Genomic DNA, 57,671 nt, shown 5'->3' with positions numbered 1-57,671 from the left:
GAGAATAAAAAAATGAAATCAATATTACTTATCGGTCTGGGAAGATTCGGACGGCATATTGCTATAAAATTAGATGAATTGCATCATCAGGTGATGGCGGTAGATAAAAAAGATACTCGAGTTGATGCTGTACTCCCCTTTGTAACCAACGCTCAGATTGGGGATGCGACTAATGAGGATTTTTTAAGTTCGCTTGGTGTTGGAAATTTTGATGTTTGTATTGTGGCTATCGGAGATGACTTTCAGAATTCATTGGAAGTAACGTCCCTTTTGAAGGAACTCGGTGCAAGAATGGTGGTGTCTCGTGCCGCTCGTGATGTTCATGCAAAATTTCTTTTACGAAACGGCGCAGATGAAATTGTTTATCCCGAAAGGCAGGTTGCCGATATGGTTGCGATCCGTTATAGTGCTGATCATATTTTCGATTACATAGAACTAGATGAAGAACATGCAATCTTTGAAATATCTATACCGGGAGAATGGATAGGAAAAACAATCGGTCAGTTGGATATACGAAAAAAATATAACATCAATATTATGGCGCTGAAAACAAATGATATTATGAATTTGAAAATAAGTTCCGATACGCAGTTGTTAAAGGACAGTACCATGCTTGTTCTTGGGGAGACGAAACATATTCAAAAATGTTTTCATATTTAATTTTTGAAAGAAGTTGGTGATATGAAAGACTTTGTTTTACTTATAGTGGTATTGGCAGCATTTATTTATGGCTATTTTCTTATGGAAAAGCTGGAAAAATTTCTCAAGGAAAATCAATCCCAAAAACTTATTTCAGATTCTAAGCTCAGGATTGGATTTGAAACACCTGCAATCATAGATTCTATTGCAGATCTATTAGAACAATTTTCAAGCGAATACCCAAACTATGAGCTGAACCTGTTCTACGGTTCTGTAAGTGAAATAATAAATGGGCTGGAAAATAATAAACTTGATTTTGGCTTTATCATAGAAAATTCCAACGATATTTTGAAAGATGAGTATTGTTCCTTATCCTTTCAAATAAAGCAAAGTGGCATTACTCCAGGCTCTATAGACATTGCGGTACATCCCATCAACACGATTGAGAAACCAGCGAGAGTGATATGGCAAAATGACATTAATTGTATGAAGGGTCTATTTGTCGAAAAATTGCGTGATTTTTTGGAGCGTTTTCTGCTTTCGGTTACACGCCCGAATGGAAAAAAAGAAGAAAAGGTGGTATAATCTTTATGCGATTTTAATGTCAGTGCTAAAATGCTTTTCTGAAATTTACGTATTATTCTATATAATGTTTTTGTACAAGGAGATGACCGTATGAGTGAAAGCAGACACAATCCGGATCAGTTATTAAAGGAAATCCAAGCTGATGAAGAAAAACGTAATAAAGGACATTTGAAAATCTTTTTCGGATATGCAGCTGGTGTGGGTAAAACCTACGCCATGTTAGAAGCAGCTCATATGGAAAAACAGCAGGGAATTGACGTGGTAGCCGGTTATGTAGAACCCCACGCACGTCCCAAAACAGCAGCTCTTTTGAATGGCTTAGAAGTTCTTCCTACAAGAGAAGTTTTTTATAATGGTATGATACTGGACGAATTCGACATTGGCATGGCGTTGAAAAGAAAACCACAGCTTATCCTTGTAGATGAACTTGCGCATACGAATGCCGAAGGATGCCGTCATGCAAAACGGTATCAGGACATTAAGGAACTTTTGAATGCAGGGATTGATGTCTATACGACTGTCAATGTTCAGCATATTGAAAGCCTTTGTGATACAGTTGCATCCATTACGAAAATTGTTGTGCGGGAACGCATCCCGGATTCTATTTTTGATAATGCAGATCAGGTTGAATTAATAGATATTGAACCACAGGATTTGATCAATCGTTTGAATACAGAAAATGTATATAGACAGACACAGGCAAAACAGGCAGTAGAAAATTTTTTTACAATAGAAAATTTGACAGCTCTCCGGGAGATTTCACTGCGGCGATGTGCGGACCGGGTGAATATCCTCACAGAAAATACCCGCATAAAAAATCATGGAGATTATCACACAGGCGAACATATTCTTGTATGTCTATCTTCTTCTCCATCCAATGCGAAAATTATCCGTACCGCCGCAAAAATGGCTTCTGTTTTTAAAGGGGAGTTTACGGCTCTGTTTGTAGAAACCCCAGATTTTTCGGTGATGAGCGAGGAAAATGTAAAACGCCTGCGTTCAAATATTCGTCTTGCTGAGCAGCTTGGGGCAAAAATAGAAATAGTTTACGGAGAAGATGTTCCGTTTCAGATTGCGGAATTTGCTCGTTTGTCCGGTGTGTCAAAGATTGTGATCGGACGTAGTTCTGCTACAAAACGGCATTTGCTCAGCAAACCGACCCTGACAGAAAAATTGATTGATTATGCCCCTAACCTGGATGTGCATATTATTCCGGATACGGTTTCTAATGCGGCAGTGTATCAGTTAAGAGGGGGCAGGGAAAAGAACCATATCGTATTCTCTGTCACTGATACATTAAAATCTACTGCGATTCTGATTTTATCCAGTTTAGTTGGAATGATTTTCCAGAAATTTGGATTTGACAAAGCAAATATCATTACTGTTTTTGTTTTAGGTGTTCTTGTCACCGCTGTCATCACGAAACATCAGATATACAGCCTAATTTTCTCGATTGTAAGTGTTTTGGTCTTTAATTTCTTGTTTACGGAACCTCAATTTACCTTGAAGGCGTATGATCAGGGTTATCCTGTTACCTTTATTATCATGTTTTTGGCAGCATTTTTAACCGGTTCTCTTGCTATACGGATTAAAAACCAAGCAAAACAGGCGGCACAATCTGCTTACCGTACCAAAGTGTTATTTGATACAAACCAGCTATTGCAACAGGCAAAAGATAAAAATGAAATTGTATCTGCAACCTCAAATCAGCTCATTAAACTCTTGGGAAAAGATATCGTTTTTTATTTAGCTGATGGAGAAGTGTTGGATACGCCGCATATTTTTTCTGTAACTGAAGAAAATTTGGAATCGTGTATTTCCGAAAATGAAAAGGCCGTTGCCGGCTGGGTATTGAAAAACAATAAACGTGCCGGAGCTACAACAGGAACGCTTTCCAATGCAAAATGCCTGTACCATGCTGTTCGCAGCAGCAGTATGGTATATGGAGTTATTGGAATCGTGATGGGGGAAATACCTCTTGATCCATTTGAAAACAGTATTCTACTATCCATTCTCGGAGAATGTGCCCTGGCTTTGGAAAATGAGAAAAATGCCCGTGAGAAACAGGAGGCGGCCATTCTTGCAAAAAATGAACAGTTGCGAGCGAACCTGCTGCGTGCTATTTCACATGATTTGAGGACACCGCTGACATCCATTTCCGGGAATGCTAGCAATCTTTTGTCCAACGGCGATTCCATTGATAATGATACAAAAAAGCAGCTGTACATGGATATATATGATGATTCCATGTGGCTGATTAACCTTGTAGAAAACTTGCTGGCTGTAACCCGGATTGAAGAAGGACGGTTGAATCTCCGTATGACGGAAGATTTGATGGATGACGTGATTACAGAAGCGTTACATCATATTAACCGAAAGAGTGAAGAACATCATATTTCCGTTGAAAGCAAAGAAGAATTTCTTCTTGCAAAAATGGATGCAAAGCTTATTGTTCAGGTAATCATCAATATTGTTGATAATGCTATCAAATACACACCTAAAAACTCTCATATTGTTATTCGGACAGAAAAGAGGGGAAAACAAGCAATCGTATCTATATCGGATGATGGAAACGGAATTGCTGACGAAATAAAGCCACGGATATTCGACATGTTCTATAGCGGTGCAAATCAAATTGCAGACAGCCGCCGAAGTTTAGGACTCGGATTATCTTTGTGCAAGTCCATTATTAACGCCCACGGCGGAGAACTTACTGTTTCAGATAATCTGCCGCACGGAACAGTATTTACATTTACATTACCGGCAGGGGAGGTCAAAGTATATGAATAAGTCACTAATATTAGTTGTAGAAGATGACACATCTGTCAGAAATTTAATTACAACAACCTTAAAAGCGCACGAATACCGATATCTGACGGCACCCGATGGTCAATCGGCAATTTTAGAAACATCTTCACACAATCCTGACATTGTTTTACTTGATTTAGGACTTCCTGATATAGATGGTGTTGAGATTATTAAAAAAATCCGTACTTGGTCAAACATGCCAATTATCGTAATCAGTGCTCGCAGTGAAGATACCGATAAAATTGATGCGTTGGATGCTGGCGCAGATGATTATTTAACAAAGCCATTTTCTGTTGAGGAACTGCTTGCCAGACTACGAGTCACGCAAAGAAGGTTATCGATGATGCAAAAAGTATCTCCTGCCGAAGCGGTTGTTTTTGTAAACGGAAAACTTCGTGTAGATTATGCTGCAGGTTGTGCTTATTTGAATGAAGAAGAGTTGCATTTAACACCTATTGAATATAAGTTGCTTTGCCTGTTGACAAGAAATATAGGAAAAGTTCTGACCCATACTTTCCTTACGCAAAGCATTTGGGGAAGTAGCTGGGATAATGATATTGCTTCCCTTCGTGTGTTTATGGCAACACTTCGTAAAAAAATCGAGAAAGAACCGAACTCTCCACAATATATCCAAACACACATTGGCGTGGGGTATCGGATGCTGAAAGTTGATTGAATTTCACAACACCATAGTTAAAGTTGAAATATAAGCTAATAGGTAAAATTTAATAGAATAACACGTAAAAAAGCACTGAAATCGTTTGCTGATCACGATTTATAGTGCTTTTTCTTTGACTGCAAAGGAAAATACAACGAATTTAAGTTTCGCGCAGTTTTGCCTTTGCAGATCGCCCTTTCCTTTTATATGATGTGTATTTGCAGGAAATTGGCAGTGGTACGATTGCCAAAAGGCTGGTAGAACTTGGAATTAAGAATAGGCGTGGCACGGTGGAATGGCATGATCATGGAGTTATGCATTATGCATAGTATATGTGTGGGAAATAAAATCTCCTTTGTACACCAAAACCAAATTATTCTTGCTATTTATAGTGACTTTTATTATAATTAAAAGTGCGTGGTTATGCGTCTGTATATTATTGTGCACAAAATTCGGAGAATGGACATGCAGCAGATTATTTTAGGCAGTGCAGGATTTCTTCTGTACTTTATTTACGATATAAATAGTGTTAGAAAACAGAACAGATATTTACAAAAATTTTTCGCAGTGGGCACTATTCTGGTTGTTTTGTCACTGTTCATGGAACTTTGGCTTGCATGGGGACAGTGCAGTCACAGGATTGGAAGAATGATTGGATTCGGAATCGGAGCGATGTGCTTTTTGGCACTTCTCATATACACCTTGTTTTTCGCCCTTCCTTTTGAGGAAACCTATTGTGAAGAAAATAGGTTACGGGCTGCATACACAGAAGGTGTGTATGGATTGTGTCGGCATCCCGGTGTTTTGTGGTTTGCAGGTGCATATCTTTGTATGTGGGGAATGGTTGGCGGATGGAAACAGGGAATCTATTTTTTACTTATGATTTTTTGGAATTATCTGTATATCATTTTTCAGGATCTGTGGACTTTTCCGCAGACATTTTTTAATTATAGGGAATATCAGAAACATACACCTTTTTTAATACCAAATAAAGAAAGCATACAGGCATGTTTCTATAGTGTCAGAAAACAATGATCGATCTGGAGCGGACAGACTATGAATTTAGAAGAAAAATTAAAGAAACAACAGTATAAAGAAATCTGGCAGCAGTACTGTGGATTCCTTGATTTGTCCATGGATGGATATATGAAAATTCAACGGCGATTGATGGAGGAGCAGATCCGGTTATGGAGTAACTGTGGTCTGGGACAGTCTATTTTGAAGGGAAAGCATCCGAGCAATCTGGATGAATTTCGAAAAATGGTACCATTGACAACCTATGAAGACTATGCAGATGTGCTGCTTACCAAACAGCCGGATATGCTTCCGGGCAATCCGGTTATCTGGATCCAGACGACCTGGGAGGGTGGAAAGCATCCCATTAAGGTGGCGCCCTATACCAGAAGCATGCTGGATACCTATCGCAACAACGTGACAGCATGTCTGATTCTTTCTACCAGTAAAGAAAAGGGCTCTTTTGATGTGGCAGCTACAGACAAATTTTTGTATGCCCTGGCACCGTTGCCTTTTGCAACCGGACTTTTTCCGCTGGCATTGGGTGAGGAGATCGGTATTGAATTTTTACCGGCAGTTGATGAAGCAGTAAATATGAGCTTCAGCGAAAGAAATAAACTGGGATTTAAGATGGCCATGCAGAAGGATCTTGGTTTTTTCTTTGGCCTTGGAAGTGTGGCTTATGCAGTGAGTCTGAGTCTTTCTTCTTTGACCAGTGGCGGAGGTGGCGGCATTAAACTGTCAAGCCTTATGAAATGCAAGCCTCATATGATCTTACGTATGATCCAGGCAAAGCGCCGGTGTAAGAGAGAAAACAGAACATTTCTCCCAAAGGATCTGTTTCATCTAAAAGGATTTATGGTGGCAGGTACGGATAACCTGTGTTATAAAGATGATCTGGAAGAACTTTGGGGCATTCGTCCCATGGAATTGTTCGCCGGTACGGAGCCTTCCATTATGGGTACAGAGACATGGACAAGAAAGGGAATGTATTTCTTCCCGGATACTGCGTTTTATGAGTTTATCACAGAGAAGGATATGATGAGGAATTATGACGATCCTTCTTATATTCCGCCTACCTATCTGATGGATGAGGTGAGACCTGGTGAAAAGTATGAGCTGGTATTTACGATTCTGAAGGGCGGTGCGTTTGCCCGCTATCGTTGTGGAGATATGTATCGCTGTGTGGGATTGGAAAACCGGGAAGATGAGACCAGGATTCCCCGTTTTGAATATGTGGACCGGGTACCCTGGATCATTGATATCGCAGGATTTACCAGAATTTCGGAAAATGGAATTCGAAGTGTAATCAGCCTTTCCAAACTTCCAATCACCAACTGGGTGGCAACGAAAGAATACAATGAACAGAATCGACCGTATCTTCACATGTATGTGGAACTGGAACAGGAGGCACTTCTTAGCAATGCCATGAGTGCCAATATTTTAAAGGATTTACTGAGTACATATTTCAAATATATTGATCAGGATTATCGGGATCTGAAAAAGATTCTGGGTATGGATCCATTACAGGTGACAATTTTCACCTGCGGAACCTTTGAAGCCTATGAGAAAAAGACAGGCAAAAAGATACATCAGATGAATCCTTCTCATTACGATATGAAGGAATTACTGGATGTGCAGGAATATCTAAATAAAGTAAGATAACTGTGCAGGCATGGAACAGTTATGAGTGAAGCAAAGAATGGGATAAGGGAAATTTATGGAAACCTACGGATATATATCAATTATAGCCATGCTGTGCTATGGCTTTCTGCTGTTGATGTTTTTGACAGCAAAGAAAAATAAAATAATAAACAGTTTTCTGGTGGTATTGACGGGATTACTTTTCTGGACCGGAGGTTCTGCCTTTATGCGTGCACAGTTCTGGCCGGGATACGAATTCTGGTATCAGGTTTCCCTGTTGGGAATTTTATTACTGCCATATGCGTATTACCGTTTTATTCTTGCCTTTGGCGGAGTCAGGAACGGATCCACCGGTAGAATATACCTGGTAATCATGCTGATCTGCTTTTGGGTGAATGCTCAATTTGGAGCTTTTCTGGAAGCCCCTGAGATGGTAGAAAAAAGAGGGGTACAAAGCTTTGTATATGAGATTAAGCCATCTATTATTGCATTTTTCATCCCGGCAGGATTTTTTCTGATTCATCTTTTCGTAATTCTTGTACGGATCTGTAAAGAAAATCCTACCATGAAAGTTCAGTATGAACCGGTGATGATGGGAGTGCTTGCACTGTTTCTTGGCAATGCATTTCTTGGAATTCCTTTTTTCAGCGGCTTTCCGATCGATATTTTAAGTGGTGTAGTAAATGTATTTTTACTGTTTTATGCACTGATTCGAAGACGATTATTCCGCCTCCAGATGCTGGCATCTCCCAGTTTATGTTATGGTGTAGGATTGCTGTTTTCTATTTTTGTATTTTTAAATATCATGCCGTTTCTGCAAAAAATTCTCCATATGCAGCCGGATAAGAATATCACCATGTACACCCTTGTATTTGCCATTGTTTTTCTGATTACCTATGCAATCTTTACTTATCTGTGGAAGCTTTTGATCCGCAGTGTATTTGTAAAGGAAGAGAATCATCAAGCGGAGAAGTTAAGGGAATTTAATTCAGCAATTTCAAAAACCCTGGATCTTCAGGAAATTCTGGATCGAACCATCCGGGTGATGAAAGAATTGATGGATGTGGGCAATATCTATATATGTATGCAGAAAGCACCCGGAGAGACTTACTGTGGAGTTGCAAGTGACCAGCCTCTTAATGATCTGGCATTTTCTCTGGAAGAAGAAAATCCGATGATACAATGGCTGAAAGATCATGAAGAGCCGCTGGTTTACAGGGATTTTCGCTATTCTGTAGAATATAAGTCCATGTGGGAGGAAGAAAAACATCATCTGGATAAGAAGCACACGCGCTACTGTGCCGGATTAAAAGACGGTGATACTTTGGCAGGGGTGATATTGATCACGGCAGATTCCGGGAAAAAGAGATTGGTCTATGATGAAGTGGAACTGATCTCAAACATCACATCGGTGGCTTCTATTGCTATTAAAAATGCAAGAATGTACGAAAAAGCTTGTATCGAGGCAAGAACGGATGAGATGACCGGTTTGTTGAATCGAAAATATTTCCATGAAGTACTTTATGAAGAATTTGAAAAGAATAAAGATGCCTCGTTGGCACTTGCAATTATCAATGTAGATGATTTTAAGTTATATAATCAGCTGTATGGTTTAAAAGAAGGTGATCTGTGTCTCCAGCGCATTGCAAAAATCATCCAGAGCAGTGTGGGAGAAAACGGATATGCTGCCCGTTACGGTGGAAAAGAATATGCTGTTTTGTTGCCGGGATATGATCTTTTCTCAGCCAGAAATCTGGTGGAATCCATTGAAAAGCAGATTTCTGTTATGAATAATCGCAGGACAGACATGAAGCTAAAAGCAATTACGGTCAGTGCGGGAATCAGTGCGGCACCTTATGCGGCAAAAAATGTGAAGGAACTGCTGGAGAATGTGGATCTTGCAGTTTACCATGTGAAACACAGTGGAAAGAACGGGATCCAGGTCTTTGATACCATGTTCCGCAATGCCAACAAGAATATAGTGTCAACAAACCGGGCACATATTTATCAGGAATATGAATCAACCATCTATGCACTGACAGCAGCAATCGATGCAAAAGATCATTATACATTCAGCCATTCCACAAATGTGGCCTATTATGCAACAGCGCTTGCAACAGCACTTGGCATGAATGAAGATATGGTGGAGATCATTCGCCAGGCAGCCCTTTTACATGATGTTGGTAAGATTGGTATCCCGGAGTATGTATTAAATAAGGCCGGCAAACTGACAGACGACGAGTATGAAATAATCAAGGGACATGTGGAATCGTCTATCGATATTATCCGTCATCTGCCTTCTCTGGATTATGTTATTCCGGCTGTTATCGGTCATCATGAACGTTATGATGGCAAAGGATATCCACGACGGATCGCAGGAGAGGATATACCTCTGACAGCACGTATCCTGTGTGTGGCAGATTCCTTTGATGCCATGACGTCCAAACGTTGTTATAAGAAGGCCTTCTCGTTGAGTGTAGCAAGAGAGAAACTTCTTCAGGACGCAGGAAAACAATTTGACCCGGATCTGGTCTACAAATTTGTGGAATGCCTGGATAACGGGACCATTACGTTAGTGAAAGCTGAAGAGATATAAAAAAGGTAACATTCAATGTCTGTTGTGACGGCAGAATACGATGAATGCTCCTGTTATGAAGTAGATGCATGAGAAAAGAGCAATCTTATGCATCTATTTTTTTGACAATGGATTTTGCATGTAGATGTGAAAGTGTATATCTTTTTCATGCATAGTTTGTTAGAATATAGTTTAGGGTTTATGAATTCGAAAACAGAATCTTTTGCTGCAGTTAAACAAAGCAAATATTTGTGAAAAAGCAGTGATAGATGAAAAAATGGGAAGTTTTGTAATGGATGGATATTTTTATGTATTAACTACAATTGATCTTTTTGTTTTATGCTTTATGTGCATACTCACATATCTGAGTGAATCGCTTAGCGAAAAACAAAAACGTGGCTTTTTTCTGGCCTATCTTATGATCGCAGGAATTTCAGTGCTGGAGGTCATAACAGTGGTTGTGGATGGCTTGCCGTCCGGATACCGATGGCTGAATATTGTGTCTAATTATCTGGGGTTTGGCCTGTCGCCGGCGGTGTCTATCTGTCTTGTGTATGTATTGGACAGAAAAACAGCTCTCCGACGAAAGATCAGAATTGCAGTGTGTTGTGAGATCGCATATCTTATGTTTCTGTTGATTTCTATTCCATATGGAATGGTATTCTCCGTGAGTGTGGATAATATTTATTCACGTGGTCCGCATTTTTACATATATGTCATCATGTATTTTGGGGCAATTTTGTATCTTTCGATATCTACGATCGTCACAGCCAGAGAATTTCAGAATCGCAGCAGGATGCTGATCTATCCATTGATTCTTTTTGTGATGGCGGAAACAGTCATTCAGATTGCACTGCCTGAACTTCATGTAACATGGTTATGTATTACGTTGCTTTCTGTATTATATTTTATCTATTGCAATGAAATGTGGAATCAGTTGGATGCACTCACAGGACTTTTGAATCAGAACAGCTATTTGAAACAGACCAGGGAGGTAAAATACAACAAAGGAGTGCTGGTGGTGTTTGACGCGGATGATTTCAAACAGGTCAATGACTGTCATGGTCACGTGAAAGGTGATCTTTGCCTTGCGGATATTGCGGAATGTATCAAAAAAGCATATGCAGACTTTGGATATTGTTATCGGATAGGTGGGGATGAGTTTTGTGTATTACTGAAAAACGGAGCGAAAGAAGAGGAATGCAAACAGGAATTTCTGCGGCGGTGGACAGAGAAACGAAGAAAGTTCACATTTTTCCCAACCGTTTCTTACGGGTCAGCTCCATTTTCAGATGAAGATATTGCAGTTGTCAAAGACAGAGCGGATCAGGATATGTATCAATATAAAAAAGAACGTAAGAAACATCACGCGCCAAGTCTTACAGACGTTTGATTTGAAGTGATTATTCAAAGGGCATATGCTATCATTTTTGTATAGTAAACAAACCTTAAAGGACGCATGTTAAGGTTTACAAATTGTTTCCGAAAGAAGAAATGAATATGAGTAAGAAATTTATAAGTATCTTATTAAGTATGGCGATGGTGCTATCAATGTTATTGGTGCCAGGGACGGAGGCAATGGCGGTAGGAGATTAAGGGAGCCTGTATCGTGAGCGGTACGGGCTCCTTTTTGAGTACGCGTACCGTTATTGAGAAAATAATTAGTTGACACTAACTCTACATGATGTTAATCTGTGATTAGCATTGACTAACTAAATATATGGAGGAAGGACTATTGAAGAGAATGAGGAGAAAATGCAAAACACTCCTGCTGGCATTATTTTTGCTGATTGCAGGTGTGATAATAGGTGAAGTAAACGTATCGGCAGCAGAGAAAGAGATTACCATTGACAGTATTTCTGTAAAGCAGGATTCATTCAACGGATTATGGCAATTGAAATTTGCGGATGCAAATTATACGGATGCGATCACGAAAATCTCTGTCAATGACACGGACTGGGAAGCGTATAGTTTCACACCTTCTATGGGTGGAAAATATCGTATCCGGGACGGCGCCGTTGAATTTGCACAGAAAAGCTACAGTCAGACCGCAGCGTTGAAAAATGGTGATGTGATTTCAATTACGGCAACCGGATACAAAACATTAGCTTTCAAAGTTGCTATCGCGGATGGAAAGCTTACAATTTCGCAGGATACAAAGCCAGGCGATAACATGAAGCTTTACGTGCGACTAGTCGGAAGCTTTGAGTCGGCACTTGTAAATCAAAAAGGATACGATGCGATTAGTGGTGCATCTACGAATGTGACGCAAAATAAAAACAGTGATGCAAGTGTAGAGGTTGCACTTGTAAATGCAGATCAGGAACCGACAAAAGATGATTGGAAGCTTTTAAGCGAAAGCGATATTCGTATAAAATCCAAAGAGTCTTCGGTGATAATTGTAAATCACGACGATGCATCCAAAGAAAATGATTCTGGGATGGCGGGTGTGTATTCCGTTCATGATGGTTCCCTTACGTTAGCCGGAACCCCTGCAAATGCAGGTACATATGATATCAGCGTATCGATCACAGACGAAGACGGACATACTGCGACAAGTAACAGCCTGCCGTTTCGTGTTTTCAGTGGAGAAGAAACATTAAAAGATCAGCTTGTGTTATCAAACTGTACGAAAACGGCAGACGGAAAATATATGTATGATATGGAGCCGTGGGCGATTAAAAACTTTACAGATGCTTCCGGCGATCAGAGGGTCACTGTTCCGGCAGATGTAAAAGCGTGGTATGGCTCTCACACAAGTGGCACGTATGGAGAACTTGGATACGCTGTATCAGAGGGCACTGCACAGAAGCAGACATTGATCTTGCCAAAGGGATGCAATCTGACATTGGTAAATATGGATATTTTATCCAGTGTGAAAATTATTGTTGGGGACGGTGCGAAGCTCACACTTCGAGATTCTGTCATTCAGGGAGTTGTAGAAGTACAAAATGGCGGAACATTTTCCATGAATTATAACGACTATGGAGAAGGCGAGTTTCTGAACGGAGCGTCCATTAATGGTCAACTGATCTTGCAGGATGGTGCCACATTGGAAAATGCAAAAATTTACTCGAATACGAACAATATTGCCAATGGATCAAGTGCACGTCACAATACAGAACCGGTCGTTGTCGTAAATGGAAATGTTTCATTGAAAGGAAAGGTATTCGTGCGCGGCGATGAGGCACCTACCGGAACAGATGCTGCCACAGGAAAAAGCTATACCGGCCAGAGGGGACTGAAAGTTAATGGCACACTTACTCTGGAAAAAGATGCTGTACTTGCTGTCTTTGGCGGTGGGAAAGATGCAACTACATCAAATGGCGGAACAGCAGTTGAGCTAAATGGTGGAACCATTACCGGAGAAGGAAAACTCATCTGCGTCGGTGGCGATGGACATTTTGGAGAAGGTGGAAATGCAGTGAGCGGTACGGGAATGATTTCCGTAGCAAATGCATACTTAGAAGGCGGCGCTTCTGTTTCCAAATCAAGTACACCGGGAAAAGCTTTGGGAGATAATGTGAAGCTTGCAGGAACAACGAATCGAAATCTGATCGATGGAGAAAATGTAAATGATATCGATTATGATAATGATACATATTGGAGAGATATTCTGACTGTGCCGAACCTTTCTTTATATCCGGTAGATGCAAATGCACCGGGCGAGACGACAGAGCCGGAAAAGCCGGGCGAGACGACAGAGCCTGAGAAGCCGGGCGAGACGACAGAGCCGGAAAAACCGGGCGAGACGACAGAGCCTGAGAAGCCGGGCGAAACGACAGAGCCGGAGAAGCCATCAAGTGGTGGAACAGATACGAATACAGGTAAGGATAAACAAAACAAGACGAAAACAACTGTAAAAACACAAGTGAAAAGCAAAAAGAATGCTTCGGTTAAAACAGGCGACAGTTCCAAGCCGATTTTATGGGCGGTTCTTATGGTCGTAGCAATTGCCGGAATAACAAGAAGCTTAATGCTGAGAAAAAAGAACTAATGGTCTTTACAAGTTAATCACTTTTTTGTTTACGGATAACAATAACATCATTTAAATTTAATATCATATTTGGTTGAGGAAGCACAGAAAGATCATCCCGAAGTATAAGGAAAACGATGATCTGATGTGCTTCTTCGATAGTTTAATACAGCGGCTGATATTGTTAAGGTCCGCAAGTCGACGAAGTCACACGTTTCGATCTCACTGAAGGATTTAGAGACGAAGAGACTGGTCGATAGGATTCAAAGTCCGAATAATAAGAAGCGTATTGAAATCGTTTTATTAGATGATGCAATTCCGATCATAGAAGCAGGGAAAAACGCACAGAAGCAATTTGCGAAAAATGTTTTGAGTGGATTAACAGAAGAAGAGATGCAGATGTGCATCCAGGTATTTCAAAAGATTTGTAACAATGCGGATGAATGTTTGAAGAAAAATGCGGAGTGAGATGATGAAAAAAATATTTATGTTATTTGACAAGAATGGTAGCTGCCATCAGCCTTTCTTTCGGATGCTACATCCCGGTTACATTGTTCAGCAAGAAAAAACCAATGGTGGATCTTCTGATGATCCCAAAGACATGTGCTTATATGTGGATGATCGCAATGGGACTTCAGTTATTATTTTAGATAATAGGAAAAATTGAAAAGCTGTCGCTTTTACGATGGATCAATCGCAAAGTGGCAGTTTTTTTTGCTATCTTGATTTCAAACAGGTGTAGTATTATACTACAGCTATACGTAGACATTGTTTGAATTGTTAATAAAAGAAATCAGGGATTTGACATGATGAAAAACATAGGAAGACATTTTACACCGTTTCAATTGATCACGATGGGTTTTGCCGCAGTTATCTTATTTGGCGCGTTTTTGCTGACGTTGCCAATCTCCTCGGTGGAGGGAGTATTTACGCCATTTCACAAGGCTTTATTTACTTCTACTTCGGCGGTGTGCGTGACCGGGCTGGCAGTGCTGGACACGGGGAGCTACTGGTCTTTCTTTGGACAGCTTGTTATTTTAATACTGATCCAGATCGGTGGGCTTGGCGTGGTGACAGTTACGGTTTCGGTCACATTGTTGTCCGGGAAAAAGATTTCTCTTATGCAGCGTACGACAATGCAGGATGCCATTGCAGCGCCAAGGATCGGAGGAATTGTCCGACTGACGAAGTTTATATTAAAAGGAACATTTCTGGTAGAGCTTATCGGAGCGGTATTACTGCTGCCGGTTTTCGGAAAAGATTTTGGCGTGAAGGGAATCTGGATGTCAATCTTTCATTCTATTTCTGCATTTTGCAATGCGGGATTTGACATTCTCGGAACGACGAAAAATACGTTTCCGTCCCTCCTGCAGTATGCGGGAAATGCTCTTGTAAATGTAGTGATTATGCTGCTTATCATTATTGGCGGCATTGGTTTTCTTACATGGGAAGATGTGTGCACGAATACATATCATTTCCGGCGCTATCGACTGCAAAGCAAGATCGTTCTCGTGACGACGGCAGTGCTTATTTTATTGCCGAGCCTTTTCTTTTTCTTTTGGAATTTTAAAAATCTTGCAATGGAGGAACGGCTGCTTGCATCGTTTTTCCAGGCGGTGACACCGAGAACTGCCGGGTTTAACACCGTAGATATCGGAAAGATGGCGGAACCGGCACAGACACTTATTATCATTCTTATGCTGATCGGTGGATCGCCGAGTTCTACAGCCGGAGGTATGAAGACAACGACAATTGCAGTGCTGCTCTTAAATGCATTTGCAACATTTCGAAGTAAAGATACGGTAAGTGCATTTCACAGGCGAATTGATAATCATGTAATACGCGATGCAGCTACACTTTTGATGCTGTATGTGATGCTTTTCTTTGGCGGCGGAATCGCGATCAGCATGTATGAAGGCCTGCCATTGGCGGAATGCCTTTATGAGACGGCTTCGGCGGTTGGAACAGTGGGACTTACACTTGGAATCACGCCACACCTTCATATGGCGTCCCAGTTGATCCTTATCGTGTTAATGTATCTTGGAAGAGTCGGAGGACTTACATTGATCTATGCTGTATTTTCATCCAGAAATAAGAGCAAAGCAAAGTTCCCGGTAGAACAGATTACAGTTGGATAGTTTGGAGGAAATAAACATGAAAAATATTTTACTTATTGGACTTGGAAGATTTGGCAGACATCTCGCTGTAGAGTTAAATGAGCTCGGCCATGAGGTTATGGCAGTTGATGATGATGAAGACAGAGTAAATGAAATTCTGCCATATGTTACGAATGCGCAGATTGGAGACAGCACAAATGCAAACTTCTTAAAATCACTTGGGATTGGAAATTTTGATATTTGTTTTGTAACAATTTCGGCAAATTTTGAAAATTCATTGGAGACGACTTCGCTATTAAAGGAGCTTGGAGCAAAGATTGTTATCTCCCGGGCAGAACGAGATATTCAGAAGAAATTTCTATTAAGAAACGGAGCAGATCAGGTCGTATACCCGGAACGCCAGGTAGCCAAGTGGGCATCTATCCGGTACACGGCAGACCACATTTTGGATTATATGGAAATTGACGCATCCCACGCAATTTTCGAGGCGGAAGTGCCGGAGGAGTGGCTTGGAAAGACAATCGGAGAGCTGGATGTCCGAAGAAAATATAATATCAATATCATTGCAGTGAAAGATAAAGGCGGGGTGAACATCGCCCTTTCCACAGATACGCTTTTGAAGCAGGATGCGACAATTTTAGTAATCGGAGAACATAAAGCGATTAAGAGATGGTTCAACATATAAAATCTGAACGAGCGGACCTTCTTATATAGAAAATACCTTTTACAGTTTATCAATTTTGTGTATTAGACAGGATAAACCTAGTGGAGTAGTATGTTTTCTAACAGCTGATATAGCTGTACACAAAATATAAGGAGGACAGTAAAATGGGAGAAAGAAGATTAACGTTCCGCGGGGGACGTGCAATGGCGTTGGTTCCATTTGCGATATTTATTATTATTACGATAGGATTATCTTTCGCAAATTTTCAGGATATTAATGCCATGGTTGCAGCAGGTGTGATCGCACTTTTGATTGGAATGCTTTTCAGCAAAGATCTGGATCGTTATTGGGATGTTATATTAAAAGGACTTGGTTCGAAAGTAGCGATGACCGCAGTGATGTTATGGTTAGTTGTGGGAATGTATGGAGCCATATTGAAAAGTGGACATATTGTAGAAGGACTTGTATGGGTTTCCGTAAAACTTGGAGTGTCCGGAGCTGTATTTACAGTATGCGCATTTGTTTTCTCGGCATTGTTTGCAGTGGCAACAGGATCTGGGTTTGGAACGATTTCAACGATGTGCTTTATTTTATATCCGGCGGGTATTTTATTAGGATGCAACCCGGCGGTTCTGGCAGGTGCGATCTTATCTGGAGCAGCATTTGGTGACAACTTCGCACCGGTATCGGATACAACGATCATTGCAGCAACCTCTCAGGAGTATAAATATACAAATGGAGCGGCAAGCATTGGCGGCACCGTAAAATGCAGATATAAATATGTTTTTATCGCTGCGATCATTGCAGCAGTATTGTTTTTTGTATTTGGTGGTTCCGGAAATACACTGGATCCGGCAGAAGCAGAAAATCTGTTGAAGCAGTATCAGATGCCACAAGGATTGTTACTTTTGATACCTACATTGGTAGTTATTATTCTGGCTGTAAAAGGAGTAAATATCTTTGCCAGTCTTGGAACAGGAAGCATTCTGGCGATTGTGATCGGATTGGGAGCAAAGCTTTTCAAACCGACCGATCTGATCTGCATCAAAGACGGCGCAATCAGTGGAACGATCACAAGTGGAGTATCAGGTATGTTTAATGTATCAATCCTGTTAATGATCGTTGTATCTATGGGAGAGCTGCTTATTGCATCCGGATGCATGGAGGCAGTTGTAGATTGGCTGAACAATTCAGTCATCAAAACAGAAAGAGGCGCGGAAATTTCGATGTTCTGCCTGTCTACCGTGTTTGGTATTCTGATTGCTGCAATCAACACAATTGCAAATATATGTGTAGCTCCATTTATCAATGCAATCGGTAAGAAAAATGACATTCATCCATATAGAAGAGCAAATATACTTGCGACAACCATTTGCTCATTTCCATTTTTCCTTCCATTCGGCGGATGTGTATTACTTTTGCTTGGTGGAATCTCTTCGCAGACAGATGCATATGCATTTCTTCCGAAGCTTGGCGCAGGAGACATGATTACTACGACGTTTTACAGCTGGGCAATCTGGGCAGTGATGCTTGTAAGCTGCATTACCGGAAAGGGAAGAGCATTCGAAGGAAGAAATGGAGAGTATATCGAAGCAAAAAAGAATCCGAATAAATAAGAGAGCAGTTTTTAAATGCAAAGGGGGTAAATTTTAAAATGAATGAACTGACAAAATTAATCAAAGCGGACATGCTTCCGGCACTTGGTGTGACGGAGCCGGGAGCGATTGCATTCAGTGTAGCGAAGGCACGTTCCTACACAAAAGGAGAATTAAAACATGTAAATGTTGCAATGAACAGTGGAATGTATAAGAATGCATTTACGTGTGGAATTCCGAATTCCAATGAAGTGGGCAATGTGTTTGCTGCAGCACTCGGCTATGTGGCTGGAAATGCAGAAAAAGGATTGGAATCGCTGGCGGATGTAAAACCAGAAGACAATGTTACCGCACAAAAGCTCATTGACGAAGGTAAGATCACCGTCGAGTTAAGTGGTATTACAAGTCGTATCTTTATCCAGGCAACAGTGGAGACGGAAAGCAATAAGGCAATAGTTACGATCCGTGATTCTCACACGAATATTACGAAGATTGAAGTAAATGGTGAGGTGCTGGAGGAGAGTGAGGCAGAGCATGCCGCAGATACGACAGAGGCGGACGCAAAGGAAGAGGTACATTCTATTCACGGCTATACATTGAAGGAAATCTTAGAATATGTAGAAACAGTTCCGGTAGAAGAGATTGAATTTGTAAAAGAAGCTTACAAAGTAAACCTGGAATTATTCCACGAAGGACTTGAAAATCCACGCACGACATTTGCAAGAACGCTTCTTGCAATGAATGGTGGCAAAGAGATTTCCGATGATGAGAAGAATACAGCGTCTCTTCTTTGCAATGCAGCCATCGAGGCACGCGTGATCGGACTCGACAAACCGGCAATGAGTATTACCGGTTCCGGCGCACATGGAATTATCGCTACAATGCCACTCTATGGTGTGTACAAGATTAACCACTTGAGTGAAGAAATTTTGTATCGTGCGACAATGTTGAGCTATCTTGTCTGCACTTATATTAAAGAGTACTCCGGAAGATTGTCTGCATTTTGCGGATGCGCGATCGCGGCAGGATCTGGTATGGCTTGCGGAGTCTGCTACATGAAGGGTGGCAGATTAAAGGAACTGGAATATACCCTCAACAATATGGCATCTTCCATTACCGGCATGATCTGCGATGGCGGAAACCAGGGCTGTACGATGAAAGGTGTGGCTGCCTGTGACACAGCATTTCGATCAGTAGAATTTGCACTTGAAGGCGTTCATATCGACAAGGCTCATGGTATCAACGGGACGACACCGGAAGAGACGATGCGCAATATGGGACTTATTGCATCGCCGGGAATGGTAGCGACAGAGAAGACGATCGTAGAGATTTTCGAAGATAAGTTGAGATAGTCAGAGACAGGATTGCGGAAGGCAAACCATCAGACATATCATTGGCCAACTTCGGCACTTGCAAAGAAGCTACCAAAGAAAAATCGCTTAGGCCTGAGAAAAAAGGTCTAAGCGATTTTTACATTTGGTGTGTTATTCGGCATCTTCTTTTACAGTAAATACTTCGATGATCTTCTTTAATGTCTCGTGAAGATATGGCATATATTCTTCCATCGATACCGGTGTCTGTTTTAAGATGCAGCTGTAACTTGTGGAGCCGATCAGCTCAATGATCGTATAGAGCATAAGGCTTGGTGACGTACAGTTGACATGATAACGTTCCAGTGATTCTAAGTAATGGTCGAAAAATGCCTGTGGCAGTACGCTGGCACCGTTCGATACTTCTGCCTGGAAAATTCCCCAGGATAGATTCTTCGCAACGAACTGGCTCAACGGTTCATCGGTCATAAATCTTCCTATAATGTAATCTGTCATAAATAATACTTCGTCTTCAAATGTTGGCACATTTGCTTTATCCAACTCTAAGTGCGCATCGTTGAAAAGCTGCGTAGCTTTGTATGCGATCAGTTTATCGCGCAGGTCAAACTTGTCTTTGAAGTACAGATAAAAAGTACCTTTGGCAAGCCCGGCGCGATCTACAATGTCAGCGACAGTTGTCTTGGAAAATCCTTTTTCTGTAAATAACTGAAAAGCTGCCCGCAACAGAGTATGTTTTTTTTGCTTTTTATTATCGTCTACTTTTCCCATAATCATTCCTTCTTATCCTAATTACATATATTAATAGGGATTGTTTGTCCTTTTATGTAAGCTTTACATTTATATGGTAGGTTATTTTTACTTGCTTGTCAAGAAAAATGACTTTTTTTCATTTTTTCTATAAAAAAGATTGACTAAAAGTCATTTTAGTGTATACTATACTACGAAAGAGATTTATGAAGAGTATTAAGGAGATGATACGACAATGGTTAAGGTAGGAAAGTGGATTGCAAAGCACCGAGTAATTGTGCTGATTCTCGCATTGCTGCTGACAATCCCGTCAGCAATCGGAGTAGTGAAGACGAGAGTTAATTATGATCTGCTGAGTTATCTTCCGGAACATCTGGAGACGGTAAAAGGCCAGGATATTCTCGTAGATGAATATGGCATGGGAGCGTTCTCCATGGTAGTTGTGAAGGACATGGAATTGAAAGACGTCCAGCAAATGAAAGAAAAATTCAGTAAGGTCAAACACGTAAAGGACGTGTTATGGTATGATGATGTTGCAGATATTAGCCTTCCGGTAGAGATGATCCCGAAGGATTTAAGAGAGTCATTTTTCAAAGGCGATGCAACAATGATGTTAGTATTATTCGATAATACAACATCCTCAGATGATGCGATGGATGCATTGACACAGCTTCGTCATGTGGCGAATAAGCAGTGCTTCATCAGCGGTATGACAGGAATTGTTACAGATATTAAGAACATAGCAATGCAGGAACTGCCAGTATATGTGGTCATTGCAGCAGTTCTGAGTCTGATTGTTCTGGAGCTGACATGTGGATCTTTTGTCGTTCCTGTTTTATTCTTGCTCAGTATCGGACTTGCGATTTTGTATAACCTGGGAAGTAATATTATCCTCGGAGAAACTTCCTATATTACGCAGGCATTGACAGCGGTACTGCAACTTGGAGTTACGATGGACTATTCTATCTTCCTGCTGAACAGTTACGAAGAAAATAAAAAGAGGTTCCCTGGTGAGAAAGAACGTGCCATGGGGCATGCCATTTCCAACACATTCAAGTCTGTAGCGGGAAGTTCTGTTACAACCGTAGCCGGATTTGTTGCACTTTGTGTTATGACATTTGCACTTGGACGTGACCTCGGAATCGTTATGGCAAAGGGTGTTGTGATCGGAGTTATCTGTTGTGTAACTGTGCTTCCGTCACTCGTATTGTTCTTTGATAAGGCGATCGATAAGACACAGCACAAGCTGCTGCTGGCGCATATGGATAAGCCGTCCGCATTTATTACCAAGCATTACAAAGCATGGATTGTAATCTTCCTTGTATTATTGCTTCCGGCTATTTATGGTAACAATCATACAAAGATTTATTACAACATTGCTGATTCACTGCCGTCTACACTGGACAGTAACGTAGCGAATGCAGAGCTTAAGAAAGACTTTGATATGAGCAATATGCATATCGTCATGATGGATAAGAACATGGATTCACTGGATAAGCAGAAGATGTTTGATGAGATCGATAAGGTCAAGGGTGTTAAATGGACAATCAGCATGAACTCCTTGATCGGACCAAGCGTTCCGGATTCTATGATCCCGAAGGACATTAAGAAGATGCTTAAGAGTGATAATTACGAACTTGCATTCGTAGGTTCTGAATATGAATCAGCAACCGATCAGGTAAATGCACAGATCAAAAAGGTTGATAAGATCGTTAAGAAATATGATAAATCAGGAATGGTGATTGGCGAAGCACCGCTGATGAAAGACTTACAGGATGTTACAGATACAGACCTTGTAAGAGTAAATGCAATTTCCATTGCAGCCATTTTCATCATTATTATGGTGATTTTCAAATCCATTTCGTTGCCGATCATCCTGGTATCTGTTATTGAATTTGCAATTATGGTAAATATGGCGATTCCGTATTATCAGGGAATCAGCCTTCCGTTCGTTGCCAGCATCGTTATCGGAGCGATCCAGTTAGGAGCAACCGTTGATTACGCGATTCTGATGACAACCCGTTATCAGCGTGAACGACAGCACGGCAAGCAGAAGATGGAAGCAATCAGTATTGCGCACAAGACAAGTATGGAATCTATCATCAGTAGTGGACTGAGTTTCTTCGCAGCAACATTTGGTGTTGCATGTTACTCAAAGGTTGAGATGATCGGATCTATCTGTACACTGTTAGCGCGAGGCGCTATCATCAGTATGATAGTCGTACTTTTTGTACTGCCGGCAATGTTTATGATTTTTGACAAAGTAATCTGCAAGACATCCATTGGTTTCCTTGATGATAAGAAAATGGTAGGAAATGATGTGTATGCCGCAGAGGCGAAGTAAGGTAGAAAGGAAGTAAGAAGCATGAATAGAAATAGTAAATTGATCAAACGTGGACTCACAACTTCTCTTGCTGTAGGAATGTCGGTTATGGTAGGTGCGATGCCGGTATATGCTGCAAGCTCTGATAAAAAAGATAACGATGACAAATTATATAAAGAAGAAACTGTGTATGTAAATGCAGATGCATCCGGTAATACAGATGAAATTACTGTATCCAACTGGCTGAAAAATTCCGGTGATGTTTCCGGAAAACTTACAGACAAGAGTACACTGAATGACATTAAGAATGTCAAAGGTGATGAGAAATATACAGCAGACGGTGACAAAATTACATGGAATACAGACGGAAAAGACATTTATTATCAGGGAACAACCGACAAAGAACTTCCGGTATCCGTAAAACTCACTTATTACCTGGATGGAAAAGAGATTCAGCCGAACAAGTTAAAAGGTAAAAGCGGACATCTGAAAATTAAAGTAAACTATGAAAATAAATCCAAGAAGAATGTGGAAGTAAATGGCAAGACAGAAAACATGTATACAGCTTTCGTAATGATGACGGGTATGATTCTTCCAAATGACAACTTCACAAATGTTACGATCGATAACGGAAAAGTTATTTCTGATGGAAACAGAAGTATTGTTGTTGGATTTGGTATGCCGGGATTAAAAGAAAGCCTGAACCTGGATGATATCAAGGATGCAGATGATCTTACAATTCCGGAAAGCCTGGAAGTGGAAGCAGACGTAACCGATTTCGAGATGTCTTCTACATTTACAGTAGGCTTGAGTGACCTTACAAAGGACTTAGATCTTGATAACATTGCAGATATGGATTCCCTTCAGAATGCACTCGACGAGCTCGATGATGCAGCACTGGAGCTCGTAAGCGGGTCGAACACACTTTCCGATGGAACAAAGACACTTGCAGACGGAGTGGACAGCTACACAGAAGGTGCAGATACGTTAAATGATGCAATCCAGAAATATTTAAGCAATGACGGAGAATTAAGCGGTAGTGTTACAGAGTATGTAAATGGCGTCAACAAAGTTGTAAAAGGTGTCAATGACTACGCGAAAGGAACAACAACTCTTGCAAATGGAGTTACATCTTATGTAGGTGGCGAGAAGAAGCTTGCCAAAGGAGCAAAACAACTTACAACATTGAGCGATGGCCTTACAAAGATCCAGGGAGCGATCGACAAAATGAAAGCTTCTACAGACGGTAAGGGAGAGGCAAAAGAAGACTTAACGGTTGCTTCCGCACAGCTTGCAGCCGGAACAGCGCAGTTAAAGAAAGCTCTTGGCAGTGCAGAAGTACAGGCATTACTTGGTCAGGTTGACGGAATGGTAAAAACCGGTAAGGAGATGATCGCAGAGACAGAAAGCCTGCAGACAGCAATGAATACAGGAATTGCTGCACCGGTACAGCAGATCGGTACAGATCTTGAAAGCTTACAGAAAGAATTAGGTACAATCAATACGCAGCTTGGTAATTTACAGAAAGCCTGCGAAGCAAAAGTTACAGAATTAAATAAATCCATTACAGATTACAATGATGCGGTAGATAAAGCACAGACAGCTTCCGAGAAGAGCAAGAAGCAGATCGACAGCTCTGTTGCAGCATTAGAGAAACAGAAAGAAAATGCAACAGCCGCAGAGAAGAAAGAGCTGAATGAGTCCATCGATGCATTAAAAGATGCGAAAGACGCAACAAAAGATATCGATGCATTAAAGAAACAGGATAAAGTCAGCATTACAATGCCATCTGTAGATCCGACAAACATTCAGAAGATTGCAGCTGATATTCAGAAACAGGGTACAACATTTGAAAACACAGCTATGGCACTTCAGGTACAGCTTCCGGAGATGCAGAAAAAACTGGATGCTATCGCAAAAGGAAAAGATGCGCTTCCACAGGATGATGTGAAAGACCTTACAACAAAGATTGATGCATTGAATGCTGGAATGGAAGGATTAGACAAAGGTATCGTAGCTCTGGCAGGAGGAATCAATGAGTTAGATGGTAAGACTTCTGTCGCTTTCCCGAAAGCACAGCAGGGAATTGCTGCTTTGAACAAAGGATTTTCACAGCTCAGTTCTTATAATGATGCCCTCACAGGCGGTGCATTGAAATTAAAGAAAAATAGCCCGACACTCGTAGCCGGAGTAAGCACACTGCAGAGCGGAACAAACAAGCTTGCAAACGGTCTTAATACACTTGGCTCACAGTTAAGCGAAGGATCTGCAAAGCTTTCTTCTAACAGCGATGAGCTTCGCTCAGGAGCTGATAAGTTAAGCTCAGGAGCAGAGGAGCTTGCAAACGGAGCAGATAAATTCCAGAAAGAAGGAACAGGCAAGTTAAAGAGCACATTCGAGGATGAACTCGGTGATGTTCTGGATCGTTTCGATGCACTGACTTCTGACAAGTGTGCTTACAAGACATACAGCGGAAGAGACAAATCTATGGATGGAGCAGTAAAATTCGTCATCGAGACAGACGAGATCAAATAATCGCTACAGGAAATATATTTTATAGCAAAGACAATTCACTAATAATTGTATCATCTTATAAAGAGACAGAGAGCTTTGACCACAGTTCTCTGTCTCATTTTAATTACCATAGCTTATCGCAGTATCCGAAAAGGGATTAGGTTTAAATGGTGGCATAATTATAACAAGCAAAAACTGAAAAAGAAAGGATATTATAGGATAATAATTAAATAATATATGTAAAATCAAAGATAAAAATAGGAATTAGCGGTCAGCACTATTTTGAAAAGATTGAAAAATAAAGTCGATTCGGATACAATAAAAGAAAAAGGAAGGGGGAACCCGTATGATCTCAGACGAGGAGGCATATTGGCAATATCTGGATGGCATAGAACAAGGTGCCGACATTCTGGTAGACAGATACGGGGATGCGCTTACCTATTACATCCATGGATATATCCATGATATACATGAATCAGAAGATTTGATGATTGAAGCATTTTCTAAGATTTTTGCAAAGGAGCGTCCGATTAAGGGGAATGGAAGTTTTAGGGCTTATTTATATAAGACAGCAAGGAATCTGACAATCCGGCATAACCAGAAGCATAAACTGTGGTTTTTGCATCTGGATGATCTGACTTTTGATCTGCCGAGTGAGGAACTGGTAGATACAAAACTTCGACAGACGGAGAGAGAACGTCAGCTTTATGAAGCGATGGCAAAGTTAAAAACAGAGTATCGGGAAGCATTGTATCTTGTGAGTCTGGAAGGAATGAGTTACCGGGAAGCAGGAAAGATTCTCGGAAAGAGCGAACAGCAGATTACGAATCTGGTACATAGAGGCAAAAAAAGTCTGAAAATCATTCTGGAACAGGAGGGATTTGTATATGCGGACGAATAAAGAGCGTCAGCAGTTGATTCATAAAAGAACACAGGAGATTAAGATAGAAGAGCGTAAGAAAAGACAGTATATGATCAGTGGAATAAGTATTGCCGCATGTCTGATCGCTGTAGTCGGTCTGGGAATGTATCTTCCGAGTGTTATGAAGCAGAACGCTGCAGGTAAGATGAATTACAGTCCCGGAATGGCAAGCATGTTCGGACAGTATGATGCGCTCGGATATATATGTATGGGAATACTGGCATTTGCACTTGGTGTGTGTGTGACAGTGTTGTTATATCGGATGAAACGTGCAGAGGAGCATCGGCAGGAGAAGAAACAATATGAAAAGAGTGCGGAACAGGCGAAAAAGGATGAAGAGTAGAAGCAGGGAGCATACAGATGAATTTTGAGTTGATTGACAATTTTATGCAGGTCGGTGTAATGCTTGTGGCGGCAGTGGCAGATATTATTTTCTGGTTCCGGCAAAAAGACCGGATCTATATTATTCTGGCGCTGGAACATGGTTGTTTTATGATGGGGACTTTGTATTATGTGTTATACCTCTTCATTCGCGGTGACGTTCCGCAGATTTTTTATGTAGCAGAGATTTCATGGATTTCCAGCTATCTCTTTCTGCATACTTATCAGATTGTGCGCAGAGACGGGGAAAAATCCCGTTTTGCGCCTGTCCCTGCAGTCTGTGCGGCTGTGATTTTTATAGTCGCAATGAGAAGTGAGATATTCGGTCCGGCAATTCTGTCTACAGGAGCATTTGCAGTGACAGTCGGAGCAATTACGTATATAGCGGTATTTCATATGCAGTATGGAGACGACATCCGGTTGACAGATGTGTGGCCGCTGATCTGTGTGATCCTTCAGCTTGTTCTATACATAAGCTCGCATTTTTTCAATGATTATACAAAATTTAATCTGTATTTCCTGATTGATTTTGTACTGACTTTTTCAGTCGCCGGTCTGCTGCCGTGTACAGTTTCGGAGGTGAAGAAACATGATGTACATTGAAAATATTTTCATCTGTATTGCAGTACCGATGTTGTTGTCACTTCTGTTTATACCGGGTGAGGCGAGAAAATATACGTTTTTTGTTACAACCGGAATGGGAATGTGTATGCTGTCGGCATATGTGAACAGCTTTTTTATGAATTATTATGGAGCAGATGCAGTACAGGCGGCAATTGAGATTACGCCGGTCTGCGAAGAAGTGATGAAATTATTTCCGCTTCTGTTTTACATTCTGATTTTTGAACCGAAGAAAGAAGAAATACCAAGAACCGCGATTGCGATTGCGGTTGGATTTGCAACATTTGAAAATATATGCTATCTGACAGAGAACGGAGCAGCAGATTTTGAGATCCTTGTAGTCCGTGGATTTGCTTCCGGTGCGTTGCATATCCTGTGTGGGATTCTTATGGGATTCGGGATTACTTATATTTTCCGGAGACGTACTCTTGCAATAACCGGAATGGTCGGACTTCTTGGAGCGTGCAGTGTATTTCATGCAATTTATAATCTTCTTGTTTCTGCAGAAGGGAACTGGAGAGCATTTGGATATCTGTTCCCGACAGTCATGATACTTGGGCTGTTTGCCGGATGGAAGAGCATAATAAAATTAAAAGAAGAAAAAAATTCTTTCACTTAGGAAAAATAAGTGAAAGGATTTTTTTTATTGTGTCTTTCGTATAGATAGAGAGTGAAAAAAGTATATAAAATCGAGAAAGGAGGTCGGAAAATGGATCAGAAGGAGATCAGAAAATGTAAGATCCGTCGCCGGAGTCTGTTTTTGCGCTGCCGGTATGACAGGCGGATTATTTCAGGATTAATAGCGATAGCTATTGTACTGGCTGTATGTATGGGGAGGATGTTTCGTATGACACACATATCTGGAGTTGCGACGGTAGCATCCGGCTACGGATCTGTTCTCCTGCGCAACGGAGCAGATATTTATGTACTGATCGGTCTTGCTGCTTTTGTGGCAGGTGTGGTTGTCACCGTTATCTGTATGCGGTTTCGGAAAAAGAAGGCAAACAATATTTACAGTGAATAAATAATCAATATAAATACAAGAGGTGCAGAGGATGAATTACAGAAAAAGAAAAATGTTGGCAGGGACCCTCGCAGTAGTACTGGCTATGTCGTCTGTACTCGGATTATCCGTTCCTTTGCCGGTGAAAGCGGCGTCTGACGCCAGTGTGACATATCGGTATAAAAACAATGCGGAAAGCGGCCCGGTAAAAGACCGGACAGGGATTCGTTCGGTGAATATAGATAACAAGATATATTATGATATCCATGATGGAGATCCGGAAAAGCGCTTGAATCTGGCAGATCAGAAGGCTTTATTTAAAGCGGTTCTGCAAAGTGGAAAAGATATGGATGGTGGCACAGATAGTGTGATCAGTCAGTGGTCGTCTCTTGCAGAGCAGATTTATGGAACGCATAGTAAAGTTGCGGCAAGAGTAAATGCAAACGGCGGATTTGAGAATAATTTTACTACAGAAAATACACGGAACAAAGCAGGATATGCAGATATTTCCGATGCGCTTGCACAGCCGGAAGAGCATGTGAATGGAACAAAAGGAAAGGATTATACAAAGTGGAGTGGGCTTTCCTGTACGACCAGTCTGAAAGAGGTACGACAACTTGCTGCAGATGAAATCGCAGATGCGATTCATCATAAGATCAAAGGAAGTGATGTGCTACAAGAGACCGAGAGTGCAGAAAATACATTAAAACAGTTAAATGATGATACCGGACAGGATGTAGTATTTTCGCTTGTTACGTGTGTGGACCGCGCAGGCAGAACATTTAAGTATAACTATAATACATTTGGAATTGCATTTTATGATTTTAAGTTAGCGGTGCTTGCCGGAGACGGACTGGAATATATTACAAAAGCACAGGAGTATGAGTCGCTGCAGCAAGCGGCAGAAAATAATGCCGGCGGGGTATCTATTCAAACAAGTAGTAAGAAAGATCCGGAACTCAGTTATTATAAAAATGAATCAACAAAGGCAAAAAATGTGGGAATGGAGTTAAAACAATCTCATTCGCTTACAACGTCCAACACTTTAGAGGCAGGAAAGAAGTATTCTTACAGTGAGATGATCAACCCGGATATCGGACTTTCAACGGGGATTCCGCTTTTGGGCGAGATAGAAAAAAAGTCGGGACTGGAAGTTACATGCGGAGAGGCATTGCCTACCGCTTATTCCGGGGAGAAGGAGTATAGTCTGTTAAAGGAAAATAAAGTTTCCACCAATATAACGCTTCCGGCACAGACAGCAGCCGGAGTAGAATCTTCAGGCGTTGCAACGAATGTAAAATTAGGTTATGACTGTCCCGTGGCAGTGACATTTAAAACAGCAATTTTCTCGTTATCGGGCGTGGTGTATGATGATAACGATAAAGTGCAGATGTTCCATACATCTGGATATCGGCAGGGGCATTTCAGTACGATTTTTGGAACGGATTCAGAAAAAGGCGGCACGACAGCGATGGATAATCTGTATAATCGTGCAGTAAAATATGTAAACACACAAAATTACGAAGAGACTTATGGACAGACTGTTGGCTGGTCTGAGAAAAGAAATGATGAAAGACCGGCAGATAAAGTAAATAGCCTGGACTGGACAGGAATCTTAAACGGAACGATCAACGAGGATGAGGTCGGAACAGAGACGGCAGCAGTACGTGTGAACAGGATCCTTGTAAGTGACGACGGAGAAATCCAGAGTACATTTGACGTAGAGGATCTGGAAGAAGAACGTCCGGTTTCTTATGAGACTGAGATGACAGCAAGCGGTATATATAAACTTAGAAATAAGACGTATTACTTATATGATAAAGTTGTGAAGGACAGCAACGGAGAAGAAGTTGAAAATGAATGGAGCTATGATGAAAATTCCGGAGTATACAGGAAATGGATACAGCCGATCGGAAAGGCAGACAAAGAAGCACTAGAGGCTGCAGGAATAGAGAATTATATGCTCCAATTGATTAACAGTGTGAATTTTTATTATACAGAAGATACCTCTATCTATGGAACACAGAGTACGGATGATAGTAAAAATATCGCGAAGAAGGCGAAAGAGAATGTCTCTTCCGGTACAATGACTCAGTCAGCAGGCAGTGAAAAAGTAACGTTGAAAGATAAGGTAGCATGGCTGTCGTCCCATTGTCCGATGGCAGTAACTGGTGGTGTGCTCCGTTATGATGCAAATAGTACGCATTCGGATGTCAAAGGGCTCATCCCACTGTATCCTCTTAAAAAAGTGGTTGTTACAAATGGTGTGAAGACGTTGAACATGCGAAGTGGAGATCAATTTGCACTGGAAAAGATTACAGTAAAAGGAACAAATAAAAATGGCGTAGATTACTATGGATTTAATCAAGCCCATGGGCACTGGGCTCTTACAGACAGTAAAGGCAAAGAGCTGAAAAAAAGTAAAGTGGCATCTATAGAAAAAAATAAAGCGACAGAGAAAAAAGTATTGAAGGCGGGTAGTCTTAACAGTGATAAAAAAGAAACGGTTTACTTAAAATATATTATTGATGAAGACAAATATAAAAGCCTGAACAGTACTGTAACTGTGAAAAATTCAGAACTCGACGCCACAGCCATGATCAAAGTAAATGTAACAGGAAAGCGGAACATACACAAAGGCGATGTTATTACGAAAGGGATATATCGTTATAGGGTGACAAATTCGAAAACAGACGGAACAGGAAAAGTGGAAGTTATCGGATTTGCCAAAAAATGCAGCAGTAAAAATGTGTCGATTCCAAAGAGCATTTCATGGAATTCGGTCAAATATAATGTAACAGCGATTGGAAAGCGTGCGTTTGAAGCAAATAAGAAAATCAAAACGATTGTACTTCCGGATTCTATCGAAAAAGTTGGATACAAAGCATTTTACAGGTGTTCGAATCTTAAGAAACTTACAGTTGGAAAGAATGTAACAAAAATGTTTGCACATGCGTTTTGTCAGAATAAGAAGTTGAAAAAGATTGTATTTAAAGGAACAAAACGGATGAGGTTGGAGAAGCCACATGTATTTATTAATGTGAAGAATGCAAAAGTATATGTGCCAAGGAGCAGATATACAACGTACAAAAAGCTGTTATGCGCTTACGGACTTAAGAAATGCAAGTTCGTAAAGCAATAACATAGAATGCCTTCTTGGCAGACTCTCTTTATATACCTTACGGGAAAATGGTGTCGGGATTTCCGGCACCATTTTTCTTTGCTGATCATATGCGGATATAGCGGAGAGAGAGATTTTATGTTAGAATCAAGAAAATGCAAATGACTGCCGAGCATATGCGTTCGTGCAAATCATTGAGAATTTTATATATGTCATATTAAGCAAACAGAGAATTTGTAAAGAATGAAACCTGAGATAATTATAGGAAAATAATAGCAGGAGAGACATAGAATGGTAAAAATAGATCTGATTACCGGATTTTTAGGCTCCGGGAAGACAACATTTATAAAAAAATATGCAGAGTATCTGATCGGACAGGGGATGAATATCGGGATTCTGGAAAATGATTATGGAGCTGTCAACGTTGATATGATGCTGCTTCAAGATCTGATGGGAGAAAAATGTGAACTGGAGATGGTTTCCGGTGGCTGCGATAAAGAGACGCACCGCAGACGGTTCCGCACAAAGTTAATTTCCATGGGAATGTGTGGATATGACCGGGTGATCGTGGAACCGTCGGGCATCTATGATGTAGATGAATTCTTTGATGTTTTGCGGGACGATCCCCTGGACCGTTGGTATGAGATCGGAAGTGTTATTGCAGTGGCAGATGCGGCTCTGGAGGAACATTTATCAGCAGAAGCAGATTATCTGCTTGCGTCGGAGGTCTCCAATGCCGGCTGTGTCATTTTAAGCAAGACAGATCTGGCGAATGAAGAAGATAAGAGAAATACGATCGCACATCTGAACCATGCGCTTGCCGGTATTGGGTGTAAGAGAGTGCTGGAGGGAGACGAGATACTGGAAAAGACAGCGGACAGTATGACAGATACGGACTTTGAGCGGATCATGGCAGTGGGATATAAACAGGCAAGTTACCGTAAGATGGATGCAACAGAAGAAGATTTCACGTCTTTGTATTTTCTGGAACTTCATAAAAATGTGCAGGAACTGGGTGAAGCTGCCAGACAGATTTTGGCAGATCCGGCATGCGGACATGTCTTCCGCATCAAAGGATTTGCAAAAGAAGACGGTTGGAAACAGATTAATGCAACGAGAGACCATATGCTGACAGCGGATGTCGCGGAAGGGCAGGAAGTGCTTATTGTGATCGGTGAGAATCTTCAGAAAGAAAAGATTGAAACATATTTGTTGTAAAGAAATTTTGTTTATATTTTGGAAAAAGCTGTATAATATAGATAGTATCGAAAATGAGGAAACGGCATTTCCGGACAAATATTTTAAGAGACGGAGGGTTTTAAAATGGGAAACAAATATTCAGGAACAGAGACAGAAAAGAACTTGATGGAAGCATTTTCAGGTGAGTCACAGGCGAGAAATAAATACACATATTTCGCATCGAAAGCAAAGAAAGAAGGCTTTGAGCAGATTTCTTCCCTGTTTTTAAAAACAGCAGATAACGAAAAAGAACATGCAAAAATGTGGTTCAAAGAATTAGAAGGAATCGGAAATACAGCAGAGAACCTGGCAGCGGCTGCAGAAGGAGAAAACTACGAGTGGACAGATATGTATGATGGATTTGCCAAGACTGCAGAAGCAGAAGGATTTCCGGAGCTGGCTGAGAAATTCCGCATGGTTGCAGCGATCGAGAAAGCGCATGAAGAGCGCTACCGTGCACTGCTTCATAATGTGGAAGCACAGGAAGTATTTGCGAAGAGCGAAGTAAAAGTATGGGAGTGCCGCAACTGTGGACACATCGTAGTTGGCGAAAAGGCACCGGAAGTCTGTCCGGTATGTGCACATCCACAGGCATATTTTGAAGTACATGCAGAAAATTACTAAGATTCGATGAAGCAGAAAGAATAATCAAGAGAAAATTACTGAGATAAAAGGAGGATATCCCGTTGACAATTAAAGAAATAGCAAAACTGGCAGGCGTATCGAGTGCGGCCGTATCCAGATATCTGAACGGAGGCTATGTCAGTGAAGAGAAGCTTCTGGAATATACAGATGGCAGATTCAGGATGCGTTTTACAGACAATAGAAAGACTTGCGTTTCTGCCGGAAGAGACTGCCGGTATGTAGAAACGGATGAAGTGACGAATATCCGTGTTATTGCGGATGTCTCTTCCGTAGAAGTATTTGTAAATGACGGAGAATATGTATTTTCAACGAGATATTACCCGGATAAGTACAGCATTAATGTACAGGCAGAAGGAGCAGACATCTGTCTTGCAGAAATAAAATAAGGACGCTGGGGCGAAAGCTTTCAACGATGACAGCGTTAAAAAGGAGCCACTGATAACAGATGAAAAGTTATCGGTGGCTTCTTTCGGGATATTTTCAGTTACCTGTTGTAAGCATTTGCTCAGAAATGGTCAGGTAATTAAAGATTACGAATAATTTGCTTGCTATCCTCCTCTTGCGTACGGATCACAATAATATCATTTAACTTTAATATCATATTTTTCTGGGGAAGCACAGACAAATGATCGCGCAATACTAAAAAATCGGAAATATTGCTTTTGTGCTGGTATTGCTCGACGAAACCGGCGCTGATAATACCGGTCGGAATAGCGACAACACCGACGCCGAGATAAGCAATGCAGAAAATAAAAATGGTTACATATTCCATGCCGCAAAAGAAGCCGGATAAAAAGGACAACTGTTCAAAGGTTTCCAAAAAAGTTACAAGAATATTGGAAATGATCACAATCGTAATAAAAAAATCAAAAGCCCGGCTGATACGATTGCTCTTGTCGCCAATCTGAATAATGTTAAATATCTTTTTCTTCATAATGATTCCTCATGATTTTACTTTTCGATTCCGTGTGCAAGATTACGTTTTCCGTAAGTGGAAGGACCTTCCGTGCACCATTGCATAAATTGTTTGATCTCTTTGATCTGTAATCCTGATTTTTTCAAACATTCAATAACATGCAACGCTTCCATTTCCGCATCGGAAAATTTCCGGATACCGGATTTGGCAATATAGAGGTGTTATCGTATTGACAATGATATATATGACAGATATAATCCAATTATAAAAATAAACAAAAATGAGAATAAATACAACAAGATAATATACAATATATACAAAAAATTAATATATGAGGAGGACTTATAGAAAACACTAATAACACATATTTGTTTGGGGAAAGGGAAAAAGTATGAAAAAAAAGAATAAAGAAAAAAAATGGCATGCATCTGTTAAGAAATCGGTATTTTGTATGGCGGCATGTTTAACACTGGCCGGATTGGCTAAGCCATGGGACGTACATGCGGCAGTTCTTGGAGAAGATATGAAACAGGGAAATATCTTAGAATTGCAATCCGGCGATTGGAAAGAAGATTATGTGGTTTTAAATCCAACGGAGACGAATGTCGGGACAAGTGGAACATTTGTAATGTTGAATGGATATTACGATAAGATTATGTTCGATGAGAAGGGAGAATCGAACGCGTGGGAAGGAAGCAGTGCGCAGAAATATTGTACAGAGTATTACAGGAAGCTTCCGGTTACAGTTAAGGATCGAGTGATTGGCGTAAGGACAACGGATACAGAGAGCGGATCGGCATGGCTGGATGTAAGTAATATTGACGGAACGAAAACAGATAAAGATAAAGTATTTTTCTTATCGTTTAAAGAGTATGATGCATACAGAACCGGAGCGAATCTTAGTAGTGGTTACAAATGGCTGCTTCGTTGCCCGGGAACAGACTGTAGTGAATATCATGATTATATTGGAGTGGTGGATAATGATGGATCAATTCATAATTATTCCATCGAGCATCTGATCGCAGCAAGACCTGGATTCAATTTACGGCTTCCATCAGATATTTGTGCGGTGAAAACAGAAAAAGACGGTGTAACTGTATGGAAAGCGGATGCAGATAAACTGGGACATACTTATGGTGCACCGGTATATGAATGGTCGAAGGATAATCGGGGATGCACAGGAACGATTCGTTGTGAGATTTGTGGAGAGAGTATTGTTGAGAAAGCAACAGTATTTGTAACAAGTGAAAAAAAACCAACAGCGAAAGAAAATGGAATGGATGTATATACAGCAATATTTCCGGATGAACGTTTTCAGACACAGGTGAAAAATATTTCCATTGAGAAACTGCCATCAAAGACAGAGACAAAATCTAAGAAGATTACAGCAGGAGCAAAATATACAATTGCCGGTTCTGTATACAAAGTGCTTTCACCAAAGGCAAAGACGGTTTCAATTGTGAAAGCAAAGAATGTAAAGAGTTATACCATTTCTTCTACAGTTAAGATTCAAGGAAAAACATTTAAAGTTACGCAGATTGAAACGAAAGCGTTCAAAGATTCTAAAATTGTTAAAGTAACAATTGGAAAAAATGTAAAAGTTTTAAAGCCAAAGGCATTTGCGGGATCAAAAGTAACAAAAGTGATTTTAAAGACAAAAAATCTGAAGAAATCAACAATTAAAAACTGCATGAAATCATCAAAAGTAAAAACAATACAAGTAAAAGTCGGAACAAAGAAAGAGAATAAGAAGATATTAAAAGCATATAAGAAATTCTTCAAGAAATCAGTTCTTGGACGAAGCGTAAGACTTTTTTAATAAATTGATTAGAGAGAAGAAGTTGTATAAAGCAAAAGTTTGGGAAAGGAATGAAAGAAAATGAAGAAAATACAAAGAAGATGGATATATACTTTTCTATCGATCGTGCTGATTTGTATATGTGGTCTAATTTTCCGGAAACCACAAACAGTATATGCGGAAACAATAAATGCGAAGAGGATAGCGGATATAAAAACAGGGGATCTTCTTTTTATGGGGAAAAATGCGGAAGGTTATACGGGATTACCTTGCTGGAGGGTGCTTGAAAAAGACAGTGACGGTAGTGTGCTCTTGTTATCTGAATATCTTTGGAAAGGGGACGGAACCGAAGCCGGAGAGCTGATTCATTTTAATACAGATGAAACAAAAGGAAATCTGTGGACGAAAAGTGAAGCAAAACAGTGGTGTGCAGATTTTGAGAATGCCGTGTTGGCAGACGTCGCTGGCTTAAAAATAAAAGAAACGACAAAATCAGACGCATTTTTTCAGTCTCCGGATATTGTGACAATACAATATTCAAAGCAGGAGAATTTGTTAAATAAAGATAAAGTATTTTTCTTATCGGCTGAAGAAGTGGCAAAATATATGCCGGAGAAAAATCAGCGAATTGCATACCTGCATGACGGGAAAAATGCAGGAAAGGCAGAGAGCTGGTGGCTCCGTTCACCGCGTGAAAACAGTAATGTGTGTGCGGGACGGGTTTTCAGCTATGGAGATCTGGGAAAGAATTTTGTGTATGAGATAAGTGCAGCAAGACCGGCATTCTGGGCGGACTTATCTTCGATCAAATCTATAACCGGAACAGAAAACAAAGGGAGGCAGATCTGGTTTATAGATGGTGCAGAAGATCCGCACAGCTATGCAGAGCCGGAGTATTATTGGTCAGATGATCAAAAAACATGTACCGCAGTGACGAGTTGCGTTATCTGTGGAAAAGAAATAACAGAAAATGTAGTTGGCGTGTCAGAGATTATAAAGAAAGCAACGGAGAAAACAGAAGGTGTATGTTCCTTAACCGCAACATTTACAAACAAAATATTCCAGACACAGGTGAAGCATATTCCGCTTGCAAAACAACCAGAAAAACCGACATCAAAACCGGAAAAGAAGATTGTGTCCGGAGCGAAATATACGGTAGCAGGTTCTGTATACAAAGTGCTTTCGCCAAAAGCAAAGACAGTTTCTGTCGTAAAAGCAAAGAATGTAAAGAGCTATATAATTTCTTCAACTGTCAAAATTGAAAGTAAAATATTTAAAGTCGTACAGGTTGAAGCAAACTCTCTGAAAGCAGCAAAAATTGATAACGTAACAGTTGGCAAGAATGTTAAGACATTGAAGAAAAATGCATTTGCGGGATCCAAGGTAATAAAGGTTGTTCTGAAGACAAAGAACTTAAAGAAATCTCAGATCAAAGGTTGCATGAGTGGCTCTAAAGTAAAAAAGGTTTATGTAAAAGTTGGAACAAAAGCACAGAATAAAAAAGTTCTAAAATCATATAAAAAATTTTTTCGGAAATCTGTAATTGGTCGTAAAGTAAAGATTGTATAGAAATACATAACATTTTACAGTAATGGGGAATATCAAGCACAGTAGGATAGTCTGTGTTAGATATAAACAATTTTCCAAGAGAGGAGAAAGAAAACATGAAAAGAAAAATTGTTACAAAGAAGGGCATTGCGCACACACTTTCGCTTGCAATGCTCACAACAACTATTCTTGGGGGATCTGTTCTGGGTATGGCAGGTGCACAAGAAGTTCAGGCAGCGGCACCTAGTGCGGAGATAAAGAAAGGCGATCACGTATCTATGGGAGTTGCTGATGATAGTTATGTAGGAACTCCAAGCTGGATTGTACTGGATACAGCAGATACAGACGGGGATGGAGCTGCCGACAAGGCATACCTTCTTTCAGAATATTTGTGGAAAGATAAAGAGGGATCAGATACTTTGATCTTTAATCAGATGGGGAAAGGAAATAAGTGGGATTCCAGTAATGTGAAAACATGGTGTGAAAATTTTTACAAAAATGTTTTAAAAGAATCCGATTTGGTAAAGGAAACAGATATTTCTGATGTGGCATATAAAGATGGAGCTTATAAAGAAGGAGAATCTAAAGCTAACAAAGTATTCTTTTTATCAGCAGAAGAAGCAGATAATGCAGAATATTTCAAAGATAATGCTGCAAGAATGGCATATTTTCCAGGAGAAAAATATGCCAATGCATGGTGGACACGCTCAACAGCAAAGATGGTAAACCGTGTCGGATCTGTCAGTGAAAGTGGAACACTTGGCAATGCGAATATCATGGACAATACAAAATGGGCTCGCCCTGCATTTTATATGGATCTGACAAAAGATATCTGCATATCAAAATCTGACAATGAAGACGTAACAACATGGAGCATTAATGTTGAAGATACCGGACATAAATATGGTGAACCGGAGTACAGCTGGTCAGAAGACAACAGTTCCTGTGAAGCATATACAATTTGTGAAAACTGCGGCAACAGAATTAATGAAAAAGGAACAGTTACTTCAGAAGTGACAAAGGAAGCAACAGAGCAGGAAGAAGGAAATACTGCTTATACAGCAACATTTACAAATGATAAGTTCCAGACACAGGTGAAGAATGTTCCAATCGAAAAATTACCGGCAAAACCAGAACCGACACCGGAACCAAAGCCAGAACCAAAGCCGGAGAAGAAGATTGTAGCAGGCGCAAAATATACAATTGCCGGTTCTGTATACAAAGTGCTTTCACCAAAGGCAAAGACAGTTTCTGTTGTAAAAGCAAAGAATATAAAGAGTTATACCATTTCTTCTACAATTAAAATTGCAGGTAAAACATTTAAAGTTACACAAGTTGAAGCAAAATCTCTGAAAGGCGCAAAAATCGCTAAAGTAACCGTCGGAAAAAATGTTAAAACACTGAAGAAAAATGCATTCGCAGGATCAAAAGCAACAAAAGTTGTTCTGAAGACAAAGAGTTTAAAGAAATCTCAGATCAAAGACTGTATGAAAAGCTCTAAAGTAAAAACAGTTTATGTAAAAGTCGGAACAAAAGAACAGAATAAGAAGATGGTGAAATCTTATAAGAAGATTTTCAAGAAATCAGTAGTAGGAAAGAGCGTTACAATCAAATAATGATTGTTAAAAAATAACAGAAATAATAAGGCGGACATTTCAGCAGAATGTCCGCTTTTCTTAAGATTTCTTGAATGCTTTCTTAAGATACTTTGAGGTGTATTGTTTTCGCTTTTTTGATGCAGTATTCTAAGTTCATAAATGAAAATACAATCCCGAACAAAGAGCGAGGAGGAGAAGCGATGAAAAAGAGCAACGCATTCGTGAAGAGGCTTATGGCAGCAACAATGGCAGCAGCATTGTGCGCGACTATGACGGAGCTTCCGGTGGCAGCACAGGCAGGACAGAATGAAAAAGGCATAGAAAGTAACGCGGGTAATGATGCGGCAGATGGCACAGTGTCTGATGCGGATACAGAATCGAAAGACGCATTTGACATACAGAATATTTCAGGTCTTTACAATGAACAGAAGATTACTTTGTCTAATCCGGAACAGGTAAAAGCCGCGTACAGCAGGGCAGCAGAAGGACTTCTTGTGTCCGGCAATTCGACGGATGTGGCAGACAACACATTTACATTTGCGGATGAATTTGATTTCTCCGGCGGAACGATCGGAAGAGTGGATGTTGATGCATTGTCAGTAAAAGGAACAAAAGCAAAACTGGAATTTTATCTGGATGACAACACAACTCCATTTGCAGAAGTAAAACCTGCAGAGCAGAAACGTGCAAAAAAATGGTACACCAAAATCGAGACAACAAGTGTATCCGAGCAGAAAATTACCGGAAAGCATAAAGTATCGTTTAAGATTGTTCCGGGTGAAAATGAGACAACAACCGGAATGGCACTGCGTGCGATTACATTTACGAAAAGTACGGTCCCGACCATATATTTTAATATCGATGAGACAAAAGGAAGCATTGATTCGATGAATGGCGACCAGCAGCATGATACAGAGTGCTACGGTGATATGAAGGTGGAGATCCCGAATGGATACACCTGCGAATATGCCAACGATAAAGGAAAGACGAACAATCTGAAGACTGAAACCTATTCAATGGAATATATCCGCGGACGTGGAAATTCCACATGGGGCACCGGGAAGAATCCATACAAGATCAAGCTGGATAAAAAAGCAAATCTGTTTAATATGGGTAAAAACAAGCACTGGGTTCTGTTAGCTGATTATTATGATCCGAGCCATATCCGTAATAAGATTACATACTGGATGGGTAAAAAACTTGGCATGGCTTACACACCGGAGTGTGTATATGTAGATGTTGTCATGAATGGACAATATTATGGAAGTTATCTGCTCTCTGAACAGGTACGCGTCGGAAACTCCCGTGTAGATATCGATGATCTGGAGGCAGATGACGAATCCAAAGCTGCAACAGATGAGCCGACGATCACAGGCGGATATCTGCTTTCAATGTCTCCATACAAAGATGAAGATGGAAAGATCATTCATACAAAACAAGGCACAGATTATCTGATCGAAAGACCTTCTTTCGAAGATTATGAAAATGAAGCGCAGTATAATTACATTTCTAAATATGTGCAGGATACAGAAGATGCGATATATGGAAAAGATTTCAAAAAGGACGGAAAATCTTACGCAGAATATATGGATGTCGATGCAGCGATTGATTATTACTGGATGCAGGAATTCAGTATGAACGGTGATGCGTTTGGCAGCACAAGTACTTATTTATACAAACCACGGAATGGCAAATTATTCTGGGGACCGCTTTGGGATTTCGATTATGTAGCGTGGGGCAATAATGAATACAATGAATATAACTGCGAAGGCTGGGCAATGAAGGAGAATGCCTGGTTTGGACGGTTATTTAGGGATAAAGATTTTGCTGATAAAATGATCGCGCGTTGGACAGAGATCCGCAAAGTGATGGAAGAAGCCAGCAAAGACGGCGGTCAGATCGATCAGTATGCAGAAAAAATCCGCAATTCTATGAAATATAATGCTTATCAGTATGGCGGCAACTATGATGTAGACGAAAAAGATAAAACTTTCCAGCAGAGTGTGGATCAGCTTAAAGGCTGGATTCAGGCGCGTATCAAATGGGTGAATGAAAATATAAATACCTTACAGACAAAATACCACCAGGTAAAATTCATGGATGGTAAAAAAGTTCTTTCCATACAGAATGTAGCAGATGGAGACAGTGCTGAGTTTCCTAAAATGGGAACAAAGAAAGGCTACGTTTTCAGTGGCTGGTACGCAAACGACGACGGAGAGACGTACCGCGTAGATAAGAAAATGGAAATTTACGATGATATGACAATCACAGCTAAATGGACACGTGCTGATAGAATAAAACCAGTCTCTAAGATTATACTTGGCTATGATAAGATCACACAAACGTATTTCCAGACAGATTCAGATTATTTAGATGATGATGAGACAGATACATTATCTATTCCATATTATGTAATCGGAGGAAGCGGTGAGAACGAGGAGCTTATATGGAAGTGCTCTAATTCAAAAGTCGGTAAAATTTCCGGGGATGGCGAGATACAGATTCTTGGTGTTGGGGATACGGTAGTTACAGCATCTACAAAAAACGGTAAAGTAAAAGCAAGCTGTAAAGTACATATTATAGAGCCGGTTGATGATGAGATATATTGTAACGGATTTGATCTGAACAAAACGGATGTGAAAATGAAAAAAGGTGGATATACGGTATTAAATGCAATTCCATATCCGGATGATATTACAGAGAGCTTTGACGTAGAATATTATTGTGACGATCCGGCAGTAGAGTTGGAAACATTTGGAAATAAATGTATCGTAAAAGGTGTTAGGGACGGTGAGGCACAGATTACAGTTGTTTCTACTATGCAGGAGAGCGGAACGGTTATCCGGGTTTGTAAAGTGAAGGTTGGAACTGCTACTCAGAAACAGGTGAAGCCGGGAATGAAAGTGGTATCCGGAGGAATCGCATACAAAGTCAGCAGCGTTACTGTAAAAGGCGGAACTGTGAAAGCAATCGGAATTTCAAATGCGAAGAAAACAAGCCTTAAGATTCCGTCAGCGATTAAGATCGCAAAGAAAAAATACACAGTTACAGCAGTAGCATCAAAAGCATTTAAATCCAACAAAAAACTGAAATCCGTTGTATTTGGTGCAAATGTGAAGCGGGTTGGAGAGAAAGCTTTTTATGGATGTAAGAATCTGCAATCTGTACAGTTTAAATCCGGAAAAGCGAAATTCGGAAAACAGGCATTTGCCAAAACGGATTCTAAAATGAAGCTGAAAGCGAAGAAAGCAGATCAGAAAACCTATCAGAAGCGCCTGAAAAAAGCAGGAGCGAAAAATGTGACTGTGAAGTAGTTGAAATATTGAAAGAGTGATGCCGGTGGTGGTGGATAACTTCCTGCTCAGGCACTATCATAAAAAATGCTGTCTCGTTATGATATATTCAGAAAATTGGGAACATATCATTAGAGACAGCATTTATGCGTGTTGCTATTAGTAGTTAGATTAAGTCATAGTGACTCAAGGTCTCATTACATTAGATGGCTCTTGTATACTCTTTCAACCATTCACGCTCATCGTTGTTCAGGTGCGGAGCAACAATCTCATAAACTTTCTTATGGTAGTCATTGAGCTGTTCTCTTTCCTGATCTGTCAGCATCTCAGGGATGATGGCATCCAGATCGATTGGAACGTAAGTGATTGGTTCAAAATATAAGAATTGACCATATTCGTTCTTCTCGCCTTCTCTTACAAGCAGTTCATTTTCAGTACGGACACCGTGGCTTCCTTCAATGTAAATACCCGGCTCGTCTGTGATTACAAGACCAGCCATCAGAGGTGCATGCTCTTTTTCACGGATTGCACAGCGGAATCCGCAGGATGCTTCGTGGATGTTCATTAGGTATCCGACATCATGTCCGGTTCCGTGGTTGAAGTTGATACCACGTCTCCAAGCAGGCATTCTTGCCAGAACATCCAGATTGTAACCGGTTGTTCCTTCCAGGAATACGGCATGTGCCAGATTGAAGTTACACTGAAGAACAGTTGTAAAATCTTCTTTCATACGTTGTGTCAGTTTACCAAATGCGAAAGTACGGCTGATATCTGTAGATCCTTCTAAATATCCGCCACCTGTATCTGTCAGGAATAATCCGTTCTCAGTAAGCGGGATATCTGTTTCCTGAGTCGGCTCATAATGCACGATCGCACCATGTTCGCCGGATGCGCAGATCGGCTCAAAACTCTGCCACAGATAACCTTCCTGCTCTTTACGGAAAGTTTCCAGTTTGGCAGCAGCGCTTAACTCTGTGATTTCAATCTTACCAATGTTAGTTTTCAGCCAGTACATGAACTTCGTCATGGCTACGGCATCTTTTTTATGTGCATTAATGATATTTTTGATCTCGACATCATTTTTCTTTGCTTTCATAGCAATTGTCGGATTTACCTGCTGTACAACTTTTGCTCCGTCCGGAATGTTGTTGAACAATGCATAGTTTAATCTGTTTGGATCAACAAGAACAGTAGAATCAGCGCTTAAGTTCTTGATATCCTCATAAATTGCATTGTACGGATGCAGTGTAATGTTATTCTTTGCAAGAGCCGCTTTCATATCATCATTCAGCTTGCGCTCGTCAATGTAAAGCTTCATCTCATCCATTGTTACAATGGCATAAGAAAGAAGCAGCGGGAAGAAATCTACGTCATCTCCACGCAGGTTTGTGATCCAGCATACATCATCAAGAGCTGCGATGATATGCACATCAGCGCCGGCTTTTTTCATAGCCTTGCGAACACGAGCAAGTTTGCTTTCTGTGCTCTCACCGGTGTATTCTTCGCCAAGAGCAAATGCCGGTTTTTCAGAAAGTGCCGGACGGTCTGTCCACACCTTATCTACCAGATCTTCAGAATAGTTGATCTTACCATTTTTAGCTGCAACGGCTGCTTCTAGTGCAGTACCTTCTTCGATAGCGATAACACGTCCGTCGAAGCCAAGTGTTCCATTCTCCGGAAGTACCGAAGCGATAAATTCTTCTTCTGTCGGTACACCAGGCTCGCCCATTTTATAAAGCTTCACACCTGTGCCGTTTAACTGCTGCTCAGCCTGCAGGAAATATCTTCCGTCAGTCCACAGACCAGCCTGGTCTTTTGTGAAAATGGCAGTTCCGGCAGAGCCAGTGAAACCTGTCATGTATTCCCTTACTTTAAAATGATCGCCCACATATTCGCTCTGATGAAAATCATCGGTTGGAATCATGTAAACGTCGTAACCACGTTCTTCCATTAATTTGCGAAGAGCGGAGATTCTTTCTGGTATTGTCATAATAAAAACCTCCTTCATTTTTCTTATATAGAAATACCTTCCAAACAAAGATTGTAGCACAATCGTTAATAAATGAACAGGAAGAATATTGTCAAATTTTTGTGATCGCGTTAAGTTATATAAAAAAATTCCATCCGCTGCATACCTAATCACAGGGCTGAAAAAAGGCAAGACTTATTATGTAAAAGTCCGCACTTACAAGACTGTTAAAGGTAAGAAATATTACTCTGGAGGTTTTTATGACCTTTGGATAGTTGTATGAATGAGAGATATCCTTTATACTTATTGTAGATAATATACTAGGGGAGTAGAAGCAATCAACAGAAAGGAGACGCGTATGAAAAAGAAACATTGGAAACAACATGTAACTACAGTTATACTTTCTGCAACATTGTTCCTTGTATTGATATTCATGTCAGGAAAATTGGGGATGGTTGCATATGCATCAGACAAAATAAGTGGAGAAGTTGGAACATTAAAATGGTATTTGGAAGAACAAAAGGATGTAGTCGATGAAAAGGAACAGGTGGAGACTGCGCTTGTGATTTCCGGGAAAGGAGAGATTCCAGATTATAAAAATCCGGAAGACAGACCGTGGAATGGAATTGCGGATCAGATTGAGAAAGTGGAAATCAAATCAGTGAAAGGAAAGGATAATATAACAAAGATTGGAGCAAGAGCTTTTGAAAATTTGCCAAATTTAAGTCGGGTATGGATTCCATCATCTGTAAGAATAATTGAAAAATATGCATTTAAAAACTGCCCAAAACTGGATTTTGTAACCATCATGTCTTCTACGGGTGTGGATGAAGAAGCTTTTGATCCGGACGTAATACAGGATGTCATTTGCGATCATATGTATATGGGAAGAGTTTATGTTGCGGATGATATTGTAATGGCTACACTGAAAAAGGATGGAAAATGTAGTTATGAAATTTATTGCAGTGGTTGTGGAGATTACGTAGACAGTGCAGGAGATCAGAAAATTCCGTTTATAAAATCCATATATTTACAAAAGAAAAATTATGTGTATACCGGTAAAAAGATTACACCGGAAGTTATCGTAAAAGACAGAAAGAGAAAAGTACTTGAGAAAGACAGCGACTATAAATTAAAATATTCTGCAGGAAGACAGTATGTTGGTACTTATACGGTAAAAGTGAATGGATATAATAAGTACAGATTCACGAAGAAACTGTCCTTTATCATTAAGCCGCAAGGTACAAAGATTGTGAAAATATCTGCCGGAAAGAAAGCATTTACAGTGAAAGTGCAGAAACAAAGTATACAGACAACAGGGTATGAGATTGCATATAGCACAAATAAGAATTTCGCAAAAGGCACGGAGAAGAAACTGGTGATACCGAGTAATAAGACAACAAAAAAGAAAATTACCGGATTAAAAAAAGGCAGAAAATATTATGTGAAAGCCTGTACTTATAAAACAGTCAAAGGGAAAAAATATCATTCCAGATGGAGTGAAGTGAAAACTGTGAGAGTAAAATAACACTGCGAAATAATCAGCCGGGATCATAATAGCCGGGACTTTTCAAAAAATTATAACAGAAGAAAGGATTAACTATGGTATACGCAAGTCACCTGATCGCAGATAATGAGATGCAAGAAATAATAGAACAGACAGGAATGGGCGTGGAGAGTATCGATTTTTCCATTGCAGATGTTCTGGATCACTGGGAAGAACATTTGCCGGAATATAAAGAGAGGCTTCACGTAATGGAAGCCGCACATCTTACGCTGCATGGTCCGTTTCTGGATCTGAATCCGGCGGCGTATGACAGTCAGATTCGTCAGGTGACAAGACTTCGCTTCGATCAGTCCTATGAAGCAGCAAGAGAACTGGGCGTAGAAAAGATTATATATCATAGTTGTTATTATCCACAGGTTTATTTTCTGGAAGGATGGGCAGAGCGTGTTGCAGAATTTATGAACCAGTTTCTGGAAGGACGTTCAGACATAGAAGTTGCATTGGAAAATGTATTAGATCCAAAATGGGAGTCGTTAAAAGTGGTTGCAGATCAGGTAGAGGCAGATAATTTTGGCTTGTGTCTGGATATCGGACATGCTAACTGCTATTCAGCTCAGCCGGTAGAAGAATGGGCGCAGGGATTAAATCCTTATCTTACGCACATTCATGTACATGATAATCATGGTGATAGAGATGCGCATCTTGCACTCGGAGACGGTAATCTGAAGTGGAAGAAAATTCAGGAGATATTTATGCAGGAAGAAAAAAGGCGCAGAGAAACCGGTTGCAAGAAAGAGCTGACATATACAATCGAATGTGCGAAGAAGGAGTGGATTTTGCAATCTTGGGAAAAACTCTCATGTATGTAAAAATATTTATCGATTTAAAGGGAGATGCGAAAAAACTCAATCGAGTTTTTTTACATCCCCTTTCGATTGCCATAATTCAATAAAGACTTTGTGCCGTAGATATAAGTTTGCGGAAAACAGACCGTTTTCCCAGCTTCGCTTGAAGGCATTGTAGCATACCGGGTTTCATGTGGCAAGAACGAGGAAAAATAGAAATTCATATTTTTTGAGTAGAATATCAAATGTTCATATTTCCTTTCGAATGTTAAACTTTAGTCACATTAAAGATAAGTGCATGTAAAGAAAAGCACAAGAAGGAGATAAAGGGAATGGAGAACAACAACAGTAAAAGTAGTGTAGTTTACCAGGGTAAGATTCCTGGAAGAGTAAAATACTCCTTTGCGTTTGGGGCATTGGGTAAGGATTTGATTTATGGAATGATCGCAACATTTTCCATGATCTATTTTACAGATATTATTAAAGTAGCACCGGCATTCATCGGAACTATGTTTTTTGTAGCAAAGATCTGGGATGCGTTTAACGACTTATTCATGGGAATGATCGTTGATAACACAAGAAGCCGTTTCGGTAAATTCGTACCGTGGCTTGTAATCGGAACTCTGATCAATGCATTCGTATTTGTAATCGTATTTACAGACTTCCATTTATCAGGTGTAAGCCTTTGCGTATTCGCATCCGTTATTTACGTTCTGTGGGGAATGACTTATACAATCATGGATATTCCATACTGGTCAGTTATTCCGAACCTGACTTCTGATCCGCAGGAACGTGAGAAAGTATCCGTATTACCACGTATTTTCGCAAGTATCGGTCAGTCACTGATCATCGCAGGATTTGGTGTACAGATCATCAAAGGCCTTGGTGGAGATTACACAGGATACCACAGATTTGCATTAATCATTGCAGCAACATTTATCTTTACAATGGCAGTATGTGTACTGAATCTTCCAAAGATCCAGCATGATGTCGATAAGAAAGATAAGATGAAATTCAAAGATATTTTCACAGTCATTAAGAAAAATGACCAGTTAAGATGGGCAGTTCTCCTGATCCTCTTATATAACGTAGCAATTCAGGCTATCATGGGAGTTGCAACATACTATTTCAGTTATGTATGTAACGATGCAGGAATGTTATCTGCATTTATGATCAGTGCATCTGTTGCTGAGGTAGTAGGTCTTCTGATCTTCCCGAAAGTTACAAAAATTTTATCCAGAAAGAAAGCATTCTTAATGGCATGTGTACTTCCGCCGATCGGATTAATTCTTCTGTTAGTTGTTGGCTTTGTATGCCCGACAAATATTCCACTGACTGCAATCGCAGGTGTAATTGTTAAGACAGGAACCGGTCTGGAACTTGGATGTGCAACTGTATTCCTTGCTGACGTCGTAGATTATGGCGAGTATGTGCTCGGAAACAGAAATGAAGGAGTTGTATTCTCCCTGCAGACATTGATCGTTAAGCTGACGGCTGCATTTACATCACTGGCAATTGGATTTGTTCTGGAACTTACAGGATATGTTCCGAATGCTGTTCAGTCATTTGCAACACAGAATTCCATCCGTATTTTAATGTGTGTTGTACCGACTATTGGAGTTATTCTTGCATATGTTGTATTTAAGAGTAAATACAAATTAAGTGATGAATTTATGAAAAAAGTCGTAGCAAAGATCACTGGTTCTGTGGTTGAAGAATAGATAAAATAATCATAGTGAACAAATAAGACAAGTCGATTTTAGAGGGATAAAATCGGCTTGTCTTGTGTTATAATATGAGGAAAAGCCATTGGTTATATAAGATGAATATGAGGAGTGTGACAATGAGGACATTTCAAATTATTTTAGCAGATGATGAACAGCAGATCCTTCATGGAATGGAAAGAGGTATTGACTGGGAGGGACTTGGATTTTCAGTTGCGGGAACGGCACAGAACGGAAAAGAAGCGCTGGAACTCATGGAAGAATATCATCCGGATCTGGTGATCAGTGATATCAAGATGCCGTTTATGGATGGTCTGGAACTGGCGAAGAACATACATGAAAATTACATGAATACGAAGATCATTCTATTTTCCGGATGGGATGATTTTGAATATGCCCGCCTTGCAATTAGCTATGGCGTGTCGGAATATATTATGAAGCCGATCAACTATGATGAGATGCGAAAGCTTCTGACAGATATGCATGAAGAACTGGACAGGGAATACGATGAGAAAATAAACCGCGCCCGGCTGGAACATGCCTATGCAGAGAGTCTCCCACTTTTAAGGCAGCAGTTTTTCACCCGTCTTGTTACCGAGCCAATGGATGTAAAAGAGCGGGAACAACAGATCAAAAGTTTAAAGCTTGATTTTTCAGATTTTGTTTATTCAGTAGTAGCAGTCAAAGTGCAAAAAGGCGAGGAAAAGGATATCTTAAGTGAACTGTCGATCAAAGAGACATTAAAGGAAGCGCTGGAAAAGATTGCAAATGTGTATGAATTTGGTATGAGTGATAAAGAAATATTTATCCTTGGCAGTAACAAAAAACACGATATCGGGAAAATCACCCGGACGATCGACGAGACGGCTGTGCTGATCGAGCGTATTTTTGGCAGCAGGATTTCCTGTGGGATCAGTGGAAATGCAGAACGCTTGAAAGATATGCCGGTGTTATACGAACAGGCGGTGGGGGCGCTGGATTATAACCTCGTTCTTCCGGAAGAAAGTTATACTTATTACAATGATATTATGCCTCTTCAGGAAGTGGAAGATGACTGGAACACACAGGTAGAAATGATTGGAAAAAGCATTACACACTGTTCGGAAGAAGAACTGAAAAATCAGGTGGGAGAATTACTTGCATGGCTGCATAAGGGGCATTATAACCTGAATGAATATCAGATTGTCATTCTGGAGATATCCTTTTCATTTGCAAGATTTTATAAGAAATATCAAATCACATCCGATACAGAATTTGCCGGTTCCAAGAAGATGGCAGTGAAGATCCTTTCCTTAAGTACAGGAGAAGAACTGGATCACTGGCTGATGAATTACTGTCAGCTCATCCGTTCGCTGATCCAGAAAAAGCAGATAGATAATAATGTAATTCTGGCGGAAAATGCGAGAAAGATTGTAGAAGAGAATTTCCAGAATCCGGATCTCAGCGTAGAATCCGTATGCGACGAACTGCATGTCAGCACATCCTATTTTTCAAAAATATTCAAGCAGGAGACGGGCGGCACATTTTTGAATTATTTGATCAGCCGCAGAATGGAAGAAGCGAAGAAACTGCTTTTGCAGACGGATTATAAGAGCCATGCGATCGGTGCAATGGTAGGTTATCCGGAGCCGAATTATTTCAGCTATGTATTTAAGAAAAACTGCGGTATGTCACCGGTGAAGTACAGGAAACTGGAAGGAGCGGAACATGAAAAATAGAAAAATAAGCATCCGACTTGTATTTCCGGTTGTGATGTCGGCATCTATTGCAGTTTGTATTATTAGTTGCATGCTGTTATTTTCCTATTATTTTTCTACATATTTTCAGAAAGATGCGATTGAGAAAATAGGAAAACAAAAAAATGCACTGGCACAGAGCCTGGAAAAAGAAATTGACAACATGAATGATCTGACAAATTCTATATATTATCAGGAGATCAAGGAATATGATGTGGGTGGCAGATTGTTCAGTGAAGAAATGCAGCATCGTATCAACCGGGAAACAGACACGATTTATGCGGCAGCATTGTATGATGCAAACGGCAGAGATTTATGGCATTCAGAGAATCTGGAAAATATGCAGAAAGAAGAGATTCGCGAAACGACATGGTTCCGTCAGGCGAAAGAAAACATAGAGACGATAAATTATGGACAGAAGAAATTACTGCTGAATGGAGAGTCCTGCTATATTTACGAAATCAGCCGCTATGTAGAATATATCGATCATGGAAGTATGAAATCAGGAGTTCTTCTGCTGGATTATTATACGGATTCGATGGATTCTGTTTTGCAGCATTATAAAAATCAGAAGTCCGCATATTGTTATCTTTTAGATGCAGATAACCAATTATTATATCACCCATTTGAAAAACAGATTGTTTCCGGCCTGTATAAGGAGAAGACGATAAAGGAGGCACTTGCGAGTAAAAATTACAAAATATACAGGGCAGACGGAGAAAGATGGATGCTCATGCGGCAGCAGATCGGTTATACCGGCTGGAATGTTGTGCTTGTAAGTTCCATGTCCAGTCTGGATCTGGAAACCCGGAATCTCTATTCCGTGGCATGGTTTACACTTTTGCTCGTTGGTGTGATTCTGATCTTCCTTGATATTCTGCTTTTTCGCAGTTTTACGAATCCGGTTTACCGTCTGCTTCGGACGATGCAGGAATTTGGAAAAGGAAATTATGAAGTAAAAGCAGAAGAAGAAGGAATCGGTGAGCTGAAAAATTTAAGTGCACATTTCAATATTATGGCCGATAAATTACAGAAGCAGATGGAAGAAATCCGTGAGAATGAAAGAGAGAAGCAGAAGATGGAGAAGAAGCTTCTGCAGTCCCAGATCAACCCGCATTTCTTATATAATACATTAGATTCGATTATCTGGATGATCCGCAGTGAAGAATATGAAGGTGCCGGCGAGATGGTTTCATTGCTTGCAAAATTTTTCCGGACTTCCTTAAGCCAGGGAAAAGATATGATCCCTCTGGAAAAGGAATTGGAGCATGCGACCAGCTATCTCGCAATCCAAAATATCCGCTTCAAGGATAAATTTGAATTTAAAGTAAAAGCAGATCCGGCGTTATTGAAATACCTTTGTCCGAAGTTATCGATACAGCCACTTCTGGAAAATGCAATCTATCACGGAATGGAAGGCATGTATGAGGACGGCGAGATTGAGATCCACATTTATGACAAGGACGGAAATATAGGAATAGATGTAGCAGACAATGGTCTTGGAATGACGCAGGAAAAAATAGATTATATTATGCACAATAAAGTGGTATCCAGCAAGCGTGGATCCGGAATCGGTGTGCGGAATGTAAATGAGCGGATCCAGCTGATCTATGGTGAGGAATATGGAATCACGATCACGAGTGAGCTGGACGAAGGAACAACTGCGACAATTACAATTCCGAAGATGGAGGAAACGGATGAGACAGAGTAGAAAAAAACATGCAGTTCTGATACTGCTGCTTCTGCTTATCGCACTGGTATCAACCGGGCTTATGACGAAGCACAGCAAAATAGAAAAAAGAAGCAGGATGACAGTTGTTTTTCCGAAAAATGAACCGGAAGATCTGTCGGCATTACAGGATGGAATCCGCGATTATGCATACGATCATCAGGTGAAATTAGATGTCTGGTACAAAGAACAGATGTCAGCAGAAGAACTGAAAAAGCTGATAAAAGAAGAAAAGAAAAATAATTCAAAAGGTGTCGTGCTTGTCTATCCGGAAAACTATCTGGAGAAACAAGCAGATGGCTATGTTTATAAGGATGTTCTTGCTGTGACAGATAGAATGCAAAAAGAATTTAAGTATTACGCTTCCTTTGCAGAGAGTAAAGAAAAAGCGTACCGGCTTCCGGTAAAGACATCGGTTCTGGAGCAGGTAAAAAACGGGAAGAAAAAGGAGATCCTGCTGGAAAATACATATAAACTCGGATACGAAAGCATGAAGATGAAAACGATCACTCTGAAGCCGGTAAAGCTTGACAGAGAGACGATGGAAAGCGGTAAATATGATGCATTATTTGCCGGATAAGGAGCAAAAATGAAATCAAAAATGGATAAATACAATCTGATACTAGTGGGACTTTTCATGTTCCTGGTCATTCTTACTATCCTATGGAAAATGCCGCAAAAGGAAGACCGGTACGTGCATGTAGGAATTGCAGCGTATGATCTGGATGATACTTTTATGGAGAGTTATATAAAGGATCTGCAGGATAAGATGGAACAGATGAAAATAGAAGGAAAGAAAGTTTCCTACGAGATTTACGATGCAAAAGGAAGCAGCCGGAAGCAGGAAAAGCAGCTACAGCGCATGTATGCACAGAAGTATGATGTAATTCTTGTCAATCTGGTAGAGCCGTCTTCTGCGGCAAGCATGATCAATGATGCGGAAGATGCAGACATTCCGGTCATATTATTTAACCGTGAAGCAGATGATAAGGATCTGAAAATTGTAAAAAAAGTCTGGTATGTAGGAACAGATGCAAAAGCAGCCGGAGCCATGCAGGGAGAAATGTTAAAGAAAATCTGGGAGGAACAGAAAGGAAAGATTGATCGGAACAAAAACGGGAAATTGGACTATGTGCTTGTAGAAGGAGAGGAAACACATTTTGATGCCATTCGCCGGACAAATGGATTTCTTGAGTCGAGCGAAGATATGCCTATGAATCAGAGAGCAAATCTGTCAGCGGACTGGAAGAGAGAACTGGCGACAACAAAATTTGCAAAACTGGATAAAGAAATAATTAACAACGCGGAAGCTGTTATATGCAACAATGATGATATGGCACTGGGCGTCTACGATTATTATAAAAAACATCATTTGCAGATGCCGGTAATCCTTGGAATTAACAATAGCCCGGAAATGAATCGGAAGATCATGACAGGAGAGATCTACGGTACGGTTGACAACAAGATGGAAGACCAGGTTGAACATATTTGTCAGCTGATGAAGGCGATTTTAAAAGAGAATACTAAAAAATATAAGAAAGTCTGGTACAGCACACCTCATGCAATCACGAGGACGAGCCGCAGAGAATAAAAGGCTTAAGATTATAAGCTGAAAGTAAGTATAAAAATAAGCATGAAAAAAGGACCATGCAGTCCGCAGGTCCTTTTTTAGTGACGGTACATTGCTGCGAGATATAAATAATTAGCACCATAGAAATCCATAACCTCGTGCAAGTAATTTTTAATTCTTTTCATCATATCGATTCACTCCTTTCTCTTGATTACATGGTCATTATAAGATGAAAATACAGATAATGCTTGCCAAATCGGACAAAAAAGTAGACAAATATTGCATTTCAAATATCAAAGTGATAACCTTGGATACAGAGTAAAGCAAAGCAGAAAATAAAAGAGGCGGACAAGAGATTATGCATTTACAATATAAAAATACAAAACAGAATATCCAGGCAGTGCAGAAGAGGGCACGTCACGTTGCGCCGCATCTTCACAATACGCTGGAGCTTGTTTATGTGACGGAAGGAACGCTGGAGCTGGGTGTCGGACAGGAGCTTTATCATCTGGAAACAGGAGACATGGGAATTATATTTCCGGATATCATCCACCATTATCAGGTATTTGGCGCAGATGCACATAAAATTTATCTTGTAAATATAGCGGCAGGAAGTATCGGATTCTTCGGTGAAGAGTTACAGAAATATGCACCTGTCATGCCAGTGATCAAAAGGAGCGAACTGGGAGAAGAGGTTATTCATGCGCTGTACCGCATGATGTTGACGCAGGAATGGGAGTTCACGATTCTGCAAGCGTATTTACAGATCGTGCTTGCAAGATGTGTACCGCTTCTGGATCTGGATGAAAAATCCAAGGTTGGAAGTGATGATCTGATCTATCAGACAGTAGCATATATTTCCGGACATTTCAGGGAAAATATAACGTTGGATAAGATGGCACAGGATCTGTGCGTAAGTAAATATGCGATTTCCCGTGTGTTTTCGGGAACATTTCACAACAATTTTAATCAGTATGTAAATGATGCGAGAATCCGCTATGCATGTTCGCGACTGGAAAATACCCGGGATTCAATCATAGAAATCTGCCTGGACAGCGGATTTGAAAGCCAGCGGACGTTTAACCGTGCATTCAAAGAGCGTTACCGGATGTCACCGAGCGAATATCGGAAAAAATGGAGAGAACATTCCGGTGTTATCAGTTTGTAAAAATGAAAAGAACATCCAGTTATTTTGTGTTTGTAAAAAGAGGACGTTATTATGGAAGATGCTTATGTATTGCAATTATTAAAACCCAAATTTAAAGATTTTCATTTAAGTTTTTGTGGCTATGCAGAATGTGAACCTCTGCATAGCTATGGACCGGCCTCCAGGCCTAATTATATATTACATTATGTAATGAAAGGGAAAGGCATCTATCAGGTGGGGGAAAACAAGTATCATCTGTCAGAAGGACAGGCATTTTTAATTGAACCGGAAAGTCTGACGTTTTATCAGGCAGACAAGGAAGAACCGTGGGCATATCTATGGGTCGGATTTGGGGGGACAGAAGCTTCCAGATTCGTGCGGGATTTGGGACTAAACGGGCGACAACTGACCTGTGAATGTGAATATGGAGATGAATTAAAAGAAATCGTTTTTGAAATGCTTCGTCATACCCAGTCAACAGCAGAAAATCTGTATTATCTCCAGGGAAAGTTGTATCAGTTTTTTTCGGTGCTGGCACGAGGCATTGAGATTAAAGAATATGCAGATAATACAAAAGAAAGCATGCATGTACAGGAAGCGATTGATTATATTAAAAATTCTTATTCGCAAGGTATCACAGTTGCAGATATAGCAGAATATCTGGCATTAAACCGAAGTTATTTATATACAATTTTTATGAACAGCCTTGGAATTTCGCCAAAAGATTTTCTGACAGAATTTCGGATCTCAAGAGGAAAAGAACAGCTCGTACTTACGGAACAGTCGATTGAAGACATTGCAGTTTCCTGTGGGTATCGCAATTCGCTGGCATTTGGAAAAGTATTCAAACAGAAAATAGGAATGACACCAAGTGTATATCGGAACAGTAACCGTAAGAAGGCGAGAACAAGACTGATTTCTGCACAAAATGAATTGGAAGAATATCAAAAACATAAAAAGATTTATGTAAAAGATATTGAGAAAAATAAAGAAAGTAATAGATAAAATGTTCTGAAAGACATCATGTACCTAACATTTGGGATATTATTCTTAACAAAATGGTATAACGGATGTCTTTTTTTTCGCGTTATACTTGCATTATGGAAAAAAGGAACAAGTGCACAAGATTCCTCACTCAGATAACAAATAAATAAAGGAATATTAGAGGAGGAGAATTATGGCGACTCAAAAAGAAAATCAGAGAAATCCGCAGTATAAATACGCATCTACGAGAGAAAAATTATGTTTTGGTATTGGAGCTATTGGCAAAGATGCCATCTGTAATCTGGTAGGAGCATTTTTAATGCTTTATTTTACAGATACTTTGTATCTGGCACCGGCATTTGTCGGAGTACTGTTTTTTGTAGCAAGAATCTGGGATGCAATCAATGATCCGATGATGGGAATGATCGTAGATAATACACATACTCGGTTTGGTAAATTTAGAATCTGGCTGGTGATCGGAACGTTAGTGAATTCCGTTGTATTTGTTTTACTGTTCCATAGCTTTCATTTATCAGGAACTGCCTTGTATGTATATGTATCTGTAATGTATATTTTATACGGAATGACTTATACCGTTATGGATGTTCCATATTGGTCATGGCTTCCAAACTTGACCAATGATCCGCATGAACGTGAAAAAGTATCTGTCATTCCGAGATTTTTTGCAAGTCTTGCAGGATTCTCAGTAGCAACATTTGGTCTTTATATTATTAATCATCTGAATAAGCTTGCAGGAGAAAGTAATCTTTATGCAGAAAAAGGATACACTTTATTTGCTATTATTATCGCAGTCGTATTTATCATTACGATCGGTATTACAGTATTCAATGTAAAAGAAGAATCTACAGTTGGTGCATCAGCAGAAAAAACAAGTTTGAAACAGGCATTTCACGTAATTGTGAAAAATGATCAGCTGCTTGCTTTTATAGGTTTGCTTCTGACATTTAATCTTTGTACACAGATTGCAAAAAGTTTTGCTGTTTATTATTTCAAATGCGTTTGCCATGATGAATATTTGTATTCTATTTTTGGATTTGCGATCATCGCTGAAATGGCCGGACTTGTATTTTTCCCGAAAATCGCCAGCAAGATCAGCCGTGAAAAAGTGTATGCATTTGCATGTGGACTTCCGGTTGCGGGTTTCATCCTTCTTGGAATAGCAGGATATGTTGCTCCGCAGAGCAAGGTATTGGTTGTAATCTGTTGTGCACTGCTGTTCTTTGGTTCAGGACTTTCACTTGGTGTAACAACTTGCTGTATGGCAGATGTAATTGATTATGGAGAAGTAAAATTCGGAGTACGTAATGAAAGTGTAACTTGTTCTGCACAGACATTTCTTATGAAGGCAGCAACAGCTGCCGCAGGTGGATTAACCGGAATCGGACTTCAGATAGTAGGATACAATGCAAAAGCAACAGCTCAAAGTGCAGGAACCGTATTAGGAATCCGCGTATTGATGATTATCATTCCGATTATTCTCGCAATTGTTAGTTTTGGTATTTACAAAAAATATTATATTTTAAAAGATGAGAAGATGGAAGAAGTTACAAGGAAAGTAAACGAAATGCATGCCAGAAAGCAGGATGCATAATTTAAATATAAAAGAGGTAGTTTATGAGAAAAATTATTTTCCATAAGGAAACAAAAACATTTCATTTATATAATGACAAAATCAGCTATATTTTATGTGTATTAGATAATGGACATTTAGGACAACTGTATTTTGGTAAACGAATTCATGATAAGGCAGATTTCTCCTATTTGGTGGAAAAATGTGGACGACCAATGACATCTTATATTTATGAGTGGGATCGTAGTTTCTCGTTGGAACATATCAGACAGGAATATCCGGTTTATGGGACAACAGATTACAGACATCCGGCAATAGAGTTATTGCAGGAAAATGGAAGCAGAATCAGTGAATTTCAGTATGATGGATATGAGATCTCATCCGGGAAACCGAAACTTTCCGGACTTCCGGCAACTTACACAGAAGCAGAAGAAGAAGCACAGACACTGCGTGTTTTCCTGAAAGATTCTTTGACAGGTGCTCAGCTGGAGTTATTATATACTATTTTTGAACAATACAGTGCAATAGCAAGAAGTGCACGTTTAAAAAATAGTGGAAATCAGAATTTACATATATTAAATATGATGAGCTTAA

Annotated in this window: 42 protein-coding genes and 2 pseudogenes (1 of these 44 only partly in view); 40 read left to right on the top strand and 4 right to left on the bottom strand. The window is 40.2% G+C overall.

Translation table 11 applies throughout. The features are described from left to right. Positions 1-12: 12 nt before the first annotated feature. From H8S07_RS04215 to H8S07_RS04155, 13 genes are all read left to right on the top strand, one after another. Positions 13-660 (top strand): potassium channel family protein, encoded by a 648-nt coding sequence (locus tag H8S07_RS04215; protein WP_117537089.1) that lies wholly within the window; start codon positions 13-15, stop codon positions 658-660. Positions 661-681: 21 nt separating this feature from the next. Next, positions 682-1,224 (top strand): LysR family transcriptional regulator substrate-binding protein, encoded by a 543-nt coding sequence (locus tag H8S07_RS04210; protein ID WP_186855489.1) that lies wholly within the window; start codon positions 682-684, stop codon positions 1,222-1,224. A gap of 90 nt (positions 1,225-1,314) precedes the next feature. Next, complete coding sequence (locus tag H8S07_RS04205) at positions 1,315-4,014, top strand: sensor histidine kinase (RefSeq protein ID WP_186855488.1); 2,700 nt, start codon at positions 1,315-1,317, stop codon at positions 4,012-4,014. After that, entirely contained in the window at positions 4,007-4,708 is a 702-nt protein-coding gene (locus H8S07_RS04200) for a response regulator (RefSeq protein ID WP_006427007.1), read from the top strand. Before H8S07_RS04205 ends, H8S07_RS04200 begins: the two co-directional genes overlap by 8 nt. Before the next feature lie 1,038 nt (positions 4,709-5,746). Next, positions 5,747-7,369: a GH3 domain-containing protein gene (locus H8S07_RS04195; RefSeq protein WP_117537085.1), complete on the top strand. Its 1,623-nt coding sequence runs from the start codon at positions 5,747-5,749 to the stop codon at positions 7,367-7,369. Positions 7,370-7,424: 55 nt separating this feature from the next. Next, a complete protein-coding gene (locus H8S07_RS04190) occupies positions 7,425-9,944 on the top strand; it encodes an HD domain-containing phosphohydrolase (protein WP_186855487.1) in 2,520 nt (839 codons plus the stop codon). Positions 9,945-10,146: 202 nt separating this feature from the next. Further along, positions 10,147-11,316 (top strand): GGDEF domain-containing protein, encoded by a 1,170-nt coding sequence (locus tag H8S07_RS04185; RefSeq protein ID WP_243175961.1) that lies wholly within the window; start codon positions 10,147-10,149, stop codon positions 11,314-11,316. Positions 11,317-11,667: 351 nt separating this feature from the next. Beyond that, positions 11,668-13,920: a hemoblobin-interacting domain-containing protein gene (locus tag H8S07_RS04180; protein ID WP_456298403.1), complete on the top strand. Its 2,253-nt coding sequence runs from the start codon at positions 11,668-11,670 to the stop codon at positions 13,918-13,920. A 473-nt stretch (positions 13,921-14,393) separates the two neighbouring features. Further along, positions 14,394-14,549 (top strand): hypothetical protein, encoded by a 156-nt coding sequence (locus H8S07_RS04175; RefSeq protein WP_186855485.1) that lies wholly within the window; start codon positions 14,394-14,396, stop codon positions 14,547-14,549. A 156-nt stretch (positions 14,550-14,705) separates the two neighbouring features. Then, complete coding sequence (locus tag H8S07_RS04170; protein ID WP_186855484.1) at positions 14,706-16,037, top strand: TrkH family potassium uptake protein; 1,332 nt, start codon at positions 14,706-14,708, stop codon at positions 16,035-16,037. A 16-nt stretch (positions 16,038-16,053) separates the two neighbouring features. Next, a complete protein-coding gene (locus tag H8S07_RS04165; RefSeq protein WP_118288037.1) occupies positions 16,054-16,701 on the top strand; it encodes a potassium channel family protein in 648 nt (215 codons plus the stop codon). A 143-nt stretch (positions 16,702-16,844) separates the two neighbouring features. Further along, positions 16,845-18,296, top strand: a complete 1,452-nt coding sequence (locus tag H8S07_RS04160; RefSeq protein ID WP_186855483.1) for a Na+/H+ antiporter NhaC family protein — start codon at positions 16,845-16,847, stop codon at positions 18,294-18,296. Between the two features lie 38 nt (positions 18,297-18,334). After that, entirely contained in the window at positions 18,335-19,627 is a 1,293-nt protein-coding gene (locus H8S07_RS04155) for an L-cysteine desulfidase family protein (RefSeq protein ID WP_186855482.1), read from the top strand. 132 nt (positions 19,628-19,759) lie between these two features. On the opposite strand, the gene H8S07_RS04150 is transcribed toward H8S07_RS04155, so the two are convergent. Continuing rightward, positions 19,760-20,374, bottom strand: a complete 615-nt coding sequence (locus H8S07_RS04150) for a TetR/AcrR family transcriptional regulator (protein WP_186855481.1) — start codon at positions 20,372-20,374, stop codon at positions 19,760-19,762. 214 nt (positions 20,375-20,588) lie between these two features. On the opposite strand from H8S07_RS04150, the gene H8S07_RS04145 reads away from it, so the two are divergent. The 12 genes and pseudogenes from H8S07_RS04145 to H8S07_RS04090 all read left to right on the top strand — a co-directional run bounded on the left by H8S07_RS04145 (position 20,589) and on the right by H8S07_RS04090 (position 33,508). Next, positions 20,589-22,697 (top strand): efflux RND transporter permease subunit, encoded by a 2,109-nt coding sequence (locus tag H8S07_RS04145; protein WP_186855480.1) that lies wholly within the window; start codon positions 20,589-20,591, stop codon positions 22,695-22,697. 21 nt (positions 22,698-22,718) lie between these two features. Continuing rightward, positions 22,719-25,211 (top strand): coiled-coil domain-containing protein, encoded by a 2,493-nt coding sequence (locus H8S07_RS04140; protein ID WP_186855479.1) that lies wholly within the window; start codon positions 22,719-22,721, stop codon positions 25,209-25,211. 325 nt (positions 25,212-25,536) lie between these two features. After that, on the top strand, positions 25,537-26,091 hold the full coding sequence (locus tag H8S07_RS04135; RefSeq protein WP_117537075.1) for an RNA polymerase sigma factor: 555 nt from the start codon (positions 25,537-25,539) through the stop codon (positions 26,089-26,091). Then, positions 26,078-26,455 (top strand): DUF4179 domain-containing protein, encoded by a 378-nt coding sequence (locus H8S07_RS04130; RefSeq protein WP_117537074.1) that lies wholly within the window; start codon positions 26,078-26,080, stop codon positions 26,453-26,455. The genes H8S07_RS04135 and H8S07_RS04130 overlap by 14 nt, the downstream gene beginning before the upstream one ends. A gap of 17 nt (positions 26,456-26,472) precedes the next feature. After that, positions 26,473-27,096 (top strand): hypothetical protein, encoded by a 624-nt coding sequence (locus tag H8S07_RS04125; protein WP_117537073.1) that lies wholly within the window; start codon positions 26,473-26,475, stop codon positions 27,094-27,096. Next, positions 27,083-27,733: a PrsW family glutamic-type intramembrane protease gene (locus tag H8S07_RS04120; protein ID WP_118288031.1), complete on the top strand. Its 651-nt coding sequence runs from the start codon at positions 27,083-27,085 to the stop codon at positions 27,731-27,733. The genes H8S07_RS04125 and H8S07_RS04120 overlap by 14 nt, the downstream gene beginning before the upstream one ends. A gap of 90 nt (positions 27,734-27,823) precedes the next feature. Then, positions 27,824-28,138, top strand: coding sequence for a hypothetical protein (locus tag H8S07_RS04115; protein WP_118288030.1), 315 nt, complete (start codon positions 27,824-27,826; stop codon positions 28,136-28,138). A gap of 31 nt (positions 28,139-28,169) precedes the next feature. Then, a complete protein-coding gene (locus H8S07_RS04110) occupies positions 28,170-31,259 on the top strand; it encodes a leucine-rich repeat domain-containing protein (protein ID WP_186855478.1) in 3,090 nt (1,029 codons plus the stop codon). A gap of 270 nt (positions 31,260-31,529) precedes the next feature. Then, a complete protein-coding gene (locus tag H8S07_RS04105; protein WP_118288028.1) occupies positions 31,530-32,456 on the top strand; it encodes a GTP-binding protein in 927 nt (308 codons plus the stop codon). Between the two features lie 105 nt (positions 32,457-32,561). Next, entirely contained in the window at positions 32,562-33,101 is a 540-nt protein-coding gene (gene rbr, locus H8S07_RS04100; protein ID WP_186855477.1) for a rubrerythrin, read from the top strand. Between the two features lie 62 nt (positions 33,102-33,163). Beyond that, a pseudogene (locus H8S07_RS14865) lies at positions 33,164-33,253 on the top strand (LacI family DNA-binding transcriptional regulator); the annotation flags it as partial. A gap of 30 nt (positions 33,254-33,283) precedes the next feature. Then, entirely contained in the window at positions 33,284-33,508 is a 225-nt protein-coding gene (locus H8S07_RS04090) for a GH32 C-terminal domain-containing protein (protein WP_186855552.1), read from the top strand. Between the two features lie 137 nt (positions 33,509-33,645). Here the strand turns inward: H8S07_RS04090 and H8S07_RS04085 are convergent, their stop codons facing one another. Next, positions 33,646-34,056 (bottom strand): hypothetical protein, encoded by a 411-nt coding sequence (locus tag H8S07_RS04085; RefSeq protein WP_118288025.1) that lies wholly within the window; start codon positions 34,054-34,056, stop codon positions 33,646-33,648. A gap of 44 nt (positions 34,057-34,100) precedes the next feature. Further along, a pseudogene (locus tag H8S07_RS14860) lies at positions 34,101-34,241 on the bottom strand (MerR family transcriptional regulator); the annotation flags it as partial. A 188-nt stretch (positions 34,242-34,429) separates the two neighbouring features. On the opposite strand from H8S07_RS14860, the gene H8S07_RS04075 reads away from it, so the two are divergent. From H8S07_RS04075 to H8S07_RS04060, 4 genes are all read left to right on the top strand, one after another. Further along, complete coding sequence (locus H8S07_RS04075) at positions 34,430-35,857, top strand: DUF6273 domain-containing protein (RefSeq protein WP_186855476.1); 1,428 nt, start codon at positions 34,430-34,432, stop codon at positions 35,855-35,857. Positions 35,858-36,070: 213 nt separating this feature from the next. Then, entirely contained in the window at positions 36,071-37,405 is a 1,335-nt protein-coding gene (locus H8S07_RS04070; RefSeq protein WP_158575498.1) for a DUF6273 domain-containing protein, read from the top strand. A 95-nt stretch (positions 37,406-37,500) separates the two neighbouring features. Continuing rightward, positions 37,501-39,000 carry a DUF6273 domain-containing protein gene (locus H8S07_RS04065; protein ID WP_186855475.1) on the top strand — a complete coding sequence of 500 codons (1,500 nt, stop codon included), beginning with the start codon at positions 37,501-37,503 and terminating at the stop codon, positions 38,998-39,000. A 182-nt stretch (positions 39,001-39,182) separates the two neighbouring features. Further along, a complete protein-coding gene (locus H8S07_RS04060; RefSeq protein WP_186855474.1) occupies positions 39,183-42,296 on the top strand; it encodes a CotH kinase family protein in 3,114 nt (1,037 codons plus the stop codon). Positions 42,297-42,477: 181 nt separating this feature from the next. On the opposite strand, the gene H8S07_RS04055 is transcribed toward H8S07_RS04060, so the two are convergent. Next, on the bottom strand, positions 42,478-44,265 hold the full coding sequence (locus H8S07_RS04055) for an aminopeptidase P family N-terminal domain-containing protein (protein WP_118288018.1): 1,788 nt from the start codon (positions 44,263-44,265) through the stop codon (positions 42,478-42,480). A gap of 337 nt (positions 44,266-44,602) precedes the next feature. Here H8S07_RS04055 and H8S07_RS04050 point away from each other — a divergent pair, with 337 nt between their 5' ends. From H8S07_RS04050 to H8S07_RS04000, 11 genes are all read left to right on the top strand, one after another. After that, on the top strand, positions 44,603-45,772 hold the full coding sequence (locus H8S07_RS04050) for a leucine-rich repeat protein (protein WP_021860066.1): 1,170 nt from the start codon (positions 44,603-44,605) through the stop codon (positions 45,770-45,772). A gap of 74 nt (positions 45,773-45,846) precedes the next feature. Then, the gene (locus tag H8S07_RS04045) at positions 45,847-46,620 is read left to right on the top strand and encodes a sugar phosphate isomerase/epimerase family protein (protein ID WP_118288017.1); all 774 of its coding nucleotides are present in this window, start codon (positions 45,847-45,849) and stop codon (positions 46,618-46,620) included. Positions 46,621-46,928: 308 nt separating this feature from the next. After that, positions 46,929-48,317, top strand: a complete 1,389-nt coding sequence (gene melB / locus H8S07_RS04040; RefSeq protein ID WP_118661056.1) for a melibiose:sodium transporter MelB — start codon at positions 46,929-46,931, stop codon at positions 48,315-48,317. A 122-nt stretch (positions 48,318-48,439) separates the two neighbouring features. Next, positions 48,440-50,038, top strand: a complete 1,599-nt coding sequence (locus tag H8S07_RS04035; RefSeq protein WP_186855473.1) for a response regulator transcription factor — start codon at positions 48,440-48,442, stop codon at positions 50,036-50,038. Then, on the top strand, positions 50,028-51,767 hold the full coding sequence (locus tag H8S07_RS04030; RefSeq protein WP_186855472.1) for a cache domain-containing sensor histidine kinase: 1,740 nt from the start codon (positions 50,028-50,030) through the stop codon (positions 51,765-51,767). The genes H8S07_RS04035 and H8S07_RS04030 overlap by 11 nt, the downstream gene beginning before the upstream one ends. Then, a complete protein-coding gene (locus H8S07_RS04025; protein WP_117537059.1) occupies positions 51,754-52,365 on the top strand; it encodes a hypothetical protein in 612 nt (203 codons plus the stop codon). Before H8S07_RS04030 ends, H8S07_RS04025 begins: the two co-directional genes overlap by 14 nt. A gap of 9 nt (positions 52,366-52,374) precedes the next feature. Further along, positions 52,375-53,376 carry a galactose ABC transporter substrate-binding protein gene (locus H8S07_RS04020; RefSeq protein WP_186855471.1) on the top strand — a complete coding sequence of 334 codons (1,002 nt, stop codon included), beginning with the start codon at positions 52,375-52,377 and terminating at the stop codon, positions 53,374-53,376. A gap of 337 nt (positions 53,377-53,713) precedes the next feature. Next, positions 53,714-54,523 carry a helix-turn-helix transcriptional regulator gene (locus H8S07_RS04015; RefSeq protein ID WP_186855470.1) on the top strand — a complete coding sequence of 270 codons (810 nt, stop codon included), beginning with the start codon at positions 53,714-53,716 and terminating at the stop codon, positions 54,521-54,523. A gap of 51 nt (positions 54,524-54,574) precedes the next feature. Beyond that, positions 54,575-55,507, top strand: a complete 933-nt coding sequence (locus H8S07_RS04010) for an AraC family transcriptional regulator (protein WP_186855469.1) — start codon at positions 54,575-54,577, stop codon at positions 55,505-55,507. 172 nt (positions 55,508-55,679) lie between these two features. After that, positions 55,680-57,098, top strand: a complete 1,419-nt coding sequence (gene melB / locus H8S07_RS04005; protein ID WP_186855468.1) for a melibiose:sodium transporter MelB — start codon at positions 55,680-55,682, stop codon at positions 57,096-57,098. A 23-nt stretch (positions 57,099-57,121) separates the two neighbouring features. Next, positions 57,122-57,671: the 5' portion of an alpha-galactosidase gene (locus tag H8S07_RS04000; protein ID WP_186855467.1), read on the top strand. The gene runs 1,682 nt beyond the window's last position; 550 of the gene's 2,232 nt are visible here — the first part of the coding sequence; the start codon lies at positions 57,122-57,124; its stop codon lies off the right edge, out of view.

Source organism: Dorea hominis (genome assembly GCF_014287705.1).
Classification (GTDB): domain Bacteria; phylum Bacillota; class Clostridia; order Lachnospirales; family Lachnospiraceae; genus Dorea_D; species Dorea_D hominis.
The sequence above is the reverse complement of the archived record's forward strand: the minus strand, read 5'-3'. Positions and strand labels throughout refer to the sequence as shown.

What these genes read in the sequence shown, in the direction of transcription:
- H8S07_RS04215 (WP_117537089.1), top strand. Translation starts at nt 13, where the DNA reads ATGAAATCAATATTACTTATCGGTCTGGGAAGATTCGGACGGCATATT.
- H8S07_RS04210 (WP_186855489.1), top strand. Translation starts at nt 682, where the DNA reads ATGAAAGACTTTGTTTTACTTATAGTGGTATTGGCAGCATTTATTTAT.
- H8S07_RS04205 (WP_186855488.1), top strand. Translation starts at nt 1,315, where the DNA reads ATGAGTGAAAGCAGACACAATCCGGATCAGTTATTAAAGGAAATCCAA.
- H8S07_RS04200 (WP_006427007.1), top strand. Translation starts at nt 4,007, where the DNA reads ATGAATAAGTCACTAATATTAGTTGTAGAAGATGACACATCTGTCAGA.
- H8S07_RS04195 (WP_117537085.1), top strand. Translation starts at nt 5,747, where the DNA reads ATGAATTTAGAAGAAAAATTAAAGAAACAACAGTATAAAGAAATCTGG.
- H8S07_RS04190 (WP_186855487.1), top strand. Translation starts at nt 7,425, where the DNA reads ATGGAAACCTACGGATATATATCAATTATAGCCATGCTGTGCTATGGC.
- H8S07_RS04180 (WP_456298403.1), top strand. Translation starts at nt 11,668, where the DNA reads ATGAGGAGAAAATGCAAAACACTCCTGCTGGCATTATTTTTGCTGATT.
- H8S07_RS04170 (WP_186855484.1), top strand. Translation starts at nt 14,706, where the DNA reads ATGATGAAAAACATAGGAAGACATTTTACACCGTTTCAATTGATCACG.
- H8S07_RS04165 (WP_118288037.1), top strand. Translation starts at nt 16,054, where the DNA reads ATGAAAAATATTTTACTTATTGGACTTGGAAGATTTGGCAGACATCTC.
- H8S07_RS04160 (WP_186855483.1), top strand. Translation starts at nt 16,845, where the DNA reads ATGGGAGAAAGAAGATTAACGTTCCGCGGGGGACGTGCAATGGCGTTG.
- H8S07_RS04155 (WP_186855482.1), top strand. Translation starts at nt 18,335, where the DNA reads ATGAATGAACTGACAAAATTAATCAAAGCGGACATGCTTCCGGCACTT.
- H8S07_RS04150 (WP_186855481.1), bottom strand. Translation starts at nt 20,374, where the DNA reads ATGGGAAAAGTAGACGATAATAAAAAGCAAAAAAAACATACTCTGTTG.
- H8S07_RS04145 (WP_186855480.1), top strand. Translation starts at nt 20,589, where the DNA reads ATGGTTAAGGTAGGAAAGTGGATTGCAAAGCACCGAGTAATTGTGCTG.
- H8S07_RS04140 (WP_186855479.1), top strand. Translation starts at nt 22,719, where the DNA reads ATGAATAGAAATAGTAAATTGATCAAACGTGGACTCACAACTTCTCTT.
- H8S07_RS04135 (WP_117537075.1), top strand. Translation starts at nt 25,537, where the DNA reads ATGATCTCAGACGAGGAGGCATATTGGCAATATCTGGATGGCATAGAA.
- H8S07_RS04130 (WP_117537074.1), top strand. Translation starts at nt 26,078, where the DNA reads ATGCGGACGAATAAAGAGCGTCAGCAGTTGATTCATAAAAGAACACAG.
- H8S07_RS04125 (WP_117537073.1), top strand. Translation starts at nt 26,473, where the DNA reads ATGAATTTTGAGTTGATTGACAATTTTATGCAGGTCGGTGTAATGCTT.
- H8S07_RS04120 (WP_118288031.1), top strand. Translation starts at nt 27,083, where the DNA reads ATGATGTACATTGAAAATATTTTCATCTGTATTGCAGTACCGATGTTG.
- H8S07_RS04115 (WP_118288030.1), top strand. Translation starts at nt 27,824, where the DNA reads ATGGATCAGAAGGAGATCAGAAAATGTAAGATCCGTCGCCGGAGTCTG.
- H8S07_RS04110 (WP_186855478.1), top strand. Translation starts at nt 28,170, where the DNA reads ATGAATTACAGAAAAAGAAAAATGTTGGCAGGGACCCTCGCAGTAGTA.
- H8S07_RS04105 (WP_118288028.1), top strand. Translation starts at nt 31,530, where the DNA reads ATGGTAAAAATAGATCTGATTACCGGATTTTTAGGCTCCGGGAAGACA.
- rbr (WP_186855477.1), top strand. Translation starts at nt 32,562, where the DNA reads ATGGGAAACAAATATTCAGGAACAGAGACAGAAAAGAACTTGATGGAA.
- H8S07_RS04090 (WP_186855552.1), top strand. Translation starts at nt 33,284, where the DNA reads ATGCGTTTTACAGACAATAGAAAGACTTGCGTTTCTGCCGGAAGAGAC.
- H8S07_RS04085 (WP_118288025.1), bottom strand. Translation starts at nt 34,056, where the DNA reads ATGAAGAAAAAGATATTTAACATTATTCAGATTGGCGACAAGAGCAAT.
- H8S07_RS04075 (WP_186855476.1), top strand. Translation starts at nt 34,430, where the DNA reads ATGAAAAAAAAGAATAAAGAAAAAAAATGGCATGCATCTGTTAAGAAA.
- H8S07_RS04070 (WP_158575498.1), top strand. Translation starts at nt 36,071, where the DNA reads ATGGGGAAAAATGCGGAAGGTTATACGGGATTACCTTGCTGGAGGGTG.
- H8S07_RS04065 (WP_186855475.1), top strand. Translation starts at nt 37,501, where the DNA reads ATGAAAAGAAAAATTGTTACAAAGAAGGGCATTGCGCACACACTTTCG.
- H8S07_RS04060 (WP_186855474.1), top strand. Translation starts at nt 39,183, where the DNA reads ATGAAAAAGAGCAACGCATTCGTGAAGAGGCTTATGGCAGCAACAATG.
- H8S07_RS04055 (WP_118288018.1), bottom strand. Translation starts at nt 44,265, where the DNA reads ATGACAATACCAGAAAGAATCTCCGCTCTTCGCAAATTAATGGAAGAA.
- H8S07_RS04050 (WP_021860066.1), top strand. Translation starts at nt 44,603, where the DNA reads ATGAAAAAGAAACATTGGAAACAACATGTAACTACAGTTATACTTTCT.
- H8S07_RS04045 (WP_118288017.1), top strand. Translation starts at nt 45,847, where the DNA reads ATGGTATACGCAAGTCACCTGATCGCAGATAATGAGATGCAAGAAATA.
- melB (WP_118661056.1), top strand. Translation starts at nt 46,929, where the DNA reads ATGGAGAACAACAACAGTAAAAGTAGTGTAGTTTACCAGGGTAAGATT.
- H8S07_RS04035 (WP_186855473.1), top strand. Translation starts at nt 48,440, where the DNA reads ATGAGGACATTTCAAATTATTTTAGCAGATGATGAACAGCAGATCCTT.
- H8S07_RS04030 (WP_186855472.1), top strand. Translation starts at nt 50,028, where the DNA reads ATGAAAAATAGAAAAATAAGCATCCGACTTGTATTTCCGGTTGTGATG.
- H8S07_RS04025 (WP_117537059.1), top strand. Translation starts at nt 51,754, where the DNA reads ATGAGACAGAGTAGAAAAAAACATGCAGTTCTGATACTGCTGCTTCTG.
- H8S07_RS04020 (WP_186855471.1), top strand. Translation starts at nt 52,375, where the DNA reads ATGAAATCAAAAATGGATAAATACAATCTGATACTAGTGGGACTTTTC.
- H8S07_RS04015 (WP_186855470.1), top strand. Translation starts at nt 53,714, where the DNA reads ATGCATTTACAATATAAAAATACAAAACAGAATATCCAGGCAGTGCAG.
- H8S07_RS04010 (WP_186855469.1), top strand. Translation starts at nt 54,575, where the DNA reads ATGGAAGATGCTTATGTATTGCAATTATTAAAACCCAAATTTAAAGAT.
- melB (WP_186855468.1), top strand. Translation starts at nt 55,680, where the DNA reads ATGGCGACTCAAAAAGAAAATCAGAGAAATCCGCAGTATAAATACGCA.